Annotated in this window: 49 protein-coding genes and 1 pseudogene (2 of these 50 only partly in view); 15 read left to right on the forward strand and 35 right to left on the reverse strand. The window is 40.3% G+C overall.

Annotated features, from left to right (window positions below; translation table 11 throughout):
• The 6 genes from ACW0TQ_RS02840 to ACW0TQ_RS02865 all read right to left on the reverse strand — a co-directional run.
• Positions 1 to 491, reverse strand: the start of a protein-coding gene (locus ACW0TQ_RS02840) for a 2,3-butanediol dehydrogenase (RefSeq protein ID WP_042531562.1). 562 nt of this gene lie to the left of the window's left edge; only the first 491 of its 1,053 coding nucleotides appear in the window; it begins with the start codon at positions 489 to 491; the stop codon falls past the left edge of the window.
• 347 nt (positions 492 to 838) lie between these two features.
• On the reverse strand, positions 839 to 1,678 hold the full coding sequence (locus ACW0TQ_RS02845; RefSeq protein ID WP_042531560.1) for a Cof-type HAD-IIB family hydrolase: 840 nt from the start codon (positions 1,676 to 1,678) through the stop codon (positions 839 to 841).
• A gap of 306 nt (positions 1,679 to 1,984) precedes the next feature.
• Entirely contained in the window at positions 1,985 to 2,293 is a 309-nt protein-coding gene (locus ACW0TQ_RS02850) for a PTS sugar transporter subunit IIB (RefSeq protein WP_042531558.1), read from the reverse strand.
• Between the two features lies 1 nt (position 2,294).
• The gene (locus tag ACW0TQ_RS02855) at positions 2,295 to 2,630 is read right to left on the reverse strand and encodes a PTS lactose/cellobiose transporter subunit IIA (protein WP_042531556.1); all 336 of its coding nucleotides are present in this window, start codon (positions 2,628 to 2,630) and stop codon (positions 2,295 to 2,297) included.
• Positions 2,631 to 2,633: 3 nt separating this feature from the next.
• Positions 2,634 to 3,923, reverse strand: coding sequence for a PTS sugar transporter subunit IIC (locus ACW0TQ_RS02860; protein ID WP_084612899.1), 1,290 nt, complete (start codon positions 3,921 to 3,923; stop codon positions 2,634 to 2,636).
• Positions 3,924 to 3,934: 11 nt separating this feature from the next.
• The gene (locus tag ACW0TQ_RS02865) at positions 3,935 to 5,245 is read right to left on the reverse strand and encodes a 6-phospho-beta-glucosidase (RefSeq protein WP_455725311.1); all 1,311 of its coding nucleotides are present in this window, start codon (positions 5,243 to 5,245) and stop codon (positions 3,935 to 3,937) included.
• A 323-nt stretch (positions 5,246 to 5,568) separates the two neighbouring features.
• Between ACW0TQ_RS02865 and ACW0TQ_RS02870 the strand changes: the two genes are divergently transcribed.
• Positions 5,569 to 6,291, forward strand: a complete 723-nt coding sequence (locus ACW0TQ_RS02870; protein WP_042531552.1) for a GntR family transcriptional regulator — start codon at positions 5,569 to 5,571, stop codon at positions 6,289 to 6,291.
• 27 nt (positions 6,292 to 6,318) lie between these two features.
• On the forward strand, positions 6,319 to 7,017 hold the full coding sequence (gene chbG / locus ACW0TQ_RS02875) for a chitin disaccharide deacetylase (RefSeq protein ID WP_455725312.1): 699 nt from the start codon (positions 6,319 to 6,321) through the stop codon (positions 7,015 to 7,017).
• A 127-nt stretch (positions 7,018 to 7,144) separates the two neighbouring features.
• On the opposite strand, the gene ACW0TQ_RS02880 is transcribed toward chbG, so the two are convergent.
• Positions 7,145 to 8,185 carry a YdcF family protein gene (locus ACW0TQ_RS02880; protein WP_042531549.1) on the reverse strand — a complete coding sequence of 347 codons (1,041 nt, stop codon included), beginning with the start codon at positions 8,183 to 8,185 and terminating at the stop codon, positions 7,145 to 7,147.
• A gap of 160 nt (positions 8,186 to 8,345) precedes the next feature.
• Here ACW0TQ_RS02880 and ACW0TQ_RS02885 point away from each other — a divergent pair, with 160 nt between their 5' ends.
• The 6 genes from ACW0TQ_RS02885 to ACW0TQ_RS02910 all read left to right on the forward strand — a co-directional run bounded on the left by ACW0TQ_RS02885 (position 8,346) and on the right by ACW0TQ_RS02910 (position 20,163).
• Positions 8,346 to 9,494, forward strand: coding sequence for a CapA family protein (locus tag ACW0TQ_RS02885; protein ID WP_341172464.1), 1,149 nt, complete (start codon positions 8,346 to 8,348; stop codon positions 9,492 to 9,494).
• Positions 9,495 to 10,205: 711 nt separating this feature from the next.
• Positions 10,206 to 12,317, forward strand: coding sequence for a purple acid phosphatase family protein (locus tag ACW0TQ_RS02890; RefSeq protein ID WP_341172463.1), 2,112 nt, complete (start codon positions 10,206 to 10,208; stop codon positions 12,315 to 12,317).
• Positions 12,318 to 12,821: 504 nt separating this feature from the next.
• On the forward strand, positions 12,822 to 14,759 hold the full coding sequence (locus tag ACW0TQ_RS02895; protein ID WP_341172462.1) for a beta-glucoside-specific PTS transporter subunit IIABC: 1,938 nt from the start codon (positions 12,822 to 12,824) through the stop codon (positions 14,757 to 14,759).
• A 70-nt stretch (positions 14,760 to 14,829) separates the two neighbouring features.
• On the forward strand, positions 14,830 to 16,284 hold the full coding sequence (locus tag ACW0TQ_RS02900; protein ID WP_341172461.1) for a glycoside hydrolase family 1 protein: 1,455 nt from the start codon (positions 14,830 to 14,832) through the stop codon (positions 16,282 to 16,284).
• 436 nt (positions 16,285 to 16,720) lie between these two features.
• Positions 16,721 to 18,691, forward strand: coding sequence for a beta-glucoside-specific PTS transporter subunit IIABC (locus ACW0TQ_RS02905; protein WP_341172460.1), 1,971 nt, complete (start codon positions 16,721 to 16,723; stop codon positions 18,689 to 18,691).
• A 35-nt stretch (positions 18,692 to 18,726) separates the two neighbouring features.
• Positions 18,727 to 20,163, forward strand: a complete 1,437-nt coding sequence (locus tag ACW0TQ_RS02910; RefSeq protein ID WP_042531541.1) for a 6-phospho-beta-glucosidase — start codon at positions 18,727 to 18,729, stop codon at positions 20,161 to 20,163.
• Between the two features lie 170 nt (positions 20,164 to 20,333).
• Here ACW0TQ_RS02910 and ACW0TQ_RS02915 read toward each other — a convergent pair whose 3' ends face one another.
• The gene (locus tag ACW0TQ_RS02915) at positions 20,334 to 21,194 is read right to left on the reverse strand and encodes a pyridoxamine kinase (RefSeq protein WP_256705603.1); all 861 of its coding nucleotides are present in this window, start codon (positions 21,192 to 21,194) and stop codon (positions 20,334 to 20,336) included.
• 231 nt (positions 21,195 to 21,425) lie between these two features.
• Here ACW0TQ_RS02915 and ACW0TQ_RS02920 point away from each other — a divergent pair, with 231 nt between their 5' ends.
• On the forward strand, positions 21,426 to 21,965 hold the full coding sequence (locus ACW0TQ_RS02920) for an ECF transporter S component (RefSeq protein WP_193062754.1): 540 nt from the start codon (positions 21,426 to 21,428) through the stop codon (positions 21,963 to 21,965).
• 109 nt (positions 21,966 to 22,074) lie between these two features.
• Here ACW0TQ_RS02920 and ACW0TQ_RS02925 read toward each other — a convergent pair.
• A pseudogene (locus tag ACW0TQ_RS02925) lies at positions 22,075 to 22,892 on the reverse strand (HAD family hydrolase).
• A gap of 127 nt (positions 22,893 to 23,019) precedes the next feature.
• Positions 23,020 to 24,354 carry a 6-phospho-beta-glucosidase gene (locus ACW0TQ_RS02930; protein WP_289584727.1) on the reverse strand — a complete coding sequence of 445 codons (1,335 nt, stop codon included), beginning with the start codon at positions 24,352 to 24,354 and terminating at the stop codon, positions 23,020 to 23,022.
• 223 nt (positions 24,355 to 24,577) lie between these two features.
• On the opposite strand from ACW0TQ_RS02930, the gene ACW0TQ_RS02935 reads away from it, so the two are divergent.
• Positions 24,578 to 25,303 carry a MurR/RpiR family transcriptional regulator gene (locus ACW0TQ_RS02935; protein WP_042531525.1) on the forward strand — a complete coding sequence of 242 codons (726 nt, stop codon included), beginning with the start codon at positions 24,578 to 24,580 and terminating at the stop codon, positions 25,301 to 25,303.
• 80 nt (positions 25,304 to 25,383) lie between these two features.
• On the opposite strand, the gene celB is transcribed toward ACW0TQ_RS02935, so the two are convergent.
• The 10 genes from celB to ACW0TQ_RS02985 form a co-directional block, all read right to left on the reverse strand.
• Positions 25,384 to 26,748, reverse strand: a complete 1,365-nt coding sequence (gene celB / locus ACW0TQ_RS02940; protein WP_193062748.1) for a PTS cellobiose transporter subunit IIC — start codon at positions 26,746 to 26,748, stop codon at positions 25,384 to 25,386.
• A gap of 22 nt (positions 26,749 to 26,770) precedes the next feature.
• Positions 26,771 to 27,274, reverse strand: a complete 504-nt coding sequence (locus tag ACW0TQ_RS02945) for a hypothetical protein (protein ID WP_042531521.1) — start codon at positions 27,272 to 27,274, stop codon at positions 26,771 to 26,773.
• 11 nt (positions 27,275 to 27,285) lie between these two features.
• Positions 27,286 to 27,609, reverse strand: coding sequence for a PTS cellobiose transporter subunit IIA (locus tag ACW0TQ_RS02950; protein WP_042531519.1), 324 nt, complete (start codon positions 27,607 to 27,609; stop codon positions 27,286 to 27,288).
• Positions 27,610 to 27,668: 59 nt separating this feature from the next.
• The gene (locus ACW0TQ_RS02955) at positions 27,669 to 27,989 is read right to left on the reverse strand and encodes a PTS cellobiose transporter subunit IIB (protein WP_042531517.1); all 321 of its coding nucleotides are present in this window, start codon (positions 27,987 to 27,989) and stop codon (positions 27,669 to 27,671) included.
• A gap of 261 nt (positions 27,990 to 28,250) precedes the next feature.
• Positions 28,251 to 30,167: a BglG family transcription antiterminator gene (locus tag ACW0TQ_RS02960; protein ID WP_256705600.1), complete on the reverse strand. Its 1,917-nt coding sequence runs from the start codon at positions 30,165 to 30,167 to the stop codon at positions 28,251 to 28,253.
• Between the two features lie 486 nt (positions 30,168 to 30,653).
• On the reverse strand, positions 30,654 to 32,051 hold the full coding sequence (gene gnd, locus ACW0TQ_RS02965) for a decarboxylating NADP(+)-dependent phosphogluconate dehydrogenase (RefSeq protein WP_193062744.1): 1,398 nt from the start codon (positions 32,049 to 32,051) through the stop codon (positions 30,654 to 30,656).
• Positions 32,052 to 32,180: 129 nt separating this feature from the next.
• A complete protein-coding gene (locus ACW0TQ_RS02970; protein WP_042531511.1) occupies positions 32,181 to 33,539 on the reverse strand; it encodes a gluconate:H+ symporter in 1,359 nt (452 codons plus the stop codon).
• Between the two features lie 12 nt (positions 33,540 to 33,551).
• Positions 33,552 to 35,102, reverse strand: a complete 1,551-nt coding sequence (gene gntK, locus ACW0TQ_RS02975; protein ID WP_455725363.1) for a gluconokinase — start codon at positions 35,100 to 35,102, stop codon at positions 33,552 to 33,554.
• A gap of 333 nt (positions 35,103 to 35,435) precedes the next feature.
• The gene (gene bglA, locus ACW0TQ_RS02980) at positions 35,436 to 36,887 is read right to left on the reverse strand and encodes a 6-phospho-beta-glucosidase BglA (protein WP_455725313.1); all 1,452 of its coding nucleotides are present in this window, start codon (positions 36,885 to 36,887) and stop codon (positions 35,436 to 35,438) included.
• An 18-nt stretch (positions 36,888 to 36,905) separates the two neighbouring features.
• Complete coding sequence (locus tag ACW0TQ_RS02985) at positions 36,906 to 38,816, reverse strand: beta-glucoside-specific PTS transporter subunit IIABC (RefSeq protein WP_455725314.1); 1,911 nt, start codon at positions 38,814 to 38,816, stop codon at positions 36,906 to 36,908.
• Between the two features lie 336 nt (positions 38,817 to 39,152).
• Between ACW0TQ_RS02985 and ACW0TQ_RS02990 the strand changes: the two genes are divergently transcribed.
• Positions 39,153 to 39,857 carry a UTRA domain-containing protein gene (locus tag ACW0TQ_RS02990; protein ID WP_368901149.1) on the forward strand — a complete coding sequence of 235 codons (705 nt, stop codon included), beginning with the start codon at positions 39,153 to 39,155 and terminating at the stop codon, positions 39,855 to 39,857.
• 83 nt (positions 39,858 to 39,940) lie between these two features.
• Here ACW0TQ_RS02990 and ACW0TQ_RS02995 read toward each other — a convergent pair whose 3' ends face one another.
• From ACW0TQ_RS02995 to ACW0TQ_RS03005, 3 genes are all read right to left on the reverse strand, one after another.
• A complete protein-coding gene (locus ACW0TQ_RS02995; protein ID WP_455725315.1) occupies positions 39,941 to 41,665 on the reverse strand; it encodes a class I adenylate-forming enzyme family protein in 1,725 nt (574 codons plus the stop codon).
• A gap of 42 nt (positions 41,666 to 41,707) precedes the next feature.
• Complete coding sequence (locus tag ACW0TQ_RS03000) at positions 41,708 to 42,973, reverse strand: beta-ketoacyl-[acyl-carrier-protein] synthase family protein (RefSeq protein ID WP_455725316.1); 1,266 nt, start codon at positions 42,971 to 42,973, stop codon at positions 41,708 to 41,710.
• Positions 42,974 to 43,258: 285 nt separating this feature from the next.
• Positions 43,259 to 43,855 (reverse strand): DNA-3-methyladenine glycosylase, encoded by a 597-nt coding sequence (locus ACW0TQ_RS03005; RefSeq protein WP_455725317.1) that lies wholly within the window; start codon positions 43,853 to 43,855, stop codon positions 43,259 to 43,261.
• Between the two features lie 216 nt (positions 43,856 to 44,071).
• On the opposite strand from ACW0TQ_RS03005, the gene ACW0TQ_RS03010 reads away from it, so the two are divergent.
• Entirely contained in the window at positions 44,072 to 45,223 is a 1,152-nt protein-coding gene (locus tag ACW0TQ_RS03010) for an acyl-CoA dehydrogenase family protein (RefSeq protein ID WP_042531495.1), read from the forward strand.
• A 66-nt stretch (positions 45,224 to 45,289) separates the two neighbouring features.
• On the opposite strand, the gene ACW0TQ_RS03015 is transcribed toward ACW0TQ_RS03010, so the two are convergent.
• Together ACW0TQ_RS03015 and ACW0TQ_RS03020 are read right to left on the reverse strand one after the other, a co-directional pair.
• Positions 45,290 to 46,507 carry an MFS transporter gene (locus ACW0TQ_RS03015; protein ID WP_193062730.1) on the reverse strand — a complete coding sequence of 406 codons (1,218 nt, stop codon included), beginning with the start codon at positions 46,505 to 46,507 and terminating at the stop codon, positions 45,290 to 45,292.
• A gap of 20 nt (positions 46,508 to 46,527) precedes the next feature.
• Entirely contained in the window at positions 46,528 to 47,571 is a 1,044-nt protein-coding gene (locus ACW0TQ_RS03020) for an ArsR/SmtB family transcription factor (RefSeq protein ID WP_042531493.1), read from the reverse strand.
• Between the two features lie 340 nt (positions 47,572 to 47,911).
• Here ACW0TQ_RS03020 and ACW0TQ_RS03025 point away from each other — a divergent pair, with 340 nt between their 5' ends.
• Positions 47,912 to 48,778 (forward strand): SDR family oxidoreductase, encoded by an 867-nt coding sequence (locus ACW0TQ_RS03025; protein ID WP_455725364.1) that lies wholly within the window; start codon positions 47,912 to 47,914, stop codon positions 48,776 to 48,778.
• Positions 48,779 to 48,829: 51 nt separating this feature from the next.
• Here ACW0TQ_RS03025 and ACW0TQ_RS03030 read toward each other — a convergent pair whose 3' ends face one another.
• From ACW0TQ_RS03030 to copZ, 3 genes are all read right to left on the reverse strand, one after another.
• A complete protein-coding gene (locus ACW0TQ_RS03030) occupies positions 48,830 to 48,994 on the reverse strand; it encodes a hypothetical protein (protein ID WP_193062728.1) in 165 nt (54 codons plus the stop codon).
• 3 nt (positions 48,995 to 48,997) lie between these two features.
• Positions 48,998 to 51,424 (reverse strand): heavy metal translocating P-type ATPase, encoded by a 2,427-nt coding sequence (locus tag ACW0TQ_RS03035; RefSeq protein WP_455725318.1) that lies wholly within the window; start codon positions 51,422 to 51,424, stop codon positions 48,998 to 49,000.
• 109 nt (positions 51,425 to 51,533) lie between these two features.
• Positions 51,534 to 51,740, reverse strand: a complete 207-nt coding sequence (gene copZ / locus ACW0TQ_RS03040) for a copper chaperone CopZ (protein ID WP_455725319.1) — start codon at positions 51,738 to 51,740, stop codon at positions 51,534 to 51,536.
• A 154-nt stretch (positions 51,741 to 51,894) separates the two neighbouring features.
• Between copZ and ACW0TQ_RS03045 the strand changes: the two genes are divergently transcribed.
• On the forward strand, positions 51,895 to 52,695 hold the full coding sequence (locus ACW0TQ_RS03045) for a GNAT family N-acetyltransferase (RefSeq protein WP_455725320.1): 801 nt from the start codon (positions 51,895 to 51,897) through the stop codon (positions 52,693 to 52,695).
• 68 nt (positions 52,696 to 52,763) lie between these two features.
• Here ACW0TQ_RS03045 and ACW0TQ_RS03050 read toward each other — a convergent pair whose 3' ends face one another.
• The 7 genes from ACW0TQ_RS03050 to ACW0TQ_RS03080 all read right to left on the reverse strand — a co-directional run bounded on the left by ACW0TQ_RS03050 (position 52,764) and on the right by ACW0TQ_RS03080 (position 57,230).
• Positions 52,764 to 53,216: a DinB family protein gene (locus ACW0TQ_RS03050; protein WP_042531483.1), complete on the reverse strand. Its 453-nt coding sequence runs from the start codon at positions 53,214 to 53,216 to the stop codon at positions 52,764 to 52,766.
• 102 nt (positions 53,217 to 53,318) lie between these two features.
• Complete coding sequence (locus ACW0TQ_RS03055; protein WP_042531480.1) at positions 53,319 to 53,903, reverse strand: hypothetical protein; 585 nt, start codon at positions 53,901 to 53,903, stop codon at positions 53,319 to 53,321.
• Positions 53,904 to 54,066: 163 nt separating this feature from the next.
• A complete protein-coding gene (locus tag ACW0TQ_RS03060) occupies positions 54,067 to 54,546 on the reverse strand; it encodes a GNAT family N-acetyltransferase (protein WP_042531478.1) in 480 nt (159 codons plus the stop codon).
• A gap of 125 nt (positions 54,547 to 54,671) precedes the next feature.
• On the reverse strand, positions 54,672 to 55,160 hold the full coding sequence (locus ACW0TQ_RS03065; RefSeq protein WP_455725321.1) for a nucleoside 2-deoxyribosyltransferase: 489 nt from the start codon (positions 55,158 to 55,160) through the stop codon (positions 54,672 to 54,674).
• Between the two features lie 77 nt (positions 55,161 to 55,237).
• Positions 55,238 to 56,110, reverse strand: coding sequence for an HAAS domain-containing protein (locus ACW0TQ_RS03070; RefSeq protein WP_455725322.1), 873 nt, complete (start codon positions 56,108 to 56,110; stop codon positions 55,238 to 55,240).
• Positions 56,111 to 56,217: 107 nt separating this feature from the next.
• On the reverse strand, positions 56,218 to 56,835 hold the full coding sequence (locus tag ACW0TQ_RS03075) for an NUDIX hydrolase (RefSeq protein WP_193062719.1): 618 nt from the start codon (positions 56,833 to 56,835) through the stop codon (positions 56,218 to 56,220).
• A gap of 95 nt (positions 56,836 to 56,930) precedes the next feature.
• Positions 56,931 to 57,230 carry a Dabb family protein gene (locus tag ACW0TQ_RS03080; RefSeq protein ID WP_193062717.1) on the reverse strand — a complete coding sequence of 100 codons (300 nt, stop codon included), beginning with the start codon at positions 57,228 to 57,230 and terminating at the stop codon, positions 56,931 to 56,933.
• A 189-nt stretch (positions 57,231 to 57,419) separates the two neighbouring features.
• On the opposite strand from ACW0TQ_RS03080, the gene ACW0TQ_RS03085 reads away from it, so the two are divergent.
• A protein-coding gene (locus tag ACW0TQ_RS03085) for a DUF4352 domain-containing protein (protein ID WP_332093920.1) crosses the window boundary here: on the forward strand, positions 57,420 to 57,671 show its 5' portion. It continues 873 nt past the right edge of the window; the window shows 252 of its 1,125 coding nt (coding positions 1–252); its start codon is at positions 57,420 to 57,422; its stop codon lies off the right edge, out of view.

Genomic DNA, 57,671 nt, shown 5'->3' on the forward strand with positions numbered 1-57,671 from the left:
ACCCCATGATACGTTACTGCAGTCGGCTCTACAAGCGCTGCCTGCTCCAATGTCATATGATCCGGGATTTGATGACAATATTGTTCTTCCATGACACAGTATTCTGCGAACCCGCCATCATCAGCAAGGCCGATAAATGCGGCATTACTATTTCTGCAAAGGTGGTAATTTCCTTCCCGGCATTCCTTGCATTCTCCGCAGCGAAGGTTTGGCTCGATACAAACGCGGTCGCCAGGCTTGAACGAGGTAACACTGCTGCCTACCTCTGTCACCGTTCCGCTAAACTCATGACCCAATGTCAGCGGAGCTTGTCTTTTTGATATTGGATGCTCTTCTGTCGGAATACCAACAAAATGAGAATAAGCATGTAAGTCTGAACCACAGATACCAGTCCATGCTACTTCTACTTTCACATCTTTTGCCCCGACTTCTTTTACTTCGACATCCTCTACACGGACATCTTTTTCGGCATAAATTCTTGCTGCCTTCATAGAAACTCTCTCCCATTCTATAATTTTTCTTATAAAAGGCAGAGTTTGCTTTCACTAAATGAAATACACACCTAGTTAAATACACCTATTTTTTCAGCAAACACACTCTGTCTACCAATCTATTATACCATATGCCCAGTAAGAATTAACTGCAAACGCTCATGCGACCATAAAACGAAACTTCATTCAGCGGGAATTTTACGGGCGGTTCTCCGTGATAAATTATAAAATCACCCGAAAAAGACAAAATAAATGGTTGAAATTATGAAATAAGTCAGCATCCCCAGCAAAAATACCAAAATATATTTTACCGCTTTTCTCATCACCGCTCACCATCCTGTCCGGAGTCATTCGTCTATTAACTTTTCCAGCACAACCGCAATGCCATCCTCTTCATTCGTTAAAGTAATTTCATCTGCTGCACGTTTCAGTTCATCCTTTGCATTCCCCATGGCGATACTTCTGCCAGCGTACTGCAGCATCGTATAATCATTTTGTCCATCACCGAATGCGATAGTATCTTTTGCCGCAACCCCTAAGGAAGAAAGTGACTGCTCAATCGCGTTGGCTTTATCAATATCCTTGTCCGTGAATTCAAAATAAAATGGAGCAGAAAATGCTGCTGTTACTTCGCCTTGAAACGGCTCTTGCATTTGCTGGTAATGGGCTTGCAGGTAATCCTGCTCTCCTGCTACTAAAATTTTATGTACTGGAAAATCCACAAAATCAGCTAGATCATCCACCTCGCATAATTTCAGTCCAGCCCCTCTGGCTTCATATCTAATAATATTGATTGCTTCTCCTTCATAATGAATCACATTGTCATACACATCTTCTACATACAGATAATCGTCCCGGTCAATCATTGTTTTAACTGTAAATTTCCGCAGATGCTCTAAAACAGCTTTTGTGTATTTGACAGGCAATGGCTGGCTGAATAATTCTTTCCCTGTTTCACATTCAACTACTCTTGCTCCATTATAAGATACTATCAACCCCTGATAAGCACTCATTTCTAATTCATTTGCAACATCCTCCATCCCTTTTGATGGTCTGCCGGATGCTAAAACAAGCTGTATCCCTTGTCTCTGCGCTGCCATTAATACTTTCTTTGTTCTTGGCGAAATTACTTTTTCATTTGTCAGTAAGGTCCCGTCTAAATCTAATAATATGGCTTTTGGCTTCATGATTTGTCTCCTCAGTTCTGCTTTTTTATTTTCAAATTATGTTTCAACCTTTCCCGATGTAGGCAACGTTATTCAGGTATCTCCTTCTATCTTTTCCAATACATAGCTATCGTTCTATTATATTTTAAAATAAGCTGTTCATCTATTTTTTGATGTAACAAAAGAACCTTCCATCTTTTTAGCTGCTTCTCTATCATAGAACGGAATTGTTTATAGTGGAAGGGTAATGTACTGGTACGCTGAAAATATCTTCAAACACAAAAACTCGTACCTGCAAAGACGCAGATACGAGTTTTTATATCTATTCTAGTTTTCTCCATTTAATTCAATGGCCTGCTTCAGAACTTTATCCCCCTGCATCATTCCGTATGCCATCTGATCAATGACAGCTACCTTAACACCTTGAGGTTCTACCTTTTCTTTGATTTTCCCCTCTAGATAGCGAACTTGGGGCCCGATAAGAACAACATCTAACTGATCTAAATGATTCTTCAGCTGCGATTCTGCAACCGCTTCAATATCAGCAGCTACATTCTGTGCTTCTGCTGCTTCCTTCATTTTCTTTACAAGCATCGACGTAGACATCCCCGCTGAACAAACTAAACGTATTTTCATATTATTTCTCCTCCAGACGAATTATTTTTTGATGCATATCTATCATTTCAACGGCTAAATCCTTCACCGTTAATGCGTTCATTAAATGGTCCTGCGCATGAATCAGGATTACGGAAAGCGGAGTTGCTTTCCCATTCGCCTCGTCATGCAACAGGCTTGTCTGCATATAATGCGCCTCTGCAAATGCCTCATCCGCTGCATCCATTTTTTTAGCCGCTTCTTCAAATTCCCCTTTTTTAGCTAGCAATAACGCCTCCATTGCATCGGATTTGGCATTCCCTGCATGTAAAATAATTTGAAAGGAAAGCATTTGCACTTCTTCTTTTGTCATTGTCATGTTTTATTGACCTCCCATTTTCTCTTTCATCGCACGTACGCCTGCCATAATGAACGGGATATAGATAACCACCGCAACAGTCAGGTTAATAAGCTGAAGAATAATTCCTCTGGCGCTGCCGCCCGTTACCAGATATCCGCTTAGAATCGGTGGAGTCGTCCACGGCAGAATAGCCACTGTTTTTGGTACCAGTCCTGTGGATAACGCGATATAAGAAATAACGGTTAATGTAACTGGTACAAGAATGAACGGAATCAAGAAAATTGGGTTTAAAACGATCGGCAGCCCAAAAATCACCGGTTCATTGATATTAAACAACCCTGCTGGAGCAGATACCTTGGCGACCTCCCGATATGGATGGTTCTTTTCTCTTCTTATCACAATAAAGATAGCTATCAAGAGCGCAATCGTTGTACCTGAACCTCCCATGAAGACAAAAGAATCTAAAAATGGCTTGGTCACAACATTCGGTACATCAAACGCAGACATCCCCTGCTGGAAAAGGCTTGCATTTTGCTCAATCAACGGCAGATAAACCGGCTCAATAACCGATCCAATAATATTGGTACCGTGTAAACCAAAGAACCAAAGCAAATGATTTAAGAACGAAACAACCAGTGCTGCAGGTAATGTATTTCCCAGACCTTGCAGCGGTTCTTGTATTGCATTAAAGATAACCTCAAACATGCTGATTCCTACGAATACACTGATAAGTGCCTGGAATAAACCGACTAATGCAAGAATAATCATTGCTGGAATCAATGCAGCAAAGGAACGGGTTACCCCTTCCGGAACGCCATCCGGCATTTTGATTGTAATATTCGCCTTCACCAGAAGACGGAATAACTCGGTTATCAGCAGCGCAATAATAATGGCTACAAATAATCCTTGCGCACCCAGCCAGGCAAAATTCAATCCCCAATCTGCTGTTTCTGGTACTAAGATAATATAGGAAGCAATAGAGATTAAACCTACCGATAATCCATCTATTTCATATGACTTAGCTAAATTATAAGCGATTGTAAAGGAAATGAGTAGTCCAATTACGGCAAATGTTCCATTCCAAACACTTCCGCCCAGCGTCTGCCAGTTCCCTTCCCCAAAAATATTATTTAAAATCTTCACCATATCAAAGCTTCCAAAGGCAGGGAAATTATTAATCAATACGGCTAACGAACCGATAATAATTAAAGGCATAATCGCTACAAAACCATCACGAACAGCAACTAAATGACGTTGTGAGCCGATGCGGCCGGCAATTTCAATAAATTTTTGCATAAATGTATTATTCATTTTTCTTCCCCCTAGCGTTTAAATTGTGGCAAGTAATCTTCATGTGCTTCCAACAGTTCATCTAAAACCACTTTTGCTTTTTTCTCATCTTGAATTAACGGATTTACCAGAAAGGCATTGTAGGCGTCCTTGTAATCTCCTGACATACTCGCCTTGATTACCAGCTCTTCCATTGCTTTCATATTTTGAATCATCCCCCGCATCGGTGCAGGAATTTCCCCAATCGCAATCGGCTTCGGACCATTCTCTGTAATCACGCAATTTGCTTCAATCACTGCGTCATAAGGTAAATCAGGAATCGTGCCATGATTCCACGTATTTACCGTTTGGATATCTTCTTTGTTATTATAAATAGAATCCATTAAACTACAGGCAACTTGACTGTAAAATGCACCGCCGCGCTGTTCCAGCTCTTTTGGCTTCTCTCGGAGACTTTCTTGTTTATATAGATCAAACAGAGATTCTTCTAACGCTTGAACAACTTCCGCACGTGTCCCATTCTCTTCATAAGCTTTTAGATCTTTTTCCAATACTTTTTCTGATTGAAAGTAATATTGATGGTATGGATTCGGCAGCAGTCTGGCAGATTGAATAAATGTTTCCGACCAATCTAATGGCATAATATTCGCCGGACTGTAATCAAACTCTTTTTGAAGCAGCTTTTGGAATACATCTTCTGTCCGATCCTCTCCGCTGACATAGACCTTGTCTCCAAACACAAAATGATTCAGCCCGATAAATTGAATCCATACATCCTCAGGAGGGACCTGTAATAGTTCAGCCGTAGAATGTCGCATATTAAATGGAATATTACAGACACCAATAACCTTTTTATGTGCCGAATGATTCAGCAGCGCTTCCGTAACGATACCTGCCGGATTGGTAAAATTAATCATCCACGCATCTGGACAAAGCTCCTGGACTTCTTTAGCTACTTCCATTAATACTGGAATCGTTCGAAACGCTTTCATTATTCCGCCAGCACCGTTTGTTTCTTGCCCAATCATTCCATGCTTCAACGGAATTCGCTCGTCTTGGGCTCTTGCTGCTAATCCGCCAACCCGAATCTGTGTCGAGACAAAATCTGCTCCTTTTAAAGCACTTCTCCGGTCCAGCGTCCAAGTTAACTCAATAGCTGCACCCGCCTCTTCTATCATCCTGTTTCCTAATTGACAAATTGTAGCTACCTTTTCTTTCCCGGCTTCCACATCCACCAGAACAATTTCTGAAACAGGAAGTGTCGGCTGCCGCTCGATAAGTCCTTCTAAAATTTCTGGCGTATAACTGGAACCTCCACCGATAATTACTACTTTTAAAGACATAATCGACTGCTCCTTTAATTCTATTTTGTAATCGCTTTAATTGTTTTATCTGTATTACCTGTTTTAAATGTATCATACAAATTTTTATTTGTCTATATAAAATAAAATATAATTGTTGTAACAATTGTGTTTTTATCAATTATCTAGTAAACTATCTTTATAGTAGAAACTTTCATAAGAATTTAGATACTGATTTCTTAAAGAATGCTATGGATAAAATCACTTTTTCGTGTCTTTAGTCCTATTCATTGCTTTATCCCTTGTACTTTTACACTTAAAAGGGTATGATTTTTTAAAAGTGTCGCTAAAGGAGTACGGAATCTATGGAAAGAAACCAATCGCTACACACTTATATCAAAGAAGAATTGTTACATCGTATTAAGACAAATCAATATCAGCCCGGCGAGAAAATCCCTCCCGAACTGGAATTATGTAAGAGCTTTAATGTCAGTCGTACCACGGTTCGTACCGCTTTAAATCAGCTTACATTAGAAGGATATTTAGTTCGTCAGCAAGGACGGGGCACGTTTGTTGCAGATAAGAAAGTAAAACAGGCTTTATCCCAGACAGTCAGAAGATATAGTGACCAATTAGCCGACCAGGGGAAACATCCGGAAATTGAAGTATCAGATATTTCTGTCGTTGCTGCAAATGAATTATTATCTGATCAGCTAAATGTGAATCTCCAGGATCCTATTCAACGTATTGAGCGTGTCCGTAAAGCGAATGGAGAGCCTACACAGTATGAAGTAGCTTATGTCCCCTGGTCTGTTGCTCCGGGGATTACTGCAGAACATGCCGGCCATTCTCTATATAAATCATTAAATGAATTTTTTGATGTGTGGATTGCGAAAACCTCAGAAAATATCGAAATAGCTTTTGCAGATGAGCAAATTTGCAAATTTTTGGAGTGTGAGCAAGGTCTGCCCTGCTTTTACATTGAAACACTGGCGGAAGATAAAGACGGAAATAAAGTTGAGTTTTCCAGATCTTTTTTTCGGGGAGATAAAACAAACTTCTCGATTGAACGTACTTATTCGAAGTAATTAAAAAATCTATCAGGAGTGGTTTTCATGCGAATAGAAATCAATGCAGACGATTTCGGATTGACAAAAGGAGTGACAGATGGAATCATCCAGGCGCATCAAGACGGCTGCGTAACATCAACAACCTTAATGATGAATGGACTTGCAACCGATTACGCTGTCGAAAAGGCGCTGGAAAATCCCGATTTAAAGGTTGGCATTCATCTTGTATTAACTTGGGGAAAACCGCTTCATTCATCTGTGCCAAACCTCGTTAAATCCGATGGCACCTTTCGATTCACCAGCGGCTATCGCGATATGGAAGCTCCGAATATTTCAGAAGTCGAATTGGAATGGCGCGCACAGCTGGATGCTTATTTAACAACAGGTTTGCCACTTGATCATATCGACAGCCATCATCACGTTCATGGCTGGCCTCCTTTAAAAAATCTAGTCATCCAGCTTGCCAAAGAATACGATGTTCCTGTGCGTTATGTTGATTCCATAGCGGATCATCCGGAAATATGCTGGACAGATACGCTGTGGACTGGTTTTTATAAAGAAGGAATCACTGATGATTTATTTGATGTTCTTCACGAAGAAAATGGAACATCAATTGAAGTAATGACCCATCCCGGGCAAGTGGATGACGATTTAAGGAAAGTCAGCTCGTACACGGATGACCGCGAGAAGGAAATAGAAATTCTCAGCAGGATAAAAGTTCCTGATTGGGCAAAGAAAAAATAAAGCGTCCCCCCATTCATGAGGGGTTTCACGGCCAATTCTCTTTGATAAAAAAAGAAATCCAAACATCTCAAATTCTGTAGAAAGAATGTTGATAACGTTTGGATTTCTTTTTTTATGAAGTATGTTCTCAGGTAAAAAAATAGCTGATAATGGATAAAAGCAACGCAAAGCCCATAATACAGCTGACTGCCATAAAATGACGGCGGCGTCCCATGACAACAACAGCAATATATTCCCTGACCATGGCATTTGGCCAATAATAAAATGCTGTTTTTGAACCAATCCCCTGGCTGTCCAATCCAGCTTTTCGTGCATAAATCCCAGCACGGAATAAATGAAAATTATTCGTTGCGAAAATACTCTGGTACGTTCCTTCTCCACTCAAGTTATCCATGATTCTTTTGGAAAACCTCATATTTTCATACGTGCTGACTGATTTGTCTTCTTGAATCGTATCTTCCACTGGTATTCCTTTTTCTACAGCATAGTTTTGCATGGCTTCGGCTTCTGGAAGTCCTTCATCCGGGCCCTGTCCCCCGGAAAAGATAATTTTCGGCGGAACCGTAACTTTTTTCTGCTGATGATAAAATTCAATCGCTTTATCAATTCTGCTGGCCAACAATGGAGACACCCGGTCATTAATCAAGCCGCTTCCTAACACAATGATAAAATCTTGGTTTCGTTTTGGACGGCTCCATTGATTCAGTCCATAAGCTGTTAAAAAGTTAAACATATGCAAGAAAACATAGATAACAACCAAGCTGGCTCCTCCAAATAACGGATGCAAATACTCCGGGAAAAACTGTGTCGGATTGACCATATTGAAAATAATCAATGTAAGTATGCCTATGGCCATGATCAATGTTAAGGAGTTCCTGAATCGTTTCCCCTCCTTCTCCATTAACACTTTGGCATTGTAAAATAACCCGGCGATTAATGCGAGCACGCCAAACGGAATCATCAAAATCAAAAGTAAAGCAGGAAAAACCAGCACGATATACTGATAAGGCCCATCGATGTAAATATAAAAGAATGCGCAAAAGAAAAAGAAAGTGATTAAAAACCCATTAAACAAAAACCCGTTAATCAACTTACGCGGGTCCCGAAGATAACTGATTAGAAATAGAATTAAAAATAATAGCGGTATGGAAGCAATAAAATATATCAAATACACGCACCTCTTTCCATCTGTTCTCATTGACCTTTCTACTATCTAAGAAGAAGGAAGTTCTTTCATTATAATCTTTTCTATAAATGAAAGCATTATTTGTTTCAAAATAATTATGTGGTAGAATGTATCTAATTAACAGCTAAAGGCGGAGACTTCTATGCATAAACTAACCTACTTTTTCATCGCCCTTTTTCTTTTAACAGCATGTACACCCGCTACTGATTCGAATATAAGCAGCCCTCACTCTCATAGAAACATCTCACTGAGCGAGAAGGAAACGGATTGGATTCATTCACAAATTACAGTTTCCGCTATTGGAGATATTTTAATCCATGACCGTGTATACGACGATGCCTGGGATGGGAAAAAATATAATTTTAAACCGATGCTTGCTGAAACTGCCGATTATTTAAGAGAACCGGAAATCACTGTTGCCAATCAAGAAACCATTATGGGCGGGGAATCTATCGGCTTATCAGGGTATCCTAATTTCAATAGTCCAGTCGAAATTGGAGATGCTTTACAGGATGCTGGCGTCGATATCGTCACCATGGCCAATAATCATACATTAGACAGCGGCGAAGAAGCGATACAAAACGCCATTGCCTATTATCAAGAAATAGGAATGCTTTACACGGGAAGCTTCCAAAGTAAAAAGGATCAGTCTGAAATCAGAGTAATAGAAACAGATCAGAACATTTCAGTTGCTTTTCTAAGTTATACATATGGAACGAACGGCATGCCTATCCCAGAGGGAAAACCTTATCTCGTTAATTTGATCCAACGGGAGCAGATCAAACAAGAAGTTGAAAAAGCAAACGAGCTGGCAGATGCAACAATTATCAGTCTGCATTTTGGCGAAGAGGAAGCGCGAATGCCTAATCAGGAACAAAAGGATTTAGCACAGTATACTGCGGATCTTGGCGTGGATGTCGTGATTGGTCATCATCCGCATGTTCTTCAGCCGATAGAATGGCTGGAAGGAAAAGAAGGAAACCAGACATTGGTAGCTTATTCTTTAGGAAACTTCCTTTCCGGTCAATATCAGTTTTACAATCGTATTGGCGGAATTTTTGAATTTGATTTGGTGAAGAAGGCAGATGAAGTACACGTCGAGGCTCCCCGCTTCCTGCCGACCTTTGTGGAGTTTGAAGAAGATGGTGGTACCATGAAAGATATACAAGTTGTTCCATTAGAACAAACAGCGAAGGAGCAGATAGAGAATCTTGATGACATTTATTCTGAAATGCAAGCCCATATGACGCAGTGGATGCCTGAATTGGATTGGATGAATTTGTCTAAATAGCAATAAGGGTTATTAAAAATAATGGCGGCTAGAATGTTTAACTCTGTCACATCCACTGAGTAAATTAACTAAAGACAGCGATAAAAGTGACCAACTCATGAAAACGCTTGAATCTCTGTTGACTTCATGATGTAGTCGTGATAGATTATATGTGTTAATTAAAAATAATTTATATAATTTTAGGAATGTTACCTATTTGGGCATAACCTGAGCGAAATAGAAGGATGCAATCCCTTTGCGTCTATTCTTATTCGTTCAGGTTTTTTATTTGTAAAAATGATCATCTCATTAGCTCAGAATAAGGAATCATCTTGGAAGTTGTGCATAAAGACATTAAACGGCTGAATTATTCGCCTCTTCACTTTCATCTGTTGTATCTCTAAATAAGCCTTGATTAAATAGTTAAAACCCATGTTGTAAGATTTATGCGTGTTTTCTCGACTGCTGTAATGGTTGGTCAGGAACGGCATTTCTTATATTCAAACAGATAAAGCTTACATGTTTTTTGTCTCAAAAAAAACATTATGTTCGCTTCCTAAAAAAGGAAAGCGCTTCCATTTAAATCCAAAAAAGGATGATGACTAGATTCATGCGCAGAAAATTACTTGTGAAAGGAGGTAAGATTCATTTTGAATGCCAAGCCTTCGTTTGTGAAGCTATTCTGAGCAAAAGAGATATTCATTATATAAAATATAAAAAAGGATGGTAGCTATGAAGAATAAAAAGTTAATTCTTTTTTTAATTGGTTTATTGGCAATAGCAGCAGTATTAGGAGCTTGCACCAATCCATCTTCTGATGATGCAGAGACTGACAGTCCAGAAGAAACGGAAGCAGCAGAGAAAACGGAGACCACGAATAAGAGTGCCACTTCGCTAGAGTCATTATTTGATACTGATATTACAAGCTTGGAAACTGTTAACGTGGTGGATGAAGATATGGAATGGCGCTATTACGATGATGACAAGGACCCAAATGCCGGAACTTGGTATGAAGGTTGGAATAAGCGTAATGGCTGGGCATATCCTGAAGGCTGGTTAGACTGGGGCACCATTCCAATGGAGTTTACAGAAGAAGATTGGCCAACCTATGAAGGAACTGTATTTAGTACCAGCCCCGAAACAGATGGACAAGTGTTAGCGACAACGGAGGATAGTAAAGCAAAAAGTACTTACTTCTTACGCCATACGTTCACACTAACCCAAGAACAAGCGGAGAGTATTTATGCACTTGAAATTACCGCTCGTTACAATGATGCAATGACAATGTATATCAACGGAAGTCCTGTAGGGGGGTTCCACAATATCCCAACTGATAATTATTCTGAAAATATGGAATACGGGGCACAAGAAGAAGTTGCTGATGGGGAATTTATTGAAGAAACCTTTATTGTAGATGACGTTTCAAGTATTACCAATGGTTATGTACCCGGTGAGTATGAAGAAGTTTACGATGAAGAGAATGATATGATAACGCATGAATTAAGTGAAGCAACAACAGATGATGATGGCAACACCTTTATGAACATTACTATCGCTGTTGAATTACATGCGTATGACCCAGATGATAACGAAGCCAGTTTTGAATTAGTGGACGTCATCCTTAATCCGGATGAGACCGAGCTGGCAGCAGACAGTGAAGCTGTGAAGAATGTTTCTGTCAATACAGGGGCAGACGAAGACAGCATTAATTTCACTTGGAATGCTTTATCCTCTGAAACAGGATATGTAGAAGTTGTTGAAGGAACAGATCCTGAAGCATTTTCTATAGAAGATGCCACTGTTTATGAAGCAGATTCCACAGAACTAGCTTATACGAAATTTACAGAGACAGATTATTACACTAACAAAGCAACTGTCGAAGTGGAACGTGATACCGATTACCTCTATCGTGTCGGTAACGAAGACGGCTACTCGCAAGTCTTTCCACTGCGTACACAAGATATCACGGATGGTTACGAGGCAATTTTCTTAGCAGATGCTCAGATTGGTACCGGCACGATTCCAACCGATGTTTTTGGATGGGAAGAAACATTAGCGCATGCGTTTGAAACTGCGCCAGATGCTAGTATGATTCTAAACGCAGGTGACTTTGTAGATGCACCAGATAAAGAAAGTGAATATGATGCATATTTTGAGCCAGAGATTCTAGCTTCTTATCCAACTGCATCCGCCGTAGGAAATCATGATGTTGCTCCAAACTATAAAAATCACTTTAATGAGCCCAATTTAACGTCATATGGTGAAGATGAGGCAGGCAGTGATTACTACTTCACTTATGGTAATGTTTTATACTTGGTGTTGAATGCCAATAATATGAATAACGAAGAACATGTCCAATTCTTGGAAGAAACAATGGAAGAGACAGCCGATCAAGAATTTGACTGGAAAGTGTTGATGTTCCACCAATCTATTTACGCAGCCGGCAAACAATCGGAGAGTGAGGACGTGCCTATTCGACGTGATGTTTTAGTCCCTGCTATTGATGAGTCAGGCATTGATGTTGTATTAATGGGGCATGATCATGCTTATGCCAGAACCCATCAAATGCATAACTTTGAACCGGTTGAAGATGTTGAATTTGAAGATGAGAATCAGACAGCTGCTGTGAATCCAGAAGGAACATTGTATATAACAAGCAGCTCTGCCAGCGGCAGTAAGTATTATGATTTAGTAGAAGAATACGACTACTTGGCTTTCAGAGAGCAATTTTATGTACCAACCTTCTCTCATATCAGCTTTACTGAAGACACATTTGCGATCACATCTTACCGCACTGATACAATGGAAGAATTTGATTCTTATACGATTAGAAAATCAGAATAGGTTATATAAAAGTCGCGGTTCCTTTCATTCAGGGACCGCGGCTTTTATATTCAATCATCCCTCCTTCTCTGCCGCTAGATTAAAAGAAGTTTAAAATTCATTTTATAAGTATTAAAGATATAATCGCGACAAATGGTGAAAAACTCCGGATAAGAGAATAACTCCTTTTGAAGGAATCTATATTGGCGTATTTTCGGCTGAATATCTTTCTCATTTATCAAAGCTTTAGAGCATTTTTTCCATTCTTCAACCGTCAAACTTCCAAGATAATACTAAAAGTAACCAATTATTGAAAACGCTTAAAAAATTGTTGACTTCCTATAAAAGCCATGGTAAGTTATAGTTGTTAATTAACAACACAATTGTATATACAAATTTAGGAATGTTACCTATTTTGGGCATAACCTGAACCGGATTGAAGACGCACTATCTCTGTGTCTACATCAATTGGTTCAGGTTTTTTATTTGGAAAATTTCACTATAAACCAGAAAGCAGGGAGAGACATGAAGTACGAACAATTAGCTAAAGATATTATTGAAAATGTCGGCGGAAAAGAAAACGTTTACAGTGTTGTGCATTGTATTACCCGGTTACGTTTCAAGCTGAAAGATGAAAGTAAAGCACAAACAGAAGTTTTGAAGAACATGGATGATGTTGTAACCGTTATGAAAAGCGGCGGACAATATCAGGTCGTTATTGGGAATCATGTGCCTGATGTGTATCAGGCAGTAGTGCAGGTTGGCGGCTTCGAAGCACGGGGAGAAGTTGATCCAGATGATGGCAATCAAGAGAAACAAAGCTTATTAAACCGTTTTATTGATTTAATTTCTGGAATATTCACTCCAATACTTGGTGTTTTAGTTGCAACAGGAATGATAAAAGGATTTAATGCCCTGTTTCTTTCTGCAGGCTGGCTGGAGGATACTTCAGGTACTTACCAGCTACTAAACGCAGCAGGCGATTCATTATTTTACTTCCTGCCTATTTTCCTAGGTTATTCAGCCAGTAAAAAGTTTGGTTTAACTCCTTTTATAGGAATGGCAATTGGTGCATCCCTTGTTTATCCAGCATTGTCAGGATTAACAGAGGGAGAACCGCTTTATACACTTTTTACGGGGACCATCTTTGAATCCCCTGTTCATATCACCTTTTTGGGGATACCAGTTATTTTAATGAGTTATGCATCATCCGTTATACCAATTATTATCGCAACTTTCTTTGGCTCTAAAGTAGAAAAAGGTTTAAAAAAGGTTATGCCAAGTGTTGTCAAAGCATTCTTAGTTCCATTTTTCACTATCTTAATTGTCGTACCTATTACTTTTCTCGTAATCGGTCCAATCGCTACCTGGGCAGGCCAAGCATTAGGTGCAGGTATTACTTGGGTTTATGATTTAACACCTCTTGTTGCCGGACTTCTTCTTGCAGGATTTTGGCAAGTGTTCGTTGTATTTGGATTACATTGGGGAATTGTTGCAGTTGGAATCAATAATCTGGCAGTTGCCGGACAAGATCCGCTTCTCGGAATCACATTCGCAGCTTCCTTTGCTCAAATCGGGGCTGTATTGGGAGTATGGATTAAAACAAGAAAACAATCGTTAAAAACGCTTAGTTTCCCAGCGTTTATTTCAGGTATATTTGGGATAACAGAACCAGCTATTTATGGTATTACCCTTCCATTGAAAAAGCCATTTATTATGAGCTGTATTGCTTCTGGTATTGGCGGAGCCATTCTTGGACTTGCCGGTACAAAGATTTATATGATGGGCGGCCTAGGAGTGTTTGGTTATATCAACCGCATTAATCCGGAAGGCATCGATTTTGGATTCTGGGGAGCTGTTATTGCTACTATTGTAGCCTTTGTATTAGGCTTTGTTTTAACCTACCTGTTTGGGGGCGTACGTGCCAACGAAGAAAAAACTCCTGTAACAGATGCTGTAGATCTAGATCAGCCAGAGGACAAATTACCCGAGCCTGGCATGGAATTAAAAAAACAAATGATTGCAAGTCCATTAACTGGAGAAGTAAAAGCATTAGAACAAATTGAAGACACTGCCTTTTCATCTGGAGCGCTCGGTAAAGGGGTAGCTATCGAACCAACTGAAGGAAAACTGATTGCTCCTGTGTCTGGTACAATTTCAGCAATATTTCCAACCAATCACGCGGTAGGAATTACCTCTGATCAGGGCGTAGAAATTTTGATTCATATCGGCATGGATACGGTACAATTAGACGGAAAATATTTTACCGGTCACATTGAACAAGGTGCTAAAGTGGAACAAGGCCAATTATTAATTGAATTTGATATCGAACAAATCAAAGAAGCCGGCTATCCGCTGACAACACCTATTATCATAACAAATACCGAAAATTATGCTCGCGTCTTATCGACGGAAGAAAAAAATATTCAAAGAAAAGATCATTTGATTACTGTAGAAAATTAAAGGTTTACCGAGGAGAGGAAAGTGATTATTCTTCTCCCCTTCTAACAATATTTAAAAGGAGTTTTTTGATATGACGAATACATTTCCAGAAGATTTTTTATGGGGCGGAGCAATCGCTGCCTGCCAAGCAGAAGGTGCATGGAATGAGGGAGGAAAATCATTAACCATTCCAGACATCATGAAATATGAAGTAATCGATAGATCCAAACCTACAAAACAAAAAATAATCAACAGAGAAACCATTGAAGCTGCTAGAAATGACGAAGATCCTACCTATTATCCGAAAAGACGAGGGATTGATTTTTACCGCACGTATAAAGAAGATATCGCATTATTTCATGAGATGGGTTTTAGTGTTTTTCGGCTTTCGATCTCATGGGCCAGAGTTTTCCCTAATGGAGACGACGCTGAGCCGAATGAAGAAGCATTACAATATTATGACCAAGTCATTGAAGAATGCTTAAAATATGGAATAGAGCCTTTAGTTACCATCTCTCATTTCGACATGCCAATCGTATTGATTGATAAATTTGGCGGCTGGTATAACAGGAAATTAGTTGATCTCTATGTAAATTATGCGGAGGTTCTATTCAAACGGTATAAAGGAAAAGTAAAATATTGGATTACGTTTAATGAAATCAATATGAGTATTAAAGCAGGACCAAAAACATTAGGAATACTCAATGAAGGACAAGCGAATTATGAAGAAATGCTGTTCCAGGGGTTACATCATCAGTATGTAGCAGCGGCCCTGTCTACAAAAATAGCGCATGAGATTAATCCCGATAATCAAATCGGCTGTATGGTAGCGTACTTTACAACGTATGCCCATACGTGCGCACCTGAAGATGTTCTGGCTATGCAGGAGGATGACCAGCTTCGAAATCTGATATATTTAGATATTCAGGCAAAAGGATATTATTCTCTTTTCGCTAAAAAATATATGCGAGATAATCATATTAAATTAAAGATGGAAGAAAATGATTTAGAGCTATTAAAAACATATACCGCTGACTTTATTGGTTTCTCTTATTATATGTCCATGGTGTCCAGTGCCAATGCGGAAAATCTTGAATTAACAGCTGCCAATGTGACCAATGTGCTTAAAAACCCTCATTTAGAAGCAAGTGACTGGGGCTGGCAAATCGATCCTAAAGGCTTACGATACACATTAAATCATCTATATGATCGTTATGAAAAACCATTGTTTATTCTTGAAAACGGAATTGGAGCACTTGATAAATTAAATGAGGATGGTACGGTCCATGACGAATACCGGATTGCATATCTCGCGGAACACTTTAAACAGATGCGGGAAGCCATCAACGACGGAGTCGACCTTTTCGGTTACACGATGTGGGGGCCAATCGATATTATCTCATCAGGCACCTCGGAAATGAAAAAACGCTATGGTTTTATTTACGTGGATCAAGACGATTTAGGCAATGGAACAAAGAAAAGATATCGCAAGGATTCGTTTTATTGGTTTAAAGATGTAATTGCGTCAAATGGTGAAGTACTCTAAATGGGGCAGAGAGAAAGCTAAAATGCAAACCTTTAAAGGTGTATCATTGCAAACAAAACATAGATAAGAGAAATTCCGAATAAATTTACGGTGATCTATCTTTCATGTTTGCAATGGTACACATTTAGCTATAGCAATCTATACAGAAAGTACCTGAGATGGATGATGATTTATCAGCTTCTGATTAGGCAAAAATCTTTTACTTGCCAGAGTTTATGAAAACGATTAAAAAATTTATTGACTTCCTATAGCACCCGTGATAAATTATAGGTGTTAATTAACAAAACAATTATATATACAAATTTAGGAATGTTACCTATTTTGGGCATAACCTGAACGGAATGGAAGGATGCAATCTCTTTGCGTCTATTCTAATTCGTTCAGGTTTTTTATTTGCAATCAGTCATTCAAATAAAATTAGAAAGCGGGGAAAAAGATGAAGTACGAGCAGTTAGCTGAAGAGATTATTGAATTAGTCGGCGGCACAGAGAACGTAAATAGCGTAACACACTGTGTGACAAGACTCCGTTTCCGATTAAGGGACTCCCAAAAAGCGGATCGAAAGGCATTAGAGAATCATGAGGATGTCGTCACTGTCCGGGAAAGTTCCGGACAATATCAAGTCGTCATCGGCAACCATGTTCCGGATGTTTACAAAGCAGTCGTTGCTGTAGGCGGGTTCGAAAATGAGAAACAAGAAGATGACAATGAAGCTAAGGATGACGAGAAAAAAGGGTTATTCTCCAGCTTCATCGATATTATTTCGAATATCTTCATCCCAGTTCTTCCTTTACTGATGGCAACAGGTATTATCAAAGGATTTAACTCAATGTTCATCGCGCTGGGCTGGTTAGAAGATACCAGTGGTACGTCGCAAATACTGAATGTGATTGGTGATGGCTTCTTCACATTCTTACCTATATTCTTAGGTTACACAGCCATGAAAAAATTTGGCGGCACACCTTTCCTTGGTATGGCCATTGCTGCTGCGCTTGTTCACCCGAACCTCGCAGGAATCGGAGAAAGCGAACCATTCATGACATTATTCAGCGGGACGATTTTAGAATCACCCGTACAAGTATCCTTTTTAGGAATTCCAATTATCTTAATGAGCTATACCGCTTCCGTGGTACCGATTATTTTATCCACTTACTTTGCGGCGAAAATAGAACGCTGGTTTGCGGCGATTATTCCGCAAGTGGTGAAGTCGTTTATCGTGCCATTCTTAACATTGCTTATCATTGTTCCATTAACATTTATTGTTATTGGTCCTATCGCAACATGGCTGGCACAATCCATTGGATATGCCATCCAAACAGGCTATGAAGCCGTCCCGGTCATTGCCGGTATCGTTGTCGGCGGGTTCTGGCAAGTATTAGTTATTTTCGGTATTCATTGGGGTATTATTCCAATTTATTATAATAACTTAGCTGTGCAAGGGTTTGATATGCTCATCGCGATGACATTTGCTGCTTCCTTCGCACAAATCGGTGCAGTACTTGCTGTCTGGATAAAAACAAAGAATAAAAAACTAAAAAGGCTCAGCTTCCCTGCCTTTATCTCCGGGTTCTTTGGTGTAACAGAGCCTGCGATTTACGGGATTACCCTGCCATTGAAAACACCATTTGTTATGAGCTGTATCGGATCTGCCGCTGGTGGTGCGATTATTGCTATGACAGGTGCAGCGCTTTACAGTGCAGGACCTTTGGGTGTATTTAAAATCCCGACATTTATCCATCCGGAAAACGGGATTGACGGCGGTTTCTGGGGTATGCTGGTATCCATCATTGTAGCATTTATCGTTGCCTTCGTATTAACATACTTCTTCGGACGTATTAATCAAAAAGAAAATACCGAAGCGGTCGTCGGCGATGAAAAAATGCAAGAAGAAGTTCAAGACCAAGCATTGGTTGAAGATGATGTGAAGCAGACCAATCAAGAGATTACCGTCCAAAACGAAAATATTTTAAGCCCTGCAAATGGAGATATCATTCCATTAACGTCCGTTCCTGATGACGTATTCGCTTCCGAAGCAATGGGTAAAGGCGTTGCGGTCCAACCAAGTGAAGGCAGGATGTATGCTCCGGCAAATGGGGTCATTACCACACTCTTTAAAACGAATCACGCTATCGGTATGACCACAGACAATGGCGCAGAAATTCTGATTCATATTGGAATGGATACCGTAGAATTAGATGGAAAATTCTTTGAAGCACGTATGAAGCAAGGGGATACAGTAAAAGCAGGAGATTTGCTGGTTGAATTTGATATCAATCAAATCAAACAGGCTGGATATTCTGTCGTCACCCCTATCGTCATCACGAATACAAAGGCTTATAATGAGCTTGAAATTGTGTCGGGTGATACAATAATGAAAGAAGATGTATTAATTATTACAAAAGTGTAAAAAGAATATTTATAAAAATGCAAGGAGGAATTTTCATGACAAATAACAAACGATTTCCAGAAGGTTTTCTATGGGGCGGCGCTATTGCTGCTAACCAAGTAGAAGGAGCTTATCTTGAAGATGGAAAAGGACTGACAAACGTTGACTTACTCCCTACCGGAGAGAAAAGAAGAGGGATAATGGAAGGCCATATTACCGATCTCAAGCCGAATCCAGAAGATTTCTACCCTAGTCACGAAGCGATTGATTTTTATCACAACTATAAAGAAGATATCGCATTGTTCGCAGAGATGGGCTTCAAATCATTTAGACTCTCTATCTCATGGGCACGTATTTTCCCGAATGGAGATGACGCAGCTCCTAATGAAGCTGGTCTTCAATTTTATGATGATTTGTTTGATGAGTTACGTAAACACAATATTGAACCCGTTGTAACCATCGCACACTTTGATGTACCTGTATCCCTGATTGAACGGTATAACAGCTGGGAAAGCAGAAAACTCGTTGATTTATTTGAAAAATATTCGATTACGATTTTCGAGAGATACAAAGATAAAGTAAAATACTGGATGACATTTAATGAAATCAATATGCTGCTGCACCTTCCATTCATGGGAGCAGGCATCGTCCTTAAAGAAGGAGCTAACCGCGATCAAGTACTTTATCAGGCTGCCCATCACCAGCTTGTAGCAAGCGCCAAAGCGGTAAAAGCATGTCATGAGATTATTCCAGATGCACAAATCGGCTGTATGCTGGCTGCGGGTATGTTCTATCCATATACAAGCAATCCAGATGATGTTTTCAAAGCAATGGAAAAAGACCGTGAATCTTTCTTCTTTATTGATGTACAGTCACGAGGAGAATATCCGGGCTATGCGAAACGTTTCTTTAAAGATCATAACCTGAATATCAAAATGGAACCGGAAGATGAGCAAATCTTAAAAGACAACACTGTGGATTATATTGGATTTAGCTATTATTCCAGCCGGACAACCAGTACCGACCCTGAAGTTCTAAAAAATGCTACAAGCGGCAATGTCTTTGGTTCCGTTTCGAATCCATATGTTTCTAAATCGGAATGGGGCTGGACCATTGATCCAAAAGGCTTCCGCATTACAGCTAACCAGCTGTACGACCGCTATCAAAAGCCATTGTTTGTTGTAGAAAATGGCCTTGGCGCGAAGGATGAAATAAATGCAGATGGCACTATCACCGACGACTATCGCATCGATTATTTGAAAAAACATCTTAACGAAATGGGAGAAGCAATCGAGGATGGCGTGGACATCATCGGTTATACCAGCTGGGGCCCCATTGATATTGTCAGTGCATCCACTGGTGAAATGAAAAAACGCTACGGTTATATTTATGTAGACCGTGACAACGAAGGTAACGGCACATTAAGCCGTAAGAAAAAGAAAAGCTTTGACTGGTATAAAAATGTCATTGCGACCAATGGCGAAGAGCTGTAATAACGATAAAACCCCCGAATGGATTTCGGGGGTTTTTTGCGCTTGAATTTCTTATTTTGCAGGTAAAGCTGAAAAAGGAATCGTTATCTTTGCCTGAATTTATCACAGACAGCATCACCAGTGATCCTGCCGCTTTTTTAAATAAAGTAGGCAAATGAAGAAGAAATACCTTACGTATTTTTTTCAATCAACATCCCCAAATATTTTTCAAAATTGATCCCTTCTATTTCAGGAACCTTTTCTTTCGATGAATCCTGGATAGCTTCTTTGAGGAATGCGACAGCAAGCTGTACAGCATTTTCCAGGCTATCTTCACGCATGATGCTCCCCATCATGACGGAAGCAAATAAATCGCCAGTACCTGAATAGCTTTTCCCGTTATACTCCATCTCATGGTAAAACGTTTTATTCTTATCTAAATACAAGTTACCGATAAACTGCTCTTTTGAATCAATTGACGGAGGATTCACGCCAGTAATAATGACTTCAGCACCCGTTGCTTGCTGCAGGTTATTTCCTGCTTCCTTCAACGCTTGTATATAATCCTTGCCATTTGAATAGCTATGTAACTTCTCATAAGATAATCCAGACAATAAACAGCATTCTGTCACATTTGGTGTAATCACATCTGCATGTCTCACTAATTCTTTCATTTCCTCCAATAATCCCCCGGTAAAAATCTTATAGACTTCTCCATCATCCCCCATGACCGGATCTACCAGCAACCTTGTTTCTTTCGTATAAAACGTATCTAAAAAATGAAAAATATTTTTAATTTGCTCTCCGCCAGTTACAAATCCAGTAAATATCCCATCAAATGTTTCCCCGAGCTTGTCCCATTCCTCTGTAAAATAGTTCATTCTAGAAGTGAAATCTTCCCAAAAATAACTCGGATAAGCCGTTTGTGCAGATAAAACTGCTGTTGGCAAAGGGCAGGCTTGAACACCCATGACGGAAAGAACAGGGATTGCAGCAGTTAAAGAGCATTTCCCAAAGGATGATAAATCTTGAAGCACAGCAACTTTTTTCATATGAACCTCCTTGAACGAACTGAAACTTTTTCTATTTTATCATTTGAAGATTGGCTTGTCATTAAAGGTAATAGGCGATATTGACGGGAACGGATCGTTTATTTCAGATTACATGATCGTTTTCAGCTCATCGTTTAACTGACCCTGTTATTTTTTCATGAATTGACACTTAAAGATAGGTCAATATTCTGCTAAAGTAATAAAAATAATTCAAGTAAGGAAGGTTTAAATATGGAGAATACACCAGCTTATTTAATGACACGTAAAAAAACACAAGACTTAATCATTACTTCTATGCTAATCGCACTCATTTTTATTTCTACCGCATTCCTAAATTTCAGACTGCCGATTGCTGCAAATGGAGGGCTAGTACATATGGGTACAGCTATGCTTTTTATTGCCTCTATTTTATTCGGACCAAAAAAAGGTGCCTTGGCCGGAGCAATCGGAATGGGATTATTTGATATGATCGGGGGCTGGCTATTGTGGACTCCTATAACAATTATAGCGCGCGGGCTGCAAGGTTACATCGTTGGTAAAATTGCCTGGTTTCAAGGCCGCAAAGGAAATAGCATCGCTTTAAACATGACAGCGACAATTGTTTCTGTTCCATTTATGATTGCTATTTATTACATTGGTGAGTCCATTCTATACGGAAACTGGATTACACCACTGGCTTCTATACCTGGGGATATCGTCCAAAGTGTCCTGGGCATTCTGATAGCTATCCCAATTTGCGTTGCTTTAAAGAAGGTCTATTATTTTAAATAAATCAAAGAGGCTGTTGCACAATCGGTTACCTGATCGTACAGCAGCCCCTTTTCCCTTCTCATCTATTTATATAATTGTAGTCCAGCCTAACCCAGCCTTTAAATGTCCTCTACTCTGTAACCTTTGTACTTTCCTGCAAAGCTAATAATTGAATAATTGTTCTCATCACGGCATCCTCTTCATTAGAACGCGTGATAAAATTGGCAGTATCTTTTAATTCTTGTACTGCATTTTGGACGGCGAAACTATATACTGCCCTGTTCATCAATTCTATATCATTATAACCATCACCGAAGGCAAGCGTTTCTTCCGGAGAAACATTTAACATCCGCTGCAGCTGTTCGACAGTCGTTCCTTTATGAACATTTGCATCTGCAATATCAATCCAGGCTGCTTCGGAAGCCACAATATAAGCTGATTCAAAAAAAGGTGCTAATTTTTCTCTTGTTTCAAAACAATTCAAGGAAGGGTCATGAATCGTTATCTTAACAAAATCATCCGTTATTTCCTTAAAATCAGCAACCTGCCTGACCTGCGCATAGGACCCTCTGACAATTGCTGCTTCTTCCTGTGAAATGTCCTGTTTAACGACTGCTGCCTCTTTTGTGCATGCAATAATCGTATGCTCCAGACTTATTTCCTCAAGCAGCTGGATAATTTCCAACCCTAATTTATTGCCCAGCAATGATTCATAAACAAATTCGCCATTGTGCTTAATTCGTGTGGCACTATCTCCTAAAATCCATAAATCATTTACATCATCACCAAACAGTTCCTCGACACGCTCGCATTGTTTGCCCGTAACAGGAGCAAAAAAACGTCTTTTTCACGCATTATCTTTTTTACATCATTGTACAAATTTCTATTAAAATCACCGCGGTTATTTAAGAACGTTCCATCCATATCCGTCAGTACTAATTTAATCATGTGAATATCCCCTTACTTTACGCAACTATTACAACGTGGCGGAGATTTGTTTTTATCCATTCATGCAAGAAAAAGTGCAGCATTTTGCTCTGCACTTTTTCTCACCTTTCAAATCCTGGCACCTGTATTAATTCACGCTTACTTCTTCTTGGAAAAATTGAGGAAGATGTGCTTTATGCGCCTCCATCATCTCATCAATAATTTCTTTCGCAATCTTATCACTTGGCGTTAACGGATTAATTGTTAAAGCAAGTACCGCTTTATTATAATCCCCTGTCACAGCTGCCTCTGCTGAAATACGCTCAAAGGACTTAATTTGCTGTACAAGTCCGCGGGCAGCAACAGGAAGATCTCCAACTGCCAATGGAACAGGACCGTCTTTTGTAATCACACAGCTGACTTCAACCGCTGATTCAGCAGGGATACTCGCAATGGCACCACGGTTCATTGTGTTTACTGGTTGAATATCACGTTTGTCATTGTAGATAGATGTAATCAACCGAACTGCTGCATCCGAATAATATGCTCCGCCTCGCTCTTCTAATTGAGGTGGTTTGATACTAAGGTTTTCATCTTTATAAAGTTCAAATAAATCTTTTTCCAATGCCTGAACAACCTCAGCACGTGTCCCCTCTGTCTTAGAGCTTTCGATCGCTTTATCTAACATTTCTTTCGATTTATAATAATACATATGATATGGGCATGTTAAGGCATCTAACGCTTGAATAAATTCAGGCTCCCAGCCCATGCCATCAATATTTTTAACAAAGCTGGAGTTTTCCGGATCAGATAATTTTTCAATTACCTCTTTCTTCACACTCACTCCATCCAGATAAACTTCTAACCCATATACCATATGATTCAGTCCTGCAAAATCAATCCGAATTCGTGAATGATCGACATCTAATAATTTAGCGACCCCCATCTCCATACCAATTGGCACATTACATAGACCGACTACTCTATCAATATTGGAGTAGCGTAATACAGCTTCGGTAACCATGCCGGCCGGGTTCGTAAAGTTGATCAGCCATGCATTCGGGCAAAGCTCTTCCATATCTTTTGTGATTCCCAAAATCACTGGAATTGTACGTAACCCTTTAAACAGTCCGCCAGCTCCATTTGTTTCCTGACCAAGTACACCATACTTCACTGGAATGCGCTCATCCTTAGCACGTGCATCTAAACCGCCGACACGAAATTGAGTTGTTACAAAATCAGCATCCTTGAGAGCCTCTCTGCGGTCCAATGTTAAATGTACATCGATTGGAAGACCAGCCTCTTTGATCATTCGTTTTGCAAGGTTTCCGACAATCTCCAGCTTTTCTTTTCCTGTTTCCACATCAACCAACCACAGTTCACTTAATGGAAATTCATCATACCGTTTAATAAATCCTTCTACTAATTCCGGAGTATAACTTGATCCGCCACCAATTGTTGCAATTTTTATACCTTTTGCCATCCTTTACACCTCCAAAAATTTTAAAAAACATTTCAATCTATTTAACTCTATTAAAGAAGAAACTGAACTTATATATTAATTGTACCAATATTTAATCAGATATAAATAGAAAGGAAGCATTTCGTTTTTAATAACAAGAGAAGTCATTTGTTACAAGGATGTAACAACCTGTGTTATACTTGTTTATAGAGTTAATTTCTTATTAAAAGGAGAAGTGTGCATCATGTTTACACACGAGATGATTGCTTCATTCAATGAGTTAGAGACTTCTTTGTATAACTATATCAGTAAAAATAGTGAAAAGGTTGCTTATATGCGCATTCGCGAGCTTGCTGATGAAACCCATGTATCCACAGCTACTATCCTGCGCTTTTGCAGAAAAATAAATTGTGAAGGTTTTTCCGAATTTAAAGTAAAGCTGAAAATGTATCTGGAAGAAAATAAAAAGACAATTTTAAAGGATACACAGCATGCTGTAACAGAATTTTTTGATCGGACACTGAAGGGCGATATCGAAGAAGACATTAAAGAAGCTGCTAAGCTGGTAAGTAAAGCAGATAGTGTTATTTTCATTGGAATAGGCACCTCAGGGATCCTGGCCGAATATGGGTCAAGGTATTTTTCAAGCTTAGGTAAATTTTCGATGTATATTAAAGACCCGCTTTTCCCGGTCCATTCCAGTCTGCGATATAATAGCACTGTCATTGCTCTATCTGTCTCTGGAGAAACAAATTTTGCAGTTACGCATCTTAATCAAATGAAACAAGAAGGAAGTAAAATTATTAGCATTACCAACAACAAACACTCCACGGTTGCTAAAATATCAGATATCAATATCCCTTACTATGTAACGGAAGAGTGGTTTGAGAACGCAAATATTACCACACAGGTACCTGTGCTTTATATTTTGGAATCAATGGCACATGAGACATATAAGCTGAATGGCTAATGCAGGATAAACTTGAAAGGCGTAGTCGATAACGACAACGCCTTCACAATATTTCTTGTTAAATTATTTCTTGTGCTAAATTAAATCAACGCATCTTCCCCTTTTTCCTGATCAACTAATTTCTTATCATACATTTTAATGAATGGAAGCCAGATCAGAAATGCTACAAAAGCACAAAGCACGGAAACAATTGCCGCCATATAACTTCCGCCTGTACTAATAAATCCGCTGATACCAACTGGAGTAGGCCAAGGCATCATAGCGATAATCGATTCAACAAACCCTAATTTAATTGCCCAATAACCGATGGAAGCTGATACCATTGGAGCTAAGAAGAACGGAATAGCTAAGAATGGATTATAAACTATCGGTAATCCAAATATTAATGGTTCGTTGATATTAAAAATCCCCGGTGCAAGTGCCGCTTTACCTAAAACACTCAATTGCTTCGATTTTGCCATAAATGCAATAAATATACATAAACCTAATGTTGCTCCAGATCCGCCAATCGTTACAAACGCATTATTAAATTCCCCTGCCAGCGGAATGTTCGCACCATCGATATTAGATTGAATATTGGAAAGAAAGATTGGTGTCAAGAATCCAAATACAATGGTTGCTCCATGGATACCTACAATCCAAAGCGCATGCACAACAAAGTAAATAACCAGTATACCTAACCAGCTGTTTGTAATATTCACTACAAATCCAAACGGAATTGCTACTAATTTAAATATATCCGTGCCTAATGCAATTAAAATACCATTGACCACCAATACAGCAAAGGCAACTAAAAACGCCGGAATCAATGCAGTGAACGATCTGGATACACCCTCTGGTACCGCTTCAGGCATTTTGATAACCCAATTTTTCTTCACACAGAGCCGGTATATTTGCACAGCTAAGACAGACATCAGAATTGCTGTGAATATTCCTGTCGCCCCTAGACGGCTGACACCGTCTTCAACCATTTGCCATCCATGAACTGTTGTATTATTTTCATCAATCTGATGCACGAGAGACATCATGCCATTTTCTAATACGATTTCCGGAATAGTGATGAAAAAGGCAAACATAGATAGTAAAGCTCCGTTTAAAGGACTTAGATTAAGCTCTTCCTCCTCGGCATAAATTTTTGTATATTCGTAACCGATAACAAGACCGAAATAGATTGCTAATATTCCCATCGTTGCTTTATTCGCTAACATATATAAATCACTGATTCTAAAAAATGTATTATCGAAAAAGCCTTGTAAAAATGTAAGTGTCTGCGGCAATACGTTTAACACTAAAAACATCGAACCTACAATTACAAACGGAATCGAAGCCATCCCTGCAGCCATAATGGCACGTACAATACGAAAAGATGCAACTTTCCCCATGGGACCCATCAAATATTTTTCCAAAAAAGCAAATACTTTATTTTCTCCGTTTTCTGAAGCCATCGTACTCCCTCATTTCTTTTTATTAATTGACAGCCCTTTCAAAACTTTTAATTCGTTCATAATGCTTGTCTTCATTATGTTTAATCTTGTTTAAACGATAGAGAATCAACGTACTCAGTAATACACCGGCAATCAAAATACTTAAAACCAATATTTTAGATTTCTCTTCCGCTACAAGAAAGGGGAATAATTGATTGAATGATGAAGTAAAGCATGCCGGTACAATTAAAAGCATATTTGTAACAAGTAAAATGGTAAAGCAATACTTTGTATATTTGACAATATTAGAATGATGACCATATATTTTCACTTGCTCGATGGTACTGATAACCAATACAACCATTAATATCAACGGGATAAAATACAGTGATGAATCACTCATCAACAATGACATGAACCAGTATAAATTAGTAAAAAAGAATAATGCGGAAACATATCTAACTAATAAATACCGATTAAAGTACATCGATTTAATACTTAGCTTTTTCCTATTTAGTTCGATTTGTGCCCTCGCATCGTTTTTCATATTCAAACCCCTCATTTATCTTTGTCGAGTTTTTCATATAGATATAACATTTCTAACGCAACTTCTCTTAATGTCATCGTAGTCATTAAATGATCCTGTGCATGAACCATAATAATTTCCATATTGATTGTTTCTCCGGATGAATACTGCTGCAATAACGCCGTTTGGGACTGGTGCGCTAATAATACTTCTTCATTTGCTTCATCCAGCTTGTCTGCAGCATTTTTAAATTCGTTATTTCGCATCATTGCAAAGGCTTCATGTATCATGGTTCTCGATGACCCGCTGTGCAAAATGATTTCAAAGGCTACGCTCTGTATTTGTTCCTGATTCATTGAATATCCCCCTTTATAGTTGATATAAAGCAATATAAATATTTATTAATAACGAATGATTATTCCGGCAGCTCCTGCAAAATTAAATTACCTAATTTTTCTATCCCCATTGGAATCGGAACATACGCTTGAGGCGGAATATTTACCACTGGTTTACCAACGCGATCGCCAGCCTTTTTCAGATTTTGATAATACATTTTTGTTTGTGGACTCACTAAGAATAAATCAAAATCACTATTCTCTATTTTCTTCCCGCCCTCTGTCGCTGAAACAGCATCCACTTCAATATCATGCTCTTTTCCTTTTAGATATTCTGTTGCTTTTTTTGCTAATAAAGAAGATGACATACCACCTGCACAAATAATTAACGCTTTTTTCATTTTACATTCCTCCATGAAATTCTATTTTTTAGCACCTTGCTCTATTTCTATCGTCAGGAAATTCATAAAGGACTTAAACAGCAATCTCATGCCTTTCATCTAGCTTTTACCTTTATAAATTTCTTACTTAAATTATAATATGTAAGCGCATTCAATTACAGAGACTCTTTTTCCGCTGGTACAGGAAATAACTAACACCAAGTTTTGAATAGCACGAAAACACCCCGGACAGTGTTTACCCCGGGGTGTTCTAGTGCTACTCTATTTGATTATCTCAATTAATTGTTCATACGTCTTACATTGCACTATTTCTCTCACCATATTTTTATCGTCCAACAGTTCCATTAATCCCTCATACATTTGTTTTAAATCATTTTTTATATCTTTGCTGATATTTAATTGGACAATTAATTGCACATACTTATCTCCCCATTGAATCGGTTTTTGAAGTGTAACAATTGACCAGAATGTATCCTCCGTCTGCGGTTCAATCGGATGAGGAATGGCAACCATATTGCCAAAACTCGTTGGAGAAAAGCTCTCCCGTTGAAGCACCGATTCCAAATAGTGCGCATCCACTTCTCCATCAGATTCCAGTGCTTCACAGATAAAGCGTAAAACCTCTTCTTTCTCAGCAAAGCCCTTTTGTAGATACGTATATTTTTCCCGCAGATACGTATTGGAAATAACATCTCCCTGAATTACAAAATGATTGATTTTATTTAAATCTGTTTCTCCTAAAATCGTGCTTATATGAATAACAGGGACTGGCATCTTTTTCTCAATCGGAATCGTGCTGATAATAAAATCAATGTTATCAAACGAATGCTGGGATAAATTATAGTATTCGGTTGTACCCATAATATTTAACTGATTCCCAAACTCATTTTGCAGTTTATACATTAAAAGCTGAGCACTGCCCAGGCCAGATGCACAGACAATTAAGCAGCCCGGTACGTCTTCTTTATTCTTCTTTTTTCTTTCCTGCGCTACCTCAATATGAAGCGCCAGGTAACCAACTTCATTCTCATCTATTGCAATGCCCATTCTTTCTTGTACGGCTTGCGCTCCAATTAATGCTGCATCAAAAGATAATCGGTACTTCGATTTGATTTCTTCCAGCATTGGATTTCGAATATTCATCTTGAATTTATATCGGCTTATTGCTGGTTTTAAGTGCAGACTCATCGCCAACAGCAGTTCTTTGTCATCAGCTAAATGAAATCCAAATTCTGCATCAATCCGTTTCAGCATTTCTTTGACCATTTCTTGAATCTCATCATCAATAACAGAAATAACCTCTGTATGATGAATCGAAGAATCGGTAATCTTTGTTCCTTGCAAATGAATCGCCAGGTATGCAATCTCGTGTTCAGTAAAGGAAATATACAGTTTTTCCTGAATAGCATTTGCAATTTCTTGAGCAACTAAAAAAACCTTTGATGTCTCTATTTCTTGAAAATGAGGATGAATCATTTGAACAGAATGACTCTCACGAATCCGCTTACAAGCAATTGCAATATGTGTGATTAGATTTTGCAGGCTAATATCTGAAATAATAATATGATGCTTTCTCAGATTAAACAATACACTGTTTTTAATCATCTCTAACTCTTCTTCAGGTAAAATACCTAACCAGTCAGCCATATTGTCTTTTAAGACAGATTGTTGATTAAACAAATACTCAGAGATGCAGTATCTGATCTGCGTTTCATCGCCTATAATTTTAATCCCATGATACGGCTTATGCTCCAAAGCCAGCTTATACTCTTTCAGTATAGCACGGATATATTTTAAATCATGCTGCAGGGTAGAGCGGCTTATAAACAACTGCTCTGCTAAGTCATCTATTTTAATATAATCGGAGGTCATCAGCAGTTTCTCCATCAGATATTTGACACGATCTGGATGATTTGAGGGAACATCATCTTTTTTGTAATTTGTTTGCTCCTGAATGAATTCATAGAATAAGCGTTCATTCCGAATGGTAAGCTGATAGCCTTTCCCTTTTAAAGATACGATATGTGTCCCGTACGGCTTTAAAAGTTCATTTAATACTTTGATATCATTACGTATCGTTTTAGAACTGACCTGTAATAAGGACGCTATATCCGAACTGGTTAAAGGTTCCTGTGCTAATCGCAGCGCCTCAAGTATCTTTTGTAATCGTGTATTCACGTAATCACTTCCTAGTTAGCACAATATTGAATCTGTCATCCTAAAATTTCTGTATATAACGGCTGCCAATAGAGTTTGTGACTATAGTAACAAGTTTATTATATCATACCTTTCTATGGGTCATCTATATTCAAATAATTGCAGCTTAATTAGCAAGCTGACTTTCTCTTCCGTTCATGATTCCTTTTTGCTGTACCTGAAAAGCACCGATTTTCACGGATACGCAAAAAAGTATTGCAGCGCATTTCGATTACGCTGCAATACTTTATTAAAATGTCTCTCTTTTAATAGTTTGTCATATACTGCTCCCGCCCCCGCGGATGAATCGCAGTACGGAACAAAAATGCAGACTGCTGTTCAATAAAAGGAATATCGATACAGAGATTTTTTACCGTGTCTGCTTCAGAATTTAAAAATACATTAGAGAAAAAGAAGTTGGTCAGGAACGCTTAGAATAAAACGAAACGCTTCTGCCTAAAGCCTAGCTTACCACTCCGTATGAAAATAACCTGCTTTATCCACACGCTGATACGTATGCGCTCCAAAATAATCGCGTTGTGCCTGAATCAGGTTGGCGCCGCTTTTGGCAGAACGGTAGCCATCATAATATACCAGCGAAGCATTAAAGCACGGTAATGCTAATCCAGTTTCCATTCCTTTGATAACCACTTTTCGCATCGATGCCTGATAGTTATTCAAAACTGTTTTGAAATATGGAGACAGGAGAAGGTTGGATAATTCTTTGTCTTCCTTAAATGCTTTACTGATTTCATTTAAAATACCGGCACGGATAATGCAGCCGCCGCGGAAAATCAGCGCAATTTCATCCAGCTGCAAATCCCAGTTATACTGCTCTGATGCCTGCTTATATTGATAGAATCCTTGCGCATAGGTAATGATTTTCCCCATAAACAGTGCTTGTCGGACCAGCTCGACCCATTGATCCTTGTCAGCTGCATCTGCTAATTGGTTTGGCCCTGCTAATTCCTGCTCTGCCATCATGCGCTCTTCCTTCACATTGGACAGGAAACGCATAAATACAGATTCCGTAATAATAGATAAAGGTACTCCCGTATCCAGCGCATTTTGACTTGTCCATTTGCCGGTTCCTTTTTGTCCTGATTGATCTAAAATAACATCAACCAGCGGCTTTTTGGTTTCTTCATCCACGTGTGTCAAAATATCAGCTGTGATTTCCATCAGATAGCTTTCCAATTCGCCTTTGTTCCACTCTGCAAAAATAGCGGCAATTTCATCGACATTGAGCCCTAACCTTTCCCGCAGGAATTGATAGGCTTCCGTAATCAGCTGCATATCAGCATACTCGATACCGTTATGCACCATTTTGACGTAATGACCGGATCCTTCTTTGCCAAGATACGAACAGCACGGCTTGCCATCCACCTGTGCCGCAATTTTTTCCAGGATAGGAGCGACGTGCTGATAGGCTTCTTTATCTCCGCTTGGCATTAATGAAGGACCATTTAATGCGCCTTCTTCACCTCCGGAAACACCCACACCGATAAAATGAAAACCTTTTTCCTTTAAGTAACCGTATCTGCGGTTAGAGTCCTGAAAATTAGAGTTTCCTCCGTCCATGATAATATCGCCCTGTTCCAGCAAAGGCAGAAGACTATTGATAACGGAGTCTACAACAGCTCCAGCTGTTACCATCAAAAAGATTTTTCTTGGTTTTTCCAGCGAATGGATAAACTGCGTCAGCTCATAATACGCTGTTGTATTCTCATGCGGATGCTTTTCTTGAAATGCTTCCGTCAAATCAGGTGTATAATTATAGACTGCGACCTTTTCACCCTTATTCGCCATATTCAAAGCAAGATTCGCTCCCATGACTCCCAGTCCAAAAACGCCAATTGAATTCATTTTTTCATTCCATTCCTTTCGACAGGTGTTCAAGCGCTTTATAAAATCAAGAGAGCCCGAACACCTTTCACACAAATATTTCAGTCGAAGCTTAAGACAGAATTCCTGTACTGTCAGCTTGCCCGAGTTTTAAATAACTAAGCTTATTAAAAGCGTAAATACAAGTCCGGATACAGAGATAATCGTTTCCAGCAACGTCCAAGTTGCAAATGTTTCTTTCATCGATAAATTGAAGTATTCCTTAAAAATCCAAAATCCGGTATCGTTTACATGGGAGGCAATCAAACTTCCTGCGCCCGTAGCTAACACCATCAGCGCCAGATTCACATCGGTTCCTTCAATCAACGGAATCACCATTCCAGCAGTTGTTAAAGCTGCCACGGTTGCCGAACCTAAGGAAACCCTTAAAATAGCAGCAATCAGCCACGCAAGCAGAATTGGCGACATATTTGAACCAGAGAAGATATTTGCTACAGCATCACCGACACCGCCGTCAATCAATACTTGTTTTAACGCACCGCCGCCTGCAGTAACTAAAAGAACAATACTAATTCCGCGAACGGATTCCTCTGCTGAACTCATCAATGTTTTCATCGGAATCTTACGTGCAATCCCCATCGTGTAAATCGCAAATAACAGGGAAAGAAGGAGAGCCATTGTCGGGTCTCCAATGACGCGTGCGATTTCAAAAAACAAATTATCTGCAAGTCCGGCAATTTCCTGAACCAGCTGTACAATCGTTGTAACCGCCATCAATATGACTGGAGAAAGTGCAGTCAAGGCACTAATACCAAATCCAGGTGTTTCTTCTTCTTCAAATGTTTTTGTCGTTCCAAGTGATCCAATATTGCCGATTCGTGAAAAAGCATCCGGCACCAATTTCTGAGCTACTTTCGTAAATAACGGTCCGGCGATAATCACCGTCGGAATAGCAATCACAATACCGATAAGCAGCACCATGCCGATATTTGCTTCATACTGCTGTGCAATTACTGTCGGGCCCGGGTGAGGAGGCAGGAATCCATGTGTGACGGATAATGCAGCCGTCATCGGCACACCCAGATATAATAAAGGCAATTTAACTTCTTTAGCAATCTGATACACAATCGGAATTAATAAAACAAGTCCTACTTCAAAGAACAATGCGATACCAATGATAAAAGAAGCAACAACAACAGCCCATTGAATTCGTTTTTTACCAAATACATTAATTAATGTTAAAGCGATACGATGGGCACCGCCGGCATCAGCCAGTAACTTCCCTAGCATTGCACCGAAAACAAAGATAAGCGCAATGTCGCCAAGTGTGCCTCCAAGTCCTCCTTGGACCGTTTCAACAATTTCACCTGGAGACATGCCCAGTGCCAATGCCGTTAGTAAAGAAACAACAATCAATGCAATAAACGTATTTAAGTTCCACTTCATGATTAGCAGCAATAGTGTCACTACTGCCAGCGCAACAATAATAAGCGGATAAATATTTTCCATTATTCTCAGCTCCTATTCTTCATTCTGTTTATTTTCCAGTGATTTCTTTTCCTGATAAGCCGCAATCTGTTCGTATTCCTGTTCAAGCGAACGGGAAATATTGATAAAAATCGGCATTAATTCCTGATACGTTGAAACATGATCCGGGTTCGGTTCATGCTCATGTGTAAAACCAATCAACTCTTCTACTACATCGAAGGAATCAATTTTCCCTTCTGCATACAATCCCAGTAAGCAAGCTCCCAAGCAGGAGGACTCATAGCTTTTCGGAACGATGACATTCTGGTCAAAGATATCAGCCATCATTTGCCGCCACAATTCTGATTTTGAAAAACCGCCCGTTGCTTTAATCGATTTCACCGGCACATCCATTACTTCCACTAATGCCAGAAAAACAGAGTATAAGTTAAAAATAACGCCTTCTAACGCAGCACGTACCATATGCTCTTTTTTATGATTCAATGTTAAACCGATAAAGGAACCGCGGACATTCGCATTCCAAAGCGGTGCACGCTCTCCAGCCAAAAACGGGTGGAATAACAATCCGTTTGATCCGGGCTCCACCTGCTTTGCGATAGCAGTTAATACTTCATACGCATCAATGTTTAATCGTTTTGCTGTTTCGACTTCACTTGCAGCAAGCTCATCACGAATCCAGCGCAACACCATGCCGCCATTATTTACCGGCCCGCCGATGACCCAATGATCCTCCGTTAATGCATAGCAAAAAATTCGGCCTTTTTGATCGGTGCGCGGTTTAGGAATAACGGTGCGGATAGCCCCGCTCGTGCCGATGGTAATCGCCACATCTCCTTCTTTTATCGCATTTACGCCAATATTGGACAGCACCCCATCACTTGCTCCAATAATAAATTTCGTGTCTGGTGCAATGCCTAAATCCTCCGCAATCTCCGAATGACAGTTTGTAAAGCTTTCTGTTGTAGGAACAAGTCTTGGGAGTTTATCCGCTGAAATACCAGCCATTTCAAGAGCTCCTTTATCCCAAGCAAGCTCCTCCAAATTCATCATCCCCGTAGCGGAACCAAGAGAATAATCCATCACATAGTCGCCGAAGAATTGATAGAAAATATATTCTTTGATGCCGATGTATTTCTTTGTCTTTTCAGCTGTTTCTGGCTCCTCCTGCTCCAGCCATGTAATTTTGCTAAGCGGAGACATTGGGTGGATGGGGGTTCCCGTTCGCAGGTAAACATCATGGCCGTTCCATTCATTTTTAATTTTCGTTGCCCAATGCGAGCTGCGGTTATCTGCCCAAGTAATGCATGGTGTAATGGCTTTATTATCTTCATCCATTGCAATTAGACTGTGCATTGCGCTGCTGAAAGAAATAAAGGAAAGGTCTTTTTTATCTATCTCTGATTCCTTTACTGTTTCTCGGATAACATGAAGCACCGCCTGATAAATATCGTCCGGATTTTGCTCAGCTGTACGTACATCCGGCGTATGCAAATCATATCCCTGATTACTCTGCGCGATAATTTCACCTGTTTCCCGGTAAAGAACGGCTTTTGTACTTGTTGTGCCAATGTCGACTCCGAGCATAAATTTATGTTGATTCACATTCATCCCTCACTATCTTTTATTAGAAACTGTGTATTGTTATGACATATCCTTCTGCCATTTATTTAATCCATTCACCCTTTTTATATCACTGAAATAAAGGGCTTACAAAACATATAATTTGTTAGTTCGAATACTTGTATACAAGTATCCTAACATGTAATTTCCATCTTGTAAACGCTTTTATTATATTTTTTTCATTTAAATTTAAGAGGTCAATCGTTTCGGGCTATGAAAGATAGCCATTCCAACAGAAAAAAGGACTTTCCTAACCCATCAAGTTAAGAAAGCCCCTTTTTTCGTCACTATATCATTTTATCTTTCGTAATGTAAGTCTTCCCCATTTGATTGAATTACTTTCTTATACCAATCAAATGAATCTTTCTTCGAGCGTTTCATGGTTCCATTACCTTCGTTATCCCGGTCTACATAAATCATGCCGTAGCGTTTCTTCATTTCCCCGGTTGTAAAGGATACAATGTCCATAATTCCCCAAGGAGTATAGCCGATTAAGTCTACGCCATCCTCATTCACAGCCGCTTTTAAAGCTTCGATATGAGCGCCAAGATAATTGATTCTTGCTTCGTCATGAATAGATCCATCTTCTTCGACTGTATCAACCGCTCCAAATCCATTTTCCACAATAAACATCGGCAGCTGATAGCGGTCATAAAAGCGATTCAGCGTGTAACGCAAGCCTGTCGGATCAATTGCCCAGCCCCAGTCACTGGATTGAATATATGGATTATCAACCCCATGTGGCAGGCCGCCATTTGTTTTTTCTGCAGACTCGTCCGGTTCCACCTCACTGCTTACGGTTGTAGACATGTAATAGCTGAAGCCTAGGTAGTCGACTTTTCCGTTTAAGAGAATCTCATCGTCTCCTTCTTCCATGACAATATTGTAGCCTTTACGTTCGAATTCTTTTAATGCATAGCTTGGATAATATCCGCGCACCTGTACATCCGGGAAGAAATAGCGGTCGCGCATATATTCTTCGGCAAGCATGATATCCTCTGGATTCGAAGTAGATGGATAGATTGGCACGTGAGAAACCATCGCTCCAATTTCAAACGCCGGGTTGATTTCCTTTCCTTTTGCAACAGCCAATGCACTTGCTACCAGCTCATGGTGCGCAGTCTGATACATCACTTCCTTTGCATTTTCCCCTTCTTTTAACAGGACACCTGAATTTGTCCAGAGGAACAGCGGGTTACGGACATCCATTTTATTATTGATTTCATTAAAGGTCATCCAATATTTCACCTTGTTTTTATAACGTTCAAACACAACCTCCGCAAACTTCACAAAACAATCGACCACTTTTCTGCTGCGAAAACCGCCGTATTCGCGCGCTAAGTGCAATGGCATCTCAAAGTGAGATAAGGTGATTACCGGCTCAATACCGTATTTCAGAAGCTCGTCAAACACATCGTCATAAAATTGCAGTCCTTCTTCGTTTGGCTCCGCCTCGTCCCCTTTTGGAAAAATGCGGGACCAGCCAATCGATGTACGCAAGCATTTCAGACCCATTTCTGCAAATAACGCAATGTCCTCTTTGTAGTGATGGTAAAAATCCACCGCTTCATGATTTGGATAAAATTCGTCCGGCTCTACCTTATCCGTAATTCTTCTTGGCACACCATTGGCACCAGCAGTCAGTACATCCACTACGCTTGGTCCTTTTCCGCCTTCATTCCAGCCGCCTTCAAATTGATGGGCAGCAAATGCACCACCCCATAAGAAATCCTTTGATAATTCACTCATTGTTCTTCCTCCTTCGTTTTATTTAACAACACTAATTAGTCTTTCGCCTGTATTTATTTCTGCTATACCTTCTACAATCGCTTCCTCATATTCTCCTATATTCGTAATAATAACAGGAGTTATCGTCGGCAGTCCTTTTTCACGGATCATGTCTTGATTAAATGTTATTAACTTATCGCCTTGCTGGACATTTTGCCCATCTTCCACATGAACTGTAAAAGGCTCCCCGTTTAATTCCACTGTCTCCAAACCGACGTGAATCAATAATTCCACACCGCTGTTCGTACGCACTCCAACCGCATGCTTGGAAGGGGCAATGAAAACAATCTTGCCGTCAGCCGGAGAGACCACTTCATTGCTGGATGGTTCTACAGCGACCCCTTGTCCCATAGCACCAGAGCTGAATACGTCATCTGGAACCTCGGATAACGCCATTAGCTTTCCACTTAACGGAGCCGCAATTTCTTCTTCATTTGGAACAGTGTTTTCTGATCCATCTTTCTTTTCAGACTCTCCTTGATCAGAGGCAAGTGCTTCATCTGCTTGTTTTGCTGTATCTTCACCATAACCCAGAATCTGAGTCAACACAATTGGCAGAACAATAGCAATCGCAGCCCCAATCAAAATCCCCCAGATAGACATTGGATATTCGCTGTTAATTGCGTTTACCATTGTTATCGGGCTCGGCAGACCTGCATAAGCGAAATAGCTTGGTCTGAAGAAGCTCGCTACAATCGCGCCAATCGCTCCGGAAATACATCCGTAAATAAATGGTCTCTTAAAGCGCAACGTCACCCCGTAAATGGCTGGTTCCGTAATCCCGAATATACCGGTGATTCCTGCTGAGGTACTCACCTTTTTGGTTTCGCTGTTTTTCGTTTTAAGCAGCACACCAATAACAGCTCCGACCTGCGCTACAACGGCGATCGTTTGATAGGCCTGGAAAGAATCCATTCCATATTGTTCAAAGTTGGAAAGTACCATTGGCGTAACGCCCCAATGCACTCCGAAAATAACAATAATCTGCCAAAACCCGCCAATGATGGCAGCTGCAAGTGCAGGGAATACATCAACCAGATAATTATATCCGTTCGCAATCGCATTTGCACCGCCTGTTGTTATTGGTCCGATCACTAGAAGAATGAGCGGTACCATAATCAAAATACTAAAGAACGGTACAAACAAGGGACGAATGACTTCTGGAATTTTCTTGTTCAAGAATTTTTCCACATAGGATAATATCCAAACTAAAAATAGCGGCGGTAAAACAGAGGATGTATAGGTTGTCTGTGATAAAGCAATACCTAAAAATGTTACTGTTTCCCCGCTGGCAACCCGGCCGGCTATATCTGCCCATTCCGGTGTTACTAATGCTGCTGTGGCAGCAATTGCGATATACGTATTTACTTTAAAGTGCTTTGCTGCTGTTATTGCAATAAATATAGGCAAGAATGTAAATGGCGCCCACGACATCATACTCAGCACTTCATATGTTCCTGTGTTTTCGAATGCAGGAAATAGCAGGTTAATTAAAATCAATGTACCTTGCAGGATACCTGCTGCAGCTAATATATATACAAACGGAGCAAATACTGCCGACATCGTGGCAATTACCCGGTTTAATATTGTTCCTTTATTTTGGTTATCATCGCCATCCTCTGTAACGCTTTCTCCAACCAAATCTGCAAAAGCTTCATATACTTCCCCAACGTGCTGTCCGATAACTACTTGAAATTGACCATTATTCTCCACCACTGTAATAACGCCCGGCATTGCGCCGACTGTTTCTTTTGCTTTGGGCTTCGAATGTCTTAATACAATACGAAGTCTGGTGGCACAACGTGTAGCACTGACAACGTTTTCTTTTCCGCCAATTTCTTCTAGAATATCCCCAGCTAATTTATCATAATCCCTCACTTTTTCAGCCATACTATTTCTCCTTATTTTTTAATTTGATATGCATATTATAATTGTACGGTTATAATTTTTCAAGTAGATAACAATTATTTTATGCGTATATTTTGTTAATATTGCCATTATAGTATGATATACTTGGTTAAACGGTGAATTAAATAACCCAACTTAATATACATAGTTATTCTTTGCAAAAGGTCATTTTCTTGGCCTAAGATTACTTACCCCATGAAACCCGTTGGAGCGGCTAGCTACAACTATTTATACTTTCTTATTCTTAAAGAAAAACATATCTGTATCTTTAGCATCTTTAATATAAATGAAAATCTACAGTCGAAATGAGGTGTGCATATGTTGAAGTATCAGCAGATTGCAGGTGAAATCGAATTATATATTGAAAAGCACCAAATGCAGCAGGGAGAAAAGCTTCCTGTGTTAGAAACCTTGATCAAAGAATTTAATACGAGTAAAAGTACGATTATTAAAGCATTAGACCTGCTGGAGAAAAAAGGATTAATTTTCCAGGTGCGAGGGAGCGGCATTTTCGTAAGAAGGAAAAAAAGAAAAAACTATATTAATCTGCTGTCCAATCAAGGCTTTCAAAAAGATTTAGAGAAATTTCATCTCAGTTCGGAGGTATTAGAGCTGGAAATCCGTAAGCCGACCGAAGCGGTCGCCCAGAATTTACATATCGACATGAATCAGGATGTTTATTATGTAAAGCGTGTCCGATATATAGAAGAAGAAACACTTTGCTTAGAAGAATCCTATTATAATAAAGCCGTTGTCCCTTACTTAAATAAAGAAATTGTTACAGATTCGATTTTTCAATATATTGAAGACGGGCTCGGACTAAAGGTCGGGTTTTCTGATATGTACATGCAAATAGGAAAATTAACTGATCAGGAAGCAAGCTATTTGAAGCTGAAAAACGGAGAGCCTAAGCTGACAATAGAAAGTATCTTCTATCTGACAAATGGAACAGCCTTCGATTATTCTAAGCTCACTTACAACTACAATCAATCCCAATTTTATATTCTAGGTACAGGAATTTAAACCTTTCTGCATATCAAAAAAACCTGCTGCAAAGCTCGTAAAAAAGCTTTGCAGCAGGTTTTTTTATTGCGGTTTAGTTCACATTATTTCTTCAACTTTTTCTGCGCTATATCCTGCAGTTTAAATTTCTGTATCTTACCTGTTCCCGTCAGCGGCCAATCCGCCGCTTCTACAAACCAGATATAACGCGGGACTTTAAATCGTGCTACATGCTCCCGGCACAGCTTTCGGATTTCCTGCTTCGTGCAGGTTTCGCCTTGTTTTAATTCCACAAACGCGGCACCGGTTTCTGTTGTTAATTGATCCGGCACGCCGACGATATAAACTTGATTTACTGCCGGGTGCATGGAAATCACATCCTCTACCTCTTTGGGAGCTACGGTTTCTCCAGATACTTTATACAGATCCTTACTTCTTCCTAACAGCCGAATATAACCTTGTTCATCAATCGTCCCCAGGTCTCCGCTGCGGATATATCCGTCCTCATCCTTGGCAAAAGCTGTCTCTTCCGGCTTTTTATAATACCCTTCTGTTACCACATTTCCCCGCACCGCTAACTCGCCGGCAGAACCGCTTGGCAGTGTTTCTCTTGTATCGGGATCAATCACTTTGTACGTGACACTTTTATCTCCAAACTCCGGATGAGCAGCAGATCCTGCTGTTTTTACTTTCCCGACTGTGGTAGAGATAATCTCCAACGGGGCTCCAATTTCAGTCAGCATCGTAGTAGAGCCCGCTTCTGTCGCGCCACAGCCTGTACCAATTTCGGTCACTTCTAATTCATCTACTGCTCTTTTCCATAACGGGACCGGCGAAGGAGCGGCACAGCATAATAGCGCATAAAGAGACTTTAGATTGGTATGCTTTACTTCCGGACGATTTAATAAGGCAACAAGCATCGATGGAACAGCCAGAAAATCATGAACCTGGTATTTCTCCATCAGCTCCAGTGACTGAAGCGGCTGAAACGCATGACAGGTCACCATCCCTCCTCCTACAAAGGAAGCGGCAAACAAGCCTTCCTGCAGAAAGTAAACATGGTACATCGGCAGCGGAGCATAAATACGTCTTCCTACCTCATATCCTCTGGTTAAGCACGTTGCAAAACCAGAACGGAGCAGCATATCATCCGTCAGCATCACGCCCTTCGGCAAGCCTGTAGAGCCGGAGGTATAAATAATAGCTGCAGTTGTGTCTGGATTATCTGTTTCCTTCCAGCGTTTGTTTAACGCCGTCTCTTCCACTGCTCGTGCACCTTGTAAAAATACTTCCCATGTCATATAGATTTCCGGTACATCTGCTTCTTTGTTGGGAATACAAACTGCTTTAGTAAAAGGGCTCTCTGCATCCGCTTGGAGTTCAGAAACAATATTCTTTAACCCTTCGGCATGATGCTGTTTTCCAGCGTATTGATGCGTAATCAGCCAATTGGTATCGGATTGACGCAGCATATAGGTCAATTCTTCCTTTTGCAGCTGCGTATTCAGCGGGACCATCACTGCTCCTGCCATCGAGGAAGCTACAAATAATGCGACGTATTCCGGTTCATTTTCCATTAAAACTGCGATATGGTCCCCCGGCTTAACGCCTAAATGCAGCATTGCCTTTGTATATTCACGTGCCCGCTCCCACGTTTCCCCATAAGTTACAGCCTGATTCGGCATCATAATCAAAGGATTATCGCTATATTGCTGGCACTGCTTATGAAAATGCGTCGCAATCGTCCGCTTCTCCCAGCTTGGATACATCTTTTCCAGTGCAGCCTGCCGCTCCACTACACTTCCATGGCCTTGCCGTTCTTCTAGCATTCTTATCTCTCCATTTCATTATTCGTTTCCTCTTTTGCCCGATTAACCTTGAGGTGCCTGCCAAATCACAATTCCATTTTGTCCGCCAAAGCCAAAGGAATTGCTCATTGCTGTCTGGATTTGCTGCTTGCGACTTACATTTGGAACAATATCCAGCGGAGCCGCTTCGTCCCTATTTTCTGAATGAAGGGTTGCCGGCAATATTCCCGTCTCTATTGCCTTAATCGATGCAATGCTTTCAATGGCTCCAGCCGCTCCTAATAAATGCCCGACGCTGCCTTTAATGGAGCTGACCGGCATGTTATCCAAATTCTCTCCAAATATCATCTTTAATGCTTTCGTCTCTGCAATATCTCCAGCCGGAGTCGACGTTGCGTGCGCATTAATATAGTCAACCTCCTCCGGTTTTAACTGTGCGGAACGGAGCGCCCGCTCGATTGCCAAAGCGGCGCTTGTTCCTTCCGGGTCAGGAGAGGTGTCATGATACGCATCATTCGAAGCTCCATATCCTTTTAACGTTGCGTATATATGCGCTCCTCTTGCTCTGGCACGCTCCAGCGGTTCCAGAACAAATAAACCTGCTCCTTCTCCCATAACCATTCCTGTCCTCGCTGCATCAAACGGCCGGGACCATGTGGAAATATCTTCCGGACCTTTTGCTGCCAATGCGCCCGCATCACCTAAACCGGATAAAAAGACATTGGACCATAAGCTATCCACGCCTCCAGCAAGAATATAATCCACATCATCACGGAAAAACCAGTAAGCAGATTCTCCGATAGCATTAGCCGAAGCAGCACATGCAGTGACATATGTATTCGACGGACCGCGGAATCCGTATTGAATCGATATCGTACTTGCCGCTGCATTCGGAATCGATTTAGAAATCATACGCGGTCCGACTCTTTTTGCTTTACCCGTCGCTAATTTTTCAGACGCCTGCTCCAACGACTGAATCCCGCCAAAAGCTGTTCCAATCGCTGTTCCGAATCGATTTCGGTCTACCCCATCTATGAAGGATTCTCCATCATTTTTTAACAATCCGGCATCCTTTAATGCTTCATCTGCTGTTATCAAAGCCAGCTGGGTGAAATAATCCGTATTTCGGATAATCTTTTTAGATAGAAAATCAGACACTTCAAAATCAGGTACACGAGCTCCTGCTTTTGTCCACTTTCGTATATTTTCATCGGTTATTTCCCTTACCGCAGAATGATTCGCAATTAAATTATCCCAAAACGCGGGTACTCCCATGCCAAATGGCGAGACAGCGCCCATCCCCGTTACTGCAATGTCTATCTGTTTCATACCGCATGCTCCTCTGCATATTTTTTAGACCAAATCTTCCCCTGTGTACATTCTCTATTATAAACATGACCAGCCTACCATTTTAAGCTGCCATATCCTATTCAAAACCTAGTATTATTATAATGTAAGTATATATTTTCCTCAAACCATCCATTCCCAGATTTGTTTAGACTATCAGGTTATCTGTTTTTATTTTCTTACTATAATAAATTGAATTTAATATTAATAGCTACCGCTACATAAAAATTCCCGTTATCGTACAAATGATAACGGGAATTTTAAGGGTTATTTAGAAACAAATTTATTGCCGGCTACCCAAAAGCGATAGGGATAATCTCTGGCCTCTCCAGAATTATCAATACCAATCCGCGGACCGCGATTTATTTTCTCCGGCTTTTTTCCTTCCGCAATAAACAGCGGCGGCTCCTTGAGAGACCGTCCATAATCTCTCATATTAATATCTAAAGCCTGCGATAGTTTGCCCGGCCCGCTTGTTAGATTTTGAAATTTTTTCACTGGACGGCGGGCCATCATCAGATCGATTCCTGTATAAGGCTCCACTGCCCGAATTAATACGCTTTCCGGTACTTCCTTCTCCGCACTGACCACATTAATTAAGCAATGATTATGAATGAGATGCGTATAGGTCATTCCAGCCTCTGCATAGAGAATCTCTGTCCGTTTCGTTCGCCGATTTCCAAATCCATGCGCTGCTCTGTCAGCATTTCCCAGATATGCTTCCGTTTCTACAATATATCCAGCGCTTGTTCCTGCCTCCGTTTGCTTTACTAAAATGCATCCAAGCAATTCTTCTGCTAACTGTAAGGTCGGATACTGATAAAATGCGTCTGGTAATGGGGTTAGATTAGGATCTTGTTTCATCGTATACACTCCTCGTTCTTATATCTCCTCTATAAGTTTACCCCATTTTAGTTAATTGTTAAGCATTCCCCTTTAAATAACTCCACCGTGCCTCTTACGGCGCAAAATATATTTCGGCCCATTCAAGATAATTGAACTATTCTGCAAACAATGAAATAATATAAATAAAACAAATCTGATGAATATACTTTGTCTTTTTCAAGGAGGAATACTGGTATGAGTTCTATAACAGCCCTAAAAACAAAAGAGGAGCGGGTCCAGCTTTTATCCAAAACAGTGGAGCCCTTTGGTGAACGTGTTCGGGAGCTTCCCGACGGCGCTTTTCCATATGAGAACTTTAAAGACTTGCAAGAAATCGGTTACCCGGCACTCACTGTACCTAAGGAAGATGGCGGAGCGGGTATTCCGCTGGATGAACTGCTTACCTATCAGCAAATAATTGCCCGGGCAGACGGTTCCACTGCATTATCTATCGGCTGGCATATGGGAATCATAAAACATTTAGGGGAAAGCAAGCCCTGGGACGAACAGATGTATACGAAGGTAATCAAGGACGTGGTTGAAAATGGTGCATTATTAAACAATGCCGCAACAGAACCGGCAACTGGAAGCCCGACGCGCGGCGGCAAACCGGAAACAACTGCTGTCAAAAAAGACGGTGGCTGGGTGATTACCGGACGAAAAACCTTTACGACGTTATCGCCAATCTTAACTTACTTTGTCGTTAGTGCTTCTATTGATGGAACAGATGACGTCGGTAACTTCCTGGTAAAGCATGATTTGGAAGGTGTTAACGTAGAAGAAACATGGGATTCGATTGCGATGCGCGGTTCTGGCAGCCATGATCTCGTTTTAGAAGAGGTTCATTTAGAGAAAGAAGATCTCGTTGAAATCATATCCAATCAGAAAAGAAAACCAGCAGGCTGGCTCTTGCATATACCGGCATGCTATCTCGGCATCGCACAGGCTGCTCAAAAAGATGCTGTCGCCTTTGCTACAAGCTATTCACCAAACAGTATCAAAGGGACGATTTCCGAGCTGCCGAATGTGAAACAAAAACTGGGTGATTTAGAGCTTCTTTTACTAGAATCTGAATACTTCCTGCATGCCATTGCAGATAAGTGGGATAAAGGCGATGAAGAAACCAGAAATACAATGGGCCCGGAATTAGGAGCAGTCAAGCTGTCTGTCACCAATAAAGCCGTTCAAGGTGTAGACCTTGCCATGCGTGTTGCCGGCGCGCAAAGCCTCAAGCTGAAAAATAATTTTGAACGCTATTACCGTGATGTCCGCGCCGGATTGCATAATCCGCCGATGGATGATATGACGGTGATGCAATTAGCGGATAAGTCGATACGCGAACTGTAAAGCATTCCAGCTAATAATGAAGGAAGAGCATACAGTAATGGAAGGAAGCTGTATGAAAATCTCGTTTCATACAGCTTCTTTTTCTTTGTCTGCATCTTCATCTATAAATTTAAAATATGGAAGCAAGATTCCCAATAAAGAAGTGGTGCTTATCACCATCCCTATCAATAAATATAATGGCCGGACGCCCCACATGTCACTTAAGTAACCACCGGCCAGGACACCTAATGGCATCATACATCGAATAATTAACAGCCTCACAGAGAATATTTTCCCCATTAAATGATGCGGGATGATTTTTTGGCAGATTGTCGTATTATGTATCGCGAAAACAGCCATAGCTACTCCGCCAATTACCTCTGTCAGAATCCCCAATAGAATGCTTGTATTAAAAAATAGAAATACAAAGGTCAGCCCGCCGATAAACAAAGCGCCGAGCATGAGTTTTCTCCGGCTTTTATACTTTATCTTACCAACCAAAATAGAACCTAAGATAAAACCAACAGGAAAACCGGCCATAAAATAACCGTATGCTGCGTAGCTTCCAGATAACTCCTCTGTTATATAAGGAAGCGTCGTAACCATTGTCACCCCAACACCAAATTGGACAAAGCCAAGAAATATTCCTAACCAGACAATCACCCGTTTTCTAAAAAAGTAAGTGATACCCTCTGTAAATTCCTTTATCCACGGCGCTCTTGTTTTTTGCTGGATTCTCGTCTCTTGGATAAAAAGCAACGTGAAACCGCTTAACAAAAGCAATGTACTTACTAGAACCATCGTAGGCAAGACACCCAGATATTCAATCACGACTCCCCCTAAAAAAGGAGCGGTAAAGGTCATGAGCCGTGCTGTTCCTTCCAGATAGGCGTTCGCTGTTTCCAATTGCCCCTTTGCCACGATGGAAGGCGTGATTGCCTGATTTGCCGGAACATACAGCGGTGTAATTAAGCCAATGATAATCTGCACGAAATAGACATGCCATGGCAAAAGCGAATCTGTCCATAAAGCAAACAGCGGCACAAGAAAGACAAAGCCTCTTGCCATCTGGGAGAATATCAATATCCACTTGCGGCTCCAGCGGTCAATAAACGGACCGATAAATAATTGGAGCACCAAAGAAGGGATAAAATATAACAGCCACATACTCCCAAGGGCGAGGGTCGAGCCGGTTAATTGATAAATCAAAATGGAGTTACAAAAGGTTCCAAAAGCACCGCCTAGCTCTGAAATTCCATTGCCAATCCATATGGACAGAAAAGATCTATTCTTAAAAATGGACATTTCCTTCTGCTTTATCCCCTTCATTTTTCCAGATACCAGTCAAATTCTTTCGCTAAAAGGGAAAATACATTCTTTTTCAAGCAATATTTGGAATCGCGTATTTCTACGATTTTTGCTGCTCTTAATATTTTTAAATGATGGTGAATCGTCGATTTCCCGATATCTAGTCTTTCTGTCATATCCTGCAGCGTCCTTGGATGTTCAGATAATAATTTAACCATTTTCAAGCGTACCTCGTCACCTAATGCTTTATATTTCTGAACGAGAAAATAATCAGGCATATACCGATCGCTTGGAGACACACTTTCATTCGCAACCGGATAATAAAATACTTTGGTTCCTTCGATATCTGCTTCAATATTCCACGGACGATAAATATATTGAGGAATCAATAAGACGGTGTGGACACTGGGTTCAGGTATATAAGTCACCCCGCCGGTCGCCCATTGCACTAGTTCCTCCGAAGACACTTTCTGCTGCCTCTCTTTTTTTGATTGATAATCCTTTTCTAAAATTGCTTCGGTTTCCTGCTGTTTCTCCTTCCCTACTTCTTGATACCAGCTGTTCATTACCTTTGTCAGATGCTTTTTTAAAGATTCCGCTTCACAGGTACTGATAAATTCGATATATGCTGGAAAGAACGGGTTATGTTCTGTAACACGCATCAGCTCTTTGACTGCCTTTGTCTCTCCTTGCGCAGCCTGCTCCCGGTCGGTCTGATAATGACCTCCGACAAAAGGCAGGCAGATAAACTTCAGCTCTGTATCTGTTAAACCTTGTACATATTGCTCGAACGTTTCTAGACTTGAAAATTCCTGCTGATGAAGTATTTGGAGCAATGCTTTCCACGTATTATTTTTTTCAACAAATTCCAATTCCTCCGATAACGCTGCGGAAATAGATTCTCTTATCTGCATCCAATATTCTTTAGGCTTATCTAATGTATCCAGCAGCCGGGTATTTGTTATTGCCGCAATTCCTAACGCACATTCCCACAAAATAGAATAATGGAGCTTGACTTGATACGTTTCTCTTTCTCTGCTTGTTGTTTGCAGAACATCCACTTGATCACTCCTCGTATGTTATTTATTTTAGTTTAACACATATTCTATAAATATAGAATTTAATATTTTATATTTATGAAATGTATTACATCATCATATAGTGCTATCACGAAGAGCTTTGATTGTATAAAAGGTGATATGAGTTAAAGAGAAAAGAATACTCCTGCTCCGCGCTCTCTAGAATCAGCTCTCTTCTAATTTGATACAATTAAAATTTTAAAAACTTGCAGCTTCTATTCATCTCTTTGATATGCCTTTCAAATTAAAAGGTTTATAAAACGCTCGTAAGTGGAAAAATGTTGATACATACTTGGAAACTGAAAAAAGGGAGGAACGTATGATGAAACCGACAGAAATGCAAAAAGGCAGTACACCAAGACAATCACAAGATAAGCAGCCGGGAATTGAATCGAAAATGAACCCGCTCCCGCATCAGCCAACAGATTATACAGGTACAGATAAACTAAGAGGAAAACATGCGCTGATCACCGGCGGTGACAGCGGAATTGGCCGTGCTGTTGCTATTTTATACGCGAAAGAGGGAGCAAATGTTGCCATCTCTTATTTAGATGAGCACGGAGATGCAGAGGAAACGAAAAAGCTAGTCGAAGCAGAGGGCGTCCAATGTCTCCTTCTTCCTGGAGATATCAAAGAAGAAGCTCATTGTATTGATTTAGTCCAAAAAACAGTAGAAGCATTTGGCGGCATCAATATTTTAGTCAATAATGCTGCCATCCAATTTGACCAGGAAAATGTAGAAGATATTCCTTCTGAACAGTTTGAAGAAGTATTCCGCGTGAATTTCTTCTCGCAATTTTATCTGACGAAAGCAGCTGTTCCGCATATGGGACAAGGAGATTCAATCATTAATACCTCTTCCATCAATGCCTATAAAGGAAATGCTACATTAATGGACTATTCGGCAACCAAAGGGGCGATTACTGCTTTCACTAGAAGTATTGCACAAAGTCTTGCTAAAAAAGGAATTCGAGCGAATACCGTCGCTCCTGGACCTGTATGGACACCGTTGATTCCATCTTCATTTGACGAAAAGAAAGTGGAACAATTTGGACAAGATTCTTTAATGGGACGGCCCGGTCAGCCATCAGAGCATGCTTGGCCTTATGTGATGCTTGCCTCCAAGGAAGCTTCTTATATGACTGGACAAGCTATTCATATTAACGGAGGAAGCTGGACATCTTCCTAATAAAAAAACAGCCTGTATTCTCGATAAAAGAATACAGGCTGTTATCTATTTCTATATAAAATCAGTTGAATTTACTTCTACAACTTGTGCTGCTGCATGATCATGAGGCTCTAAATCATTGCTTTCAAATGGATTATCCCCTGTGATCACACCATATGCAATAACTACAGCACATACATAAATAATCCCGATACTTACCCATTTTTTAATCGACATCGATTACGCCTCCCTTTTCAGCTTCAAGCGCTGAAGTCTGAGTGCATTGAGCACGACGGATACGGAGCTGCACGCCATCGCTGCGCCAGCAACCCATGGGGCTAACAGTCCAATCGCAGCAACTGGAATAGATGCAGAATTATAGGCAAAGGCGAAAAATAGATTTTGCTTGATATTCCGCATTGTTTTGGCGCTTAGCTCAATACTGTCAGCCACACTGTGTAAATCACCGCGCATTAGCGTCACATCTGCTGCTTCTATGGCGACATCGGTTCCTGTACCAATTGCCATTCCAATATCGGCAATTGCCAGAGCGGGGGCATCGTTAATGCCGTCGCCTACCATCGCTACTTTTTTGCCTTCCTGCTGCAGACGTTTAATTTCATCTGCTTTTTGATCTGGCAAGACCTCTGCAATGACACGGTCGACACCAACCTCTTTGGCAATGGCCTGCGCTGTTCTTTCGTTATCTCCTGTAAGCAGAATAACTTCCAAGTTTTGTTCATGCAAACGTTCAATCGCTTCTTTTGATGTTTCTTTCACCGTATCAGCAACAGCAACCATTCCTGCCAGTGCACCTCTATAACCGATAAGCATTGCCGTTTTTCCTGCAGCTTCAAGCTCTATCATTTTTTCTTCGATGGAATCAATTTCGATATTTTGCTGCTTCATCAATTTTCTTGTACCAATATGGAGAGGTTCTCCCTCCCAGGTTACTTGAATACCTGCTCCGGGTACCGATTCAAAGTCGGTCGTTTCGATTAAATCAATATGCTCTTCTTCTGCACCTTTCACAATGGCTTCTGCGAGCGGATGCTCCGAATGCTTCTCAGCAGAAGCTGCCATTTTTAACAGCTCCTCCTTGGTAATATCTCCTTGAGGAACAACATCTGTCAAAGCAGGCTCTCCTTTGGTGACGGTTCCTGTTTTATCCAGTACAATTGTTTCAATCATACGTGTATTTTCTAGATACTCTCCGCCTTTAAACAGAACGCCTAATTCCGCAGCTCTGCCTGATCCGGCCATAACCGATGTCGGCGTCGCAAGCCCAAGTGCACAGGGACAAGCAATAACCAGGACCGTAATTGCAGGAACTAAAGCTGCGCGTAAATCTCCTGGAGCAACCAAGAAATACCAGACAAGGAATGTCACAACCGCAATACTGACAACTACAGGAACAAAGATTCCAGATACACGGTCTGCTACTCGCTGAATATCCGCTTTGCTTCCCTGCGCTTCCTCTACAACTTTTACAATTTGCGCAAGTGCGGTATCCTTTCCAATTTTCGTGGCCTCGATTGTCAGCATGCCATTTTTATTGATGGTAGAGCCAATTGCAGTATCCCCAATATTTTTATCGATTGGAATACTTTCCCCGGTAATCATTGACTCATCCACAGCTGATTTGCCTTTGACAATCGCGCCATCAACCGGTATTTTCTCTCCTGGACGGACGATAACCTGATCGCCGACAGCTACTTCTTCAATGGCAATTTCCAGCTCTTCCCCGTCACGGATAACACGGGCTGTTTTCGCCTGCATATCTAACAGCTTTTTAATTGCCTGACCGGTACGTCCCTTTGCACGAACCTCGAATAATTTCCCAAGCAGAACTAACGTAATAATCACCGCAGCAGCTTCGAAATAAAGTTCAGGCATGCCAGCTGCGCCATGAATCTGCCACTCTATTCCGAGAAAAATACTATAGAGATAGGCTACCGATGTTCCTAGAGCAACGAGTACATCCATATTCGCGCTTTTATTTCTTAATGCTTTATAAGCTCCTACATAAAACTGCTTCCCTGCAATAAACTGCACGGGAGTGGCCAGCGCTAATTGCACCCATGGATTCATCAGCATATCCGGTGAATAAATAAACGATGTAAAGGAAAAATGCGTCACCATCGTCCATAATAACGGGAGCGTCAAAATAGCGGAGAAGATAAATTTTCCGGTCTGATGACGAATCTCCTCTTCTTTCCGATTTGATGTCTCTTCCTTGGATACCTGAGGTTTAAGGGAATATCCGAGCTTCTTCACAACCTCCATCATATCCTGGGACGTTACTTGATCTTCATTATATTCAACCGCCACATTTTCCAATGCGAAATTGACATTGGCTTCTGTCACGCCATCCATTTTATTTAAACGTTTCTCAATCCGATTCGCACATGCTGCACAGGTCATGCCCTCTACATCAAAGGTCTGCTTGTCATGCTGGACATGATAGCCCAGCTGTTCGATTTTCTTCTCAAAATCCGCTACCGATGTCTGCTCTGGATTATAGTGTATCGTCGATTTTTCGATTGCAAAATTAACATTGGCATCTTCTACACCGTCTACCTGCTTCAAGCCTTTTTCAATTCGGGTAGCACAAGCCGCACAGGTCATTCCTTCAATAGGCAATGTGACTTCTTTTTTAGCTTCCACCCAAACCACCTCCCATACCTATACAGGGTATGCAATTATTTATAAAGGAGATCGCGCGAAACCTCTCGCACGACCTTTATTAAAATATCTAGACAAGATGTGTTCCTATTTAAACAACATCATAACCTTGATCGTCAATTGCTTCGGTAATATCGTTCAGTTTAGCTTTCCCTTCATCAAAGGCAACATCCACTTTACCTTCCTGAAGACGAACATTCACTGTATCTACGCCATCCAGACCGCCTACCGCTCCTTCAACAGAACTCACGCAGTGCTGACAAGACATACCCTGAACTTGAATTGTTTCGCTAGCCATTTTTCTAACCTCCCTTACATTCTATACTCATCATAACATACCCCTTATAGGTATTGTCAAGGAAATGATTTGATTTCTTTTCACGATTAATGGACGCCGCAAACTTTTCATTGATAGAATAAAAGCGAGCTTTGTCAGGAAAGGAAGTGGCGTGATGGATAAGAAAGAGCAGAAGGAAATCATGATGCATAATTTAACTGAGAAATCAAAAGCAGCAGCAAGAAAAACAAAGGAAGCAGTCATTTATGAAGAACATGGCTTTACTTCTATCGATGCCCAGCTTCCATCCTATAATTTTAATGTCGTTACCTTATCCGAAGATACCCCGCTCCCGCAAGAGGAACATGTTCAAAAAATCATAGCTATGTATGAAAATAAAGGATACCCCATGAATGTATGGGGATGGGAAGACCAACCAGAGATAACCAGTATGTTTAAAAAAGCGGGGTTAGTTGAATACGAAACGGATTATTTAGGAATGATTGCTGATTTGACAGCATTTCATCCTGGGGGTCCTCATAAAGATTCAACGATGCAATTTAAAAAAGTTACTGCTCCAGAACAACTGATTACTTTCGGTGCAATTCTGGCCAGTCTATATGAGGAGACCGAGGAAGAAATACAAATCAATCATTATTTTCATCGTGCTGCACAGCATAGCTTTACAGATTATAAACAGTCACAGCATTTTCTTGGCTATTACCGGGGCAAACCGGTTGCTATTGGTTCATTATTGTTTACGGAAAACACAGCAGGAATTCATGATATTGCTGTGTTAGAAAGGGAAAGAGGACGCGGATTGGGTACAAAGCTGATGTACCATCTGATAGAGTCTGCTATAGCTGCAGGAGCTGAATATTGCACCCTTCAAGCCTCTCCGAAAGCGGAGGGTATTTATCGAAAGCTCGGCTTTGAAACCATCGGGAAGCTGAAAGTATATGCTAACTTTAAATGAATCTTTTCATACAATAAGCGATCCAACAAGCAATGAATCAACCTGCCCGCCGGATCGCTTTTTGCCGCTTAAGCCGCAGCCAGAAAATCTTTTATCTGTTTTAAATGATGCTCATCATGTTTTGTAAAAATTTTAAGGAAGCTCTCTGCTGAAAATTTCCGCTTTCCGCTTCCGATGGTAAATCTATCATTTTTATCTACCGTTCTAATCTTCTCTAACAGCTGCTTCCTCCGTTCCATAAATAACTCTATTATTTCATCAACGGTTTTTCCCTCAAGTGATTGAATCGCCTTTTCATTCTGCGTATCGTGGTCTGGAAATGCCGGCAGGTTCGCTCCCTGCTGCATTTGGGAAACCATATTATGAAGATTGTAGTCATCCCAATAATACATATGACCAATAATTTCTCTTATCGACCAGGCATCTTCTTTTATAGGAGTGTTCAATGTCTGTTCCTCTACTTTTTTCAGTTCGGAAACAGCGGCTATCGTACTTTCGTATGCAGTAAATACGTTACTCATATTCGTTTCCCCCTCACTTAGTCTATACCTTTCACACGCTTGAAAAAGGTGTCTTCCCGCCTGTCGGAGCAATGAATTCTATATTTGCAGATAATCTAAATCTTATTCTACTTCTGACGCAGGGACATACGATTCTATATGATCATTTAATTGGTCTCCGTTAAAATCTTCTTCCGTAACCATTAATTTATCGCCATCCCGCTCTAATTGAAAGGTGTAAAACGGACCATGGTAATTAAATAACCACGTCAGTTCAGCTGTTTCAACGGCTTCCACTTCCCCTAATAATTCTCCAATTATCTCCGTATCATCCTCTGCGGTTTGTTTCATATAATCAAAATCAATGTCACCATCATCAATCTCCAGATTTACCTTTAAGCGGCTATGTACAGAACCATCTTCTAAAATATCAACGCCGTTTTCCTGAACAGAATACGTCTCCGAACCTGCCACAAGCGCGGAAAATATATCTGATTCTACATCGCCCGGCTGGATTTCTTCCTGCTCTTGCTCTTCTTCTGTACTCTCTTCTCCATCACCGGCAGATTCGCCACTTTCAGCCTGCTCACTTTCCTCTGCCTGTTCATTGTCAGAAGCATTATTCTCATTACCTTCATCATTTCCACACGCAGCTAGTACAAATAAAGCCATTATTCCCGCTGTCATCAAACCAAGTATTTTTTTCATTTTCTTCCTCCCGTCTTTTCCTTTTAAAAATAGCATAGCGAGATTGGAAATCAACAGGGAAAAAGAACTGATTTTTCATTCTATTCTTTTACTTTCTTTCAATAACAATACAATTGTCCTGTGTTTTTACAATACCTAGAAACAGGAATATTTTTTACTCGATTTACCTAAGCTTTAAAGCTAGAATATATTGCTCTCCTTTAGGACCTTCTTTTCGTATACCCGTATCTGCAAATGCAACTTGTTGATAAAGCTTTTGTGCGGCTGTGTTTTTATGATTAACTGCTAAAATGATCTCATCACATTCAGGAAATGTATCCTTCACAAAATCCTCCAGTAACCGCATCCCTTTTCTGGCATACCCCTTGCGTTGATGAGCTTGATCAATAGATAGCGCAGTCAAAAGGATAGCGTGAGGGTTATCGGTGTATTCTTTTACACGGTCTGTCTGATGCAGCAGGAAAAAACCCACCGGCTCCCCGTGATTCATAATCATAACGCCATACTGACCTTCAGCCAGATCAACGACCTCTTTCGGCAGCGCAGTAAATTGATGCTGCTCTTCCGGAAGCTCAAATTGATACAGCTGATCCATGTATTCTTCGGATAAAAGCTTTAAGGTGATTCTTTCCGTTTTTGACATAACCCTTCTCCTTCAACATTATCTGTTTATTCATTAAATAGGATGGAGGACATCAATAAAAAAGAGAAAACCAAACCCGCCCATCATAGCAGCATGAAGGACAATTTTGATTTTCTCTAAAAGCATTATAGCTGTCTATTCTTTACCTCTAATACAGCTTCCACAGCCTCTTCTATCGTAGAGGTAATCACACCATTCCGCTTAACTAAGCCTACTAAAAATAAATTGCGATAAACAAATTGATTTTCTAAAGCATCTTCCACAAGCGCATCTATCTTTTTCTGATTATCTCTCCCCTGCTGGCGGGTATCCGTAAATACACCAACAATCGGACGTTTCAACATCGAAAAAGCACCAATCTCAGCAGCTACACCAGAATCTATCTCTATACCGTCCAGTACTGCGATTAAAATATCACTCTTTTCCAATTTGGATAAATCCGCTTCTGCAATAATCTCACTATTGGCATAAGCCGTTTTATCATTAATTGCAGCATTTTCCTGCGGGAGATATAAATCTATCTCTGGAACAGCTTCACGAATCGCCTTTGCCAGCTGTTCATTCACATAACGATCGCCCATTGAAAATAACCCATTTGCCAAGTAACCCTTCACTTCAAGCACCTCTTATCTATTTTGATTCCTGCTTATCTTTCATTGCTTACATTCTAACAAAATATGTCTGGTTACAGCTATTTTTCTTCTTGAAACTCTAAATAAATATAAGCCCCTACAATCAACACCGTTAAAATAATACCCAGAAACGCTTGCATATCTACTCCAAGCGGTGTATTTTCCAAAATCAAGGGCGGAAAATTCCAAGCTATTAAAATAACGGGCAATATCCATGTTTTCGCCCAAACAGACAGCAGTATCGCCGTTGCTGTTACAACTCCTAATAAAATCATACTACCTGCGAATGGAATCGTAACAAGCGACGTTTCCACATAACCATCTATAAAATAAGCCGCTATAAATAAAAGCATGCCTATCACTGCCGGAATAGCGAGCATGGCATATTTTTTAGATTCAGATAACTGATTTCCAGAAGTATACCGCACTGCAAATACAGAACCAATGATAAATAATAGCCCAATAACAACGGTACTCAGGATTCTAAAAAGACTGTACGCTACAATTTCTCCATACAATACCCCGCGTAAGGCGTCCCCAAACAGCATAAAAACAATCGCGCCGATCAGAATATAAGGTATCAGCCAGGATACCGACGGATTCATTTTTTCATCCACTTCTTTTTTCAGCTTGTCTACATATTCCTGTGGGGATTGATTGGTAATTTGTTCAATCGGCTCATTATTCTGTTCCATCTCATAAAGCTGCTGTGCCAGATTATCTGCAACATCTTCAATATCCGACTGCTCAATCCCTTGAGAAAATAAATACAGCCGCAGTTTTTCGATAAATCGATTACTTTCCGAGCTTAATTTCGTCCGGTCCATGTCTACTCTCCTTTTTGCTTCTATATCAATATGTTTCCACTTTTGATTATTCCATTTACTTTCGGATTGCCAGGAATTCTCTTCTTCCTGTGCATGCCTCATCATATAAGAAAACATCCCTATTCTAAAGGACATGGACGTGTTTTACAAGAAATTTAGAACAGCAGAAATATTCTCTTCTTCCCAAGAAGCAATGCTTCATCCGTATGGTATTAATCAAATAATGCCGGTTTCTCCGGGTCTCTTAAAAATTCAAATAAACGTTTGATTTGTATTTCCGTATTCCGGTTTAATGAAAGATTAGGCAGGTTATCCTCTGCAAAAAAATCAATCCCCTTTGTCTCCATACCTAAGCTGGCTTCCCCGCTGATAATCTCGCACTGAATACATAATTTATAATATTGGTAAGGCTGTGGCGGATGCGCATGCTTATTCGTATCAAAAACAGCGAGCAGCTTCTTGGCTTCAACATGAAACCCCGCTTCTTCCAGAATTTCTTTGGTAACATTTTCTTTTGGCGATTCACCGACATCGCAAAAACCGCCTGGTAACGCCCAAGCATCATCATGTTTTTCACGTACCATTAAAATACGGTCATTCTTGAAAACTACGCCCCGCACATCTACTTTTGGAGTCTGATATCCTGTTTCATTAGCAAATAAATCACGGATAGATTCAAAATTGTGGTCCGTATATTCGTTCATTATCTCGATGCTTAAGGTACGCAGCTGTTCATACCGCTCTTTATCATACATATCATTTGTGAAAGTTAATCCTGCCTGTGCTAACGACTGGATTTGCTTTGCCCACTCTAGCCATTTGTCACTCATCCAACTGCATCCTTTCTCAGATTCATTTTATGTAACCCTTGCTGCACACAGAAAAAACAGTATAGAAAACCTTTCTACACTGCTTCTATTCGTGATTATAGTTGATAATCGACACAAACTCGATCCTGCACGCATTCCTTTACAAATTCGGATACACGGACATGCTCCGGGTGTATTTGATATTGCTGTAACGCCTCTTCCGTTTCAAATTCACTATCCAGAATAATATCACGGTCACTTGTCGCCAGCGGATCAATAATGACTTTGATAGAAACAACACCATCTATCTTCTCTTTTAAACTCTCTAACTCGTTCTTAATTTTCTCTGCATTGGTCTTCTTCTCTGCTTCACTAAAATTTTCACGGTGATTCCATTGTACAATATGTTTAATCATGCCTAACAGCTCCTGTTCATTTTATATACTAAAATTTTATCACATACTGCCCTTTTGGGATATCCATAACATAATTATATTATTCACATATTTTAGAATTATTTGATGCCATTGTCTTTAAATGATAAGGTAAGAACAAAGGATTATTTGCTCAAATTTCTAAAAATTATTAAGAAAGGAAGTACGGCAATGTACAAAACAGCAAGAACAGCAGGTTTTTTACGAACGCTCCTTTTATTCATTGCTTTCGCAGTCTTGATGATTGGATGCAGCTCTAATTCCGATGAAAACAATGAAGACTCGAGCGCCGCAGCAGATCAAAATGAAGAGACGGAAGATACAGCGGCTAACGGTACGGAGGAAGAAGCTACAAATGATGAATCAGAAGGTTCTGAGCTCTATCATGAAATGGGAGAAACATTTGAAATCGAGGGATACAGT

This window comes from Oceanobacillus sp. M60, assembly GCF_053839645.1.

Coding starts and splice junctions, on each gene's coding strand:
- bglA (WP_455725313.1), bottom strand. CDS start 36,887: ATGAGTGAATTATCAAAGGATTTCTTATGGGGTGGTGCATTTGCTGCC.
- ACW0TQ_RS02955 (WP_042531517.1), bottom strand. CDS start 27,989: ATGAAAAAAGCGTTAATTATTTGTGCAGGTGGTATGTCATCTTCTTTA.
- ACW0TQ_RS03005 (WP_455725317.1), bottom strand. CDS start 43,855: ATGAAACAAGATCCTAATCTAACCCCATTACCAGACGCATTTTATCAG.
- gntK (WP_455725363.1), bottom strand. CDS start 35,102: ATGCTCGGAGTCGACATTGGCACAACAAGTACAAAAGCCGTTCTTTAC.
- celB (WP_193062748.1), bottom strand. CDS start 26,748: ATGGCTTCAGAAAACGGAGAAAATAAAGTATTTGCTTTTTTGGAAAAA.
- ACW0TQ_RS03060 (WP_042531478.1), bottom strand. CDS start 54,546: ATGTCAAAAACGGAAAGAATCACCTTAAAGCTTTTATCCGAAGAATAC.
- ACW0TQ_RS03080 (WP_193062717.1), bottom strand. CDS start 57,230: ATGATTAAACATATTGTACAATGGAATCACCGTGAAAATTTTAGTGAA.
- ACW0TQ_RS02935 (WP_042531525.1), top strand. CDS start 24,578: ATGTTTACACACGAGATGATTGCTTCATTCAATGAGTTAGAGACTTCT.
- ACW0TQ_RS02850 (WP_042531558.1), bottom strand. CDS start 2,293: ATGAAAATACGTTTAGTTTGTTCAGCGGGGATGTCTACGTCGATGCTT.
- ACW0TQ_RS03010 (WP_042531495.1), top strand. CDS start 44,072: ATGAGTTCTATAACAGCCCTAAAAACAAAAGAGGAGCGGGTCCAGCTT.
- ACW0TQ_RS02895 (WP_341172462.1), top strand. CDS start 12,822: ATGAAGTACGAACAATTAGCTAAAGATATTATTGAAAATGTCGGCGGA.
- ACW0TQ_RS03025 (WP_455725364.1), top strand. CDS start 47,912: ATGAAACCGACAGAAATGCAAAAAGGCAGTACACCAAGACAATCACAA.
- ACW0TQ_RS02990 (WP_368901149.1), top strand. CDS start 39,153: ATGTTGAAGTATCAGCAGATTGCAGGTGAAATCGAATTATATATTGAA.
- ACW0TQ_RS02845 (WP_042531560.1), bottom strand. CDS start 1,678: ATGAAGCCAAAAGCCATATTATTAGATTTAGACGGGACCTTACTGACA.
- ACW0TQ_RS03050 (WP_042531483.1), bottom strand. CDS start 53,216: ATGAGTAACGTATTTACTGCATACGAAAGTACGATAGCCGCTGTTTCC.
- ACW0TQ_RS03015 (WP_193062730.1), bottom strand. CDS start 46,507: ATGTCCATTTTTAAGAATAGATCTTTTCTGTCCATATGGATTGGCAAT.
- ACW0TQ_RS02900 (WP_341172461.1), top strand. CDS start 14,830: ATGACGAATACATTTCCAGAAGATTTTTTATGGGGCGGAGCAATCGCT.
- ACW0TQ_RS03055 (WP_042531480.1), bottom strand. CDS start 53,903: ATGAAAAAAATACTTGGTTTGATGACAGCGGGAATAATGGCTTTATTT.
- ACW0TQ_RS02950 (WP_042531519.1), bottom strand. CDS start 27,609: ATGAATCAGGAACAAATACAGAGCGTAGCCTTTGAAATCATTTTGCAC.
- ACW0TQ_RS03045 (WP_455725320.1), top strand. CDS start 51,895: ATGGATAAGAAAGAGCAGAAGGAAATCATGATGCATAATTTAACTGAG.
- ACW0TQ_RS03000 (WP_455725316.1), bottom strand. CDS start 42,973: ATGAAACAGATAGACATTGCAGTAACGGGGATGGGCGCTGTCTCGCCA.
- ACW0TQ_RS03070 (WP_455725322.1), bottom strand. CDS start 56,110: ATGATGAGGCATGCACAGGAAGAAGAGAATTCCTGGCAATCCGAAAGT.
- ACW0TQ_RS02860 (WP_084612899.1), bottom strand. CDS start 3,923: ATGAATAATACATTTATGCAAAAATTTATTGAAATTGCCGGCCGCATC.
- ACW0TQ_RS02985 (WP_455725314.1), bottom strand. CDS start 38,816: ATGGCTGAAAAAGTGAGGGATTATGATAAATTAGCTGGGGATATTCTA.
- ACW0TQ_RS02890 (WP_341172463.1), top strand. CDS start 10,206: ATGAAGAATAAAAAGTTAATTCTTTTTTTAATTGGTTTATTGGCAATA.
- ACW0TQ_RS02870 (WP_042531552.1), top strand. CDS start 5,569: ATGGAAAGAAACCAATCGCTACACACTTATATCAAAGAAGAATTGTTA.
- ACW0TQ_RS02865 (WP_455725311.1), bottom strand. CDS start 5,245: ATGTCTTTAAAAGTAGTAATTATCGGTGGAGGTTCCAGTTATACGCCA.
- ACW0TQ_RS02945 (WP_042531521.1), bottom strand. CDS start 27,274: ATGAAAAACGATGCGAGGGCACAAATCGAACTAAATAGGAAAAAGCTA.
- ACW0TQ_RS02930 (WP_289584727.1), bottom strand. CDS start 24,354: ATGGCAAAAGGTATAAAAATTGCAACAATTGGTGGCGGATCAAGTTAT.
- ACW0TQ_RS02910 (WP_042531541.1), top strand. CDS start 18,727: ATGACAAATAACAAACGATTTCCAGAAGGTTTTCTATGGGGCGGCGCT.
- ACW0TQ_RS02920 (WP_193062754.1), top strand. CDS start 21,426: ATGGAGAATACACCAGCTTATTTAATGACACGTAAAAAAACACAAGAC.
- ACW0TQ_RS02970 (WP_042531511.1), bottom strand. CDS start 33,539: ATGGAAAATATTTATCCGCTTATTATTGTTGCGCTGGCAGTAGTGACA.
- ACW0TQ_RS02995 (WP_455725315.1), bottom strand. CDS start 41,665: ATGCTAGAAGAACGGCAAGGCCATGGAAGTGTAGTGGAGCGGCAGGCT.
- ACW0TQ_RS03075 (WP_193062719.1), bottom strand. CDS start 56,835: ATGAGTGACAAATGGCTAGAGTGGGCAAAGCAAATCCAGTCGTTAGCA.
- ACW0TQ_RS03030 (WP_193062728.1), bottom strand. CDS start 48,994: ATGTCGATTAAAAAATGGGTAAGTATCGGGATTATTTATGTATGTGCT.
- copZ (WP_455725319.1), bottom strand. CDS start 51,740: ATGGCTAGCGAAACAATTCAAGTTCAGGGTATGTCTTGTCAGCACTGC.
- ACW0TQ_RS02905 (WP_341172460.1), top strand. CDS start 16,721: ATGAAGTACGAGCAGTTAGCTGAAGAGATTATTGAATTAGTCGGCGGC.
- ACW0TQ_RS02915 (WP_256705603.1), bottom strand. CDS start 21,194: ATGAAAAAAGTTGCTGTGCTTCAAGATTTATCATCCTTTGGGAAATGC.
- gnd (WP_193062744.1), bottom strand. CDS start 32,051: ATGAATTCAATTGGCGTTTTTGGACTGGGAGTCATGGGAGCGAATCTT.
- ACW0TQ_RS02885 (WP_341172464.1), top strand. CDS start 8,346: ATGCATAAACTAACCTACTTTTTCATCGCCCTTTTTCTTTTAACAGCA.
- ACW0TQ_RS02855 (WP_042531556.1), bottom strand. CDS start 2,630: ATGACAATGACAAAAGAAGAAGTGCAAATGCTTTCCTTTCAAATTATT.
- chbG (WP_455725312.1), top strand. CDS start 6,319: ATGCGAATAGAAATCAATGCAGACGATTTCGGATTGACAAAAGGAGTG.